Consider the following 57671-nt stretch of genomic DNA (forward strand, 5'->3'; position numbering starts at 1 on the left):
AGAAAGTTTACGAATAGCAGGATCATTAAAAAACGCATTCAGTTCTTTATCGGTAATTAAATCGAGTGGCTTATCAAAATAATGACTCAATTTAAGTAAATGCTCGCAATAACTTTTACATGTACGTTGCGAATAACCTCGATAGGCTATTTCTGTTTTGACTTGTTCTATGAGTGGGTTCATGACTTACCTCCAAGTTATAGGATAACCCCAAGGTAAGTGTGGCTCAGTTGGTGAGCATTGGATCTCCGCGTAGCGGCTTAGTTCAACAATTTAATAGTGCGCAAATCGCGCATATTTCTACCACACAACTGCTCACTTTTCTGATTACTACGTTTTTATCAAATTAGCTAACCTTTTGCTAGTTAACAAAATAATTTAAATTGGTAAAGTGGTCTTATGACAAGAATGCGCAAATTGCTCATTTTCTTGAATATAGGGGAAAGTTGTAAATTTTGAATATAAAGACTGTATCAAAAGAAAATTTTCAATCTCCTTTTGATACAGAGCTCTAGAGCAGTTACGCTAACTCATTTTGGGGCAATAACTAGTTACAGTCACGGCTTTTTAGCATAAGAAAAACTGTCAGATTCAATTGAGCCACTCAACCAAACCTGACAGCGTTAACTGACTCAGCTTAAAGCGTCATTACAATTCGGCCTGTGATATCACCTTTTAGCATGTCGTCAAAAATATCATTGATATCTTCGAGGCGTTTTTCTTCAATAATGGCTTTAACTTTACCTTTAGCAGCAAAATCTAGGCATTCTTGTAAGTCTTTACGCGTACCAACGATTGAGCCAACAACAGACACACCATTTAACACGGTATCGAAAATTGGCAATGGCATATCTTCAGGTGGTAAACCTACAAGCACACATTTACCGCCACGGCGTACGCTTTTATATGCTTGCTCAAAACCGGGTTTTGAAACGGCAGTACACACAACACCATGTGCGCCGCCCACTTGTTCAAAAATGGTTTCTGAAGGCACTTGCTTCATAAAATCTATGGTGATGTCTGCACCAAGCTCTTTGGCTAGTGCCAACTTGCTCTCGCCGGTATCAACGGCAATCACATTAAAACCCATTGCTTTTGCGTATTGTACCGCTAAATGGCCAAGGCCGCCTACACCGACAATTGCCACCCAATCACCCGCTTTTGCATCAGTCACTTTAAGCGCTTTATAGGTTGTAACCCCAGCACAAAACAAAGGTGCGGCTTCTGCAAAGCCTAATCCTTCAGGAATTTTCACTACGTAATCGCCATGGGCTACACAGTACTCAGCGTAACCACCATCAACTGAATACCCTGTGTTGTGCTGCTCAAGGCATAAGGTTTCTTTACCTTCTAAACAAAACTCACAATGACCACAGGCGCTATATAACCAAGGAACACCGACACGGTCGCCTACTGATAAGTGTTTAATGTTTGCGCCTACTTTTTCGATAGTACCTACCCCTTCATGGCCCGGTACTAATGGCATTTTAGGTTTGACAGGCCAATCTCCATGACAAGCATGTAAATCTGTGTGGCACACTCCACACGCGGCAATTTTAACTAGCACATCGTTAATTCCCACCTCTGGGCATGGGATATCTTCGATAGTTAATTTACCTTTGTACTCTTTATTTACTGCAGCTTTCATAACCTTCCTCCATGGTATTAATTGCGATTCACCCTATACGATAAACTCATTAACTGTCACTATTATTGATCCACATCAAATAGCTAACCACTGCGGCATTTAATTAAACTATTATTTAAATTCAATAACTTAAATTTAAATAATGGCGTATCTACACTTTAGTAGTAGCAGATTGCATAGTGGCTATTTCTTTTAGTTATACCCCGAGCGTGCTAGCATTTAATTTCTGAAATTTTTGAATACTAAAAATTATGAGCCTATCTGAAAAAAACTTAGCTTTTGTTATGCACTGCGGTGAAATGGGTAGCCGTTGGGGCTTTAACCGCACCATTGGTCAAATGTGTGGATTATTAACCATTACGAAAGAACCAATGACCGCCAATGAAATTGCCGATACCTTAAGTATCTCGCGCGGAAACGTAAGTATGGGCATTAAAGAGCTACAGTCTTGGCGCTTAATTAAAGTGCACCATATTCCGGGTGACCGTAAAGAATACTACGGCCCTGCTGGCAGCATTTGGGATATGGCCAACCGCGTATTCGAAGAGCGTAAAAAACGTGAAATTGACCCAACCCTTAGCCTTCTTCGCGATAACATTTTAGAAGAAGCCCACAATGATGATGAGCGCTTTGCTCAGCAACAAATGCAAGAAATTCATGACCTACTCGAAACCGTAACCAAATGGTCTGCAGAGCTACAACGCTTAAGCCCTGAACAACTTCAAAGCCTAATGAAACTAGGCTCTGGCATTGGCAAGGTGCTTGATTTTAAAGATAAGATTTTGAAAAAGCCGGGGAAAGGGGAATAAGTTAACGAGTTGCTAGGGGAAAGTTTGTAGGAGGCGTTTCAACGCCGAACAAGTAGCTAAAAATAAGGATAATCATGTGAATAAGCTTCTTTTGATAATCAGTATTGTATTAATTTTGGCAGGCATACTTCTATTCTTATATGACTTTTTACCTGTCGGGGTTGCTAACAAAGAAGACTCTTATTTAAAAATAGTGTCGAGTAATACCTTTTCGATTTTAAACTATAGACTGCATTTATTGAGTACGGGTGTTGGGCTCTTAATACTATACAAACTTAAATTATTTTAGCTTTTAAAAGGTCACTATGACTGCCAAACCAATTTTAGAAAAACACTTTTATCATGATGGCAGAGGACCTGAACTACAAAAGGTTATTTGGCAAAGAAATGGTAAAGACCTTTTAGGCTTTGAGTACTTCAATCCTGATGATGAATATTCATTAGCTAACCTTAAGCATATAAGATTAGATAACGTAAAAGCATATTCAATGGCAACGGATGATGTTCATGACTGTATTCTAGCGAATACAAAGTGTGTGGCAGCCATATTTGAAGTGCTTAATTCGAATTGGCTACTATCATTCAATCAAGACGAAATCGCTGGGTGTAAGCATTTTCAAATAATGTTTTATGATGAGATTTATGACGTTGTTTGTAAAAGTGTAATCACAGGAAAAGGAAATCTGGCGTTTTAACGCCGAACATGTAGCAGCGATTTCATATCGCGTCCCATAGCCTAAATCCTAGCGCCTAATGTTTTCTATCGTAGGCGTGAAACTTGTTTCGCGCGTTGTCCTGTAGGTCGTGCTTTAGCGCGATTGAGGGGAAAGTTACAAGTTACAAGAGTAAAGTTTGTAGGAGGCGTTTCAACGCCGAATATTTGAGGTTCTCGGCTGAAGCCGTTCCTACAAAAAATGTTCAAGATTGTGTCGCCATAAATAACGACCTACATCAATACAATTTCTCGGCGTAGGAGGCGTTTTAACGCCGAATAAGTTAGCAAGTTGCTTGGGTAAAACTTATTGCTTTACCCTTGGACCTTGCTAACTTTTATTACTCGATTACTTAATCGCTGGGTAACCGATGCGATCTGATAAGTAACCTACACTGGTTGCAAAGTAATACGAGCGATTCCAGTGCATAAGTGCTTTGTAGTTATCGTAGGCTAGATACATACGACCGTTTACGTCATCTGGCATTACCATTGCGGCGGTAACATCAACGTTTGGTAGGTCACTGCCATCCATTTTACGAACACCGATTGCTTGCCAATCAGCAAGGCTGCGCTCTGAATCTTTCCAATACTCTAACCATTGGCTGCGCGTTTTAGTACCGCGCTTAAGAATATTTGAGTTATCAAAGCCTTCAGGTAGTTTAACTTGGCGGCCCCAGGTTAAATCATCGTTCCAACCTGCTTGCTTTAAATAATTAGCAATTGAAGCAAATGCGTCTTCTTCTGTGGTCCAAATGTCTTTGCGGCCATCACCGTTGTAATCAACAGCGTAAGCGTTAAATGAGGTTGGCATAAACTGCGTTTGCCCCATTGCACCTGCCCATGAGCCTTTGAACTTATCTAGGGTAATGTGACCCTCTTTTAAAATATCAAGCGCAGCCCAAAGTTGGTTTTTATACATGGTTTCGCGGCGACCATCAAAAGCAAGTGTAACTAATGATGCAATTACACTGTGACCACCTTGGATTTTACCAAAGTTACTTTCAAGGCCCCAAAGTGCAACAATAAAACGTGCTTGTACGCCGTATTCTTTGGCTACTTTTTCAAGAACGTCTTGGTTTTCTTTGTATAACTTACGCGCGCGGTCAATTTTCCATTGCGGCACACGTTTAGGTAAATAGGTTTCGAGGGTTTCTTTTACTTCTGGCTGATTTTTATCAGCTGAGATCACTTTCTTTTTAAATTTAGCTGTTGCAAGTGCTTGATCAACTAAGGCTTCATCATAGCCTTTTTCAAGTGCTTCTTTTTTTAATGCTGCAACGTAAACGTCAAAATCAGCTTGTGTCTTTTGTTCTGCCAATACTGAAGTACTTAGTGAAGCACTGAGTAAAATGACGGCAAGTTTTTTAATCACTCTCAACTCCCTTGTCTTTTTTAAATTGGGTTAACAGATTTTCTTCCGGCGGAGGTAATTGCAAGTAGAACCCTTGGTCAATTAACGCTTGCTTAACCGCGTCTAAGTCTGCCACACCTAACTTTTCGCGGCTCGCTAGATTAATCATCATCACGTACTTAGGTTGACCAAACGTTTCTAGTAATGGTTCAGGTACGCGTGAGAAATCATCTCTTTTTTCTACAAAAAGGTATGTATCCGCTTTTTTAATACTTTTATACACCGCAGTTAGCATTATGGCCCTATAATATCTTGCTTAACGAAGGCGCACACTATAACATGAGTGATATAATAAGTTAGAAAAAATAGATTAGATTTTTACTGTATATGCCTTGTTCAGCCTGTGTTTATACTTAAATGATGCTAATCCAGACAATTCAATTGAGCGTGTATGTCGGAACAAATTTTTGAATTAAAAGGGAACCTTTTTACGTTATCTGTTTTACATTTATTTTCAGCAGATACAGCCCTTTTAAGTAAGCAGTTAGATGAGAAAATCGCCCAAGCACCTAAGTTTTTTGCCGGTGCGCCTATCGTAATCAACTTAAGCGACGTACAAGATGAAGCGCTTGATTTCTCTTTCTTAAAATCAATGTTAAGCGGCCTTTCGTTAAACCCTGTTGGGGTTTGTAATGGCTCTCAAGAGCAAAACGAAAGCGCAAAAGCTGCGGGCCTGTCGGTGTTAAATTATTCACAAGACGTTAAGGGTGCAACCGCTAAACAACAAACAAATACATCTATCGTTGAAAAAACCGTTCACCTGCCTGCGCAAGTTATTCATGGCACTGTACGTTCGGGCCAGCAAGTGTATGCAAAAGACCGCGACCTAATCGTAATCGGTGCTGTAAGTCATGGCGCCGAAGTGATTAGCGATGGCAACGTGCACATTTATGGCACCCTTCGCGGCCGTGCAATTGCAGGGGCTAAAGGTTACAACGAAGCAAATATATTTTGCCAAAAATTAGAAGCAGAACTTGTTTCGATTAATGGTAGTTATTGGATCAGCGACTCTCTACAAGGTGAACACTGGGGCAGCGCAGTACAAATCCAACAAAAAAATGATTCATTAGAAATTTCAGCTTTGGTTAAAGGATAAATCTCATGGCAAAAGTGATTGTCGTTACTTCTGGTAAAGGTGGTGTTGGTAAAACCACATCGAGTGCTGCGATTGGCACAGGTTTAGCGCTAAAAGGCTTTAAAACCGTTATTATCGACTTTGATATTGGTCTACGAAATCTTGACCTTATCATGGGTTGTGAACGCCGTGTTGTTTATGATTTTGTAAACGTAATCAATGGCGAAGCTAACTTAAATCAAGCACTTATTAAAGATAAGCGCGTTGATAAGCTACATATTTTACCTGCCTCACAAACCCGTGATAAAGACGCCCTAACCCGTGACGGTGTTGAGCGCGTACTAAACGAGCTGAAAAAAGATTTTGATTACATTGTGTGTGATTCTCCAGCGGGTATCGAAGCTGGTGCAATGATGGCAATGTACTTCGCTGATGAAGCGATTGTAACAACGAACCCAGAAGTATCATCAGTACGTGACTCTGACCGTATTCTTGGCATTTTACACAGCAAATCAAAACGTGCTGAAGAAGGCCTTGAAAGCGTAAAAGAACATCTACTACTAACTCGCTATAATCCTGAGCGTGTTGAAAAAGGCGAAATGCTTTCGGTAGAAGACGTACAAGAAATCTTAGCGATTAAACTACTGGGCGTTATTCCTGAATCACAAGCTGTACTTAGTGCATCGAACTCTGGTCAACCGGTTATCCTTGATGGTGAATCGGATGCAGGCCAAGCATACACAGATGCAATCAATCGTTTATTAGGCGAAACTGTTGATTTTCGTTTCTTAGACGTAGAGAAAAAAGGCTTATTTAAACGGATTTTTGGAGGTTAATGTGTCTTTACTTGACTACTTCCGCTCAGAAAAGAAAAGCAGTGCGTCATTAGCAAAAGAGCGATTGCAGATCATTGTCGCGCACGAACGTTCACAGCGTGGTACACCAGATTACCTACCACAGCTAAAACAAGACATCCTTGATGTTATTCGTAAATATGTGAATGTAAACACTGATGCAGTTCAGGTGCAGTTTGACCAAAACGAAGATGACTTAGCAGTACTTGAGCTAAACGTCACCTTACCTGACGAAGAAAAGAAATAGTCAAAATTGGGCGCTTAGTTTTTTTAACAGCGCCCTTTTTTATTTCTGCCACTGCATATGAAACTCATAGTCGTCTTCGCCTAGAGTTTTAAACCCTGCCCGTTGATATAATCCATACGCTGGATTCGCTTTTAGCACCGTTAAATTTATCTCTGCTGTTTGCGCTTTGAGTGCATCTAATACCTTAGTGCCTAACCCTTTGCCCTGCTCTTTAGGTGCAATTTGTAGCTGTAATAAACTGATTGCTTGGTCACTCACAATGAACTTGGCAGCGCCAACACATTGCCCATCATTTAACACTAAATGACTGTGCTCAAAGTGCTCAGCCACTCGTGCTTGATGCTGCTCAAGTGATAAAAATAATCCCTGATTTTCTAAGTGCTCAACCATTGTATTTAATCTTAAGTCGAGTAAATAGGCTTTGTCTTGCTCTGTAGCTGCTACAAACTTAATCATTATTGTCTTAAAAAAGAAAAAGGTACTTTAATAAAAGTACCTTTTTAGGTTGTAACAAACAACATGCCTATGGTTAAAAGTTATAATTTGCGCCTAGGTAAAAACGGCGGCCCGAATATTGGTTATAGGTAAAGCGATTGCTTTGTTTCCAATAGCCTTCTTCTATTTCTTCTGTTAGGTTTACCACTGACGCAGTAAACGAAAGATCCTCTGTTAGGTTATACGAGGCATTCACATCTAGCTGACCATAGTCTTTGGTATACAAGTTGTAGCCTTGGTGAATACCGTTGGCACGGTCATCTTTCCAGTTGTAAGACGCACGAACACTAAAGTCGTCATTCTCAAAGTACACCGACACATTATATTGGTGCTTAGCGGTGCCTGGTATTTCGGCCTCTGTTTTTTGTCCGTCTGTCGAGACTTCGCTGGTGCTGGTATCTGTGTAGGTATAGTTAGTTAAAATACCAAAACCATTATCAAATGAGTGCTGGAAGAAAAGCTCCAAACCTTCTGATTTTGCATCACCCCCACCCACTTTGGTATTCATTTCGACTTCGATTGGGCCGTTACAACAATCGTGTTCTCGCTCTACAATTTCTACTGTCGAGATTGGTAAGTTTGAAATATCTTTAGAAAATAAAGTCGCACCCAGTGCTGAGCCATCGCCGTAATACCATTCAATACCTAAATCGAATTGGTCAGATAACATAGGTTCAAGGCCTGTGTTTACCGAGGTACCATTACCACGGCCTGTCCATGAATCAGGCGAGTTAATATTAACTGGAGGACCGTAAGACTCTGCTTGGCTTAAGTCTGAATAGCTCACTCTTGCCATGGTGCGTGCTGCGGCAAAGCGCACCACAAGATCTTCGGTTGCATCCCATGCAAGGTTAAAGCTTGGTAGTACTTCACTGCCATCGCTACTGCGCTCGTTTGGATCGGTGTCGTCATCATCTTGGCCAATGACATCATCGTAGGTCAAGGTGCTTAGCTCTGTATTCACATAACGCACACCGACATTACCGCGGAAATCTTGCCACTCAAAATCAGCTTGAGTGTAAACAGACCAAATTTTCTCTTCAAGGGCGTACGTGCCCGAAAGTGTTGGCACTACAGTCTGGCTAAAGTTTTCTTTTAAGTAATCATCCAGCGCTCTAAAATCAAACGCTAAAAAGTTAAATGCGCCTGTATCACCCGCGCTGTTATCAACTACATGGTCGCTTACCAATGTTGGCGCATCTGGGTGAAAATCTGGATTATGGAACCACTCAGTCCCTGGTAAGTAACCGCGGTAACCGCCATTGTCAGCGATACCGTCATCCCAACGAAAGTCATTACGAATGCCTTTAATTTCGTGGTCGCGATATTTAGCACCTACATAGACACGGGTGAAAAAGTTGCCATAAAGGTCAAATTTTACATCTGTTTGAATGTAATCTTCCGAGTCTTCATTTTCAGATGAGTAAGAGTCAAACCAATCGTAATATTGATATGCTTCTTTATCGGTGGCTAAATCAGTCGACACTTCGTAGCTTGGTTTACCGTTTTCAATTGACCATAACCAGCTATTTACTGAGCCTAAACGCGCATCAATATTGGCGTAGGTTTCTTTTGAGGTGCCGCCTTCAGCTTCAGTATGACCCAGCTTTAATGTAACACTGTAAGTATCACCATAATAAGTGCCTTCAAAATCATAAGTATTTGATTTTGATTCGCCAAAACGCTCACGCCCTGTTAACTGCGGTGATAACAAACCACGGCGAACAGCCACACCACCATTTACATCGGCATCACCCCAGTTATTATCATTGAGTAAACCATTATCGCCATTACCGTAGGCAACCACAGTATCGCCATCAAGCACAATGCCGTAATACGGGTTGTGGTTATCGTTCCACTCGGCAAAAGTAATACTTTGCCCTGTTTGGTCGTAGCCTAACTTGGCACCAAAATAGTTAAAGTTTAAATCAAGTCTGTCACTCGGTGCCCACTGCACAGCCACTTGATAACCATCGCGTGTACGGTCTTGGTTTGAGTTATTAACACTCATCGCACGCGGTGCCCACACATTGTTGTACACTTCGCCAGTGGCTTGGTCTACCAGCGCTGGGCGCTCTGCCCCTTCAACGGTATCTGAGTGAAAACGCCAGTGTGATGCGTTGTTAGTGATGGTTGTTACGGTGCGATCTTGACGTGTAAAGCCGGCCAGTACACCAAAGTTTTCGTCGTCATTTTTCCATGAATACAGCACGTTGACTTGTGGCTTAGTGTCTTCAGACACATCATCGTAAGTCACCTCTGCACTTAGCGCCCCGGAGTTTGCTTCCATCTCAAGCGGTTTTCGGGTGTGTAAAATAACCGTACCACCAATGCCACCTTCATCGATGCGTGCTTCTGCACTTTTGTACACTTCTACACTTTTGATCATGCTTGAAGGCAATAACGTGTAATTAAAACTACGGGTTGGAGTACCAGAACCTGATGAAGCAATATAGTTACCGTTTAATTGGGTGAGTGTCCAATCCGGTGACGTACCACGAATACTCACGCGGCTACCTTCGCCACCGTCGCGGTCAATCAAAACGCCCGATACACGTTGCAATGAATCAGCGACGTTTTTATCAGGAAACTTACCAATATCCTCTGCGGTGATTGCATCAACTGTCGCTGTTGAAAGTCGTTTTATTGCTAAGTTTTCTGCAGTTGAAGAACGAATACCCCGTACTTCAATCACTTCTACATCATCATTTGCTTGCTCTGCTGCGTAACTTGTATTGATTGCCGCCAGTAGCGAAATCAAAATTGCATTACGCTTAAAATGCCTTCCTTGCCCTTTTGTTTTTATTACAGTTTGCTTGCCCATGCCTATCTCCAGTTGTGTGTTCGGTTTTTGTTTAAGAGCCTTTAGCCCCTGCAAAAACGATTTATTGTTGTCGGTTTTTAAACTGATTATTGGTAGTTAACAGCTTGTTAAACTCAAATTCAGAATAGGGTGAGTGGTCAAAAAGTGATAATAAAAATTCGGTGAGAGATATGACAAAATCGGCGTTAGGAATATTTTATATTCATTTTTATATTTTCTGAATTATAGTTAAGCTCAGCGAATTTAAGTTAACTGGCTCAGAAAAACAAACTCAAAAAAACATTTAAAGCATTGATACTAAATAACAATTTAACATATTGCGTATTTATTGATGACTCACGGATTGAGTAACTAAAAGGTAGGTGTAATAGATATGGTAAAAACTCGCCCATGAACAATGGTAAATTTCTTGAAGTATGCCTAAACGAAGGGTGCTTTAAGCAGCTCGCTAACAACATTTCAATGGCTAGTAACTTAGGCGCAAAGCGCTTTGAATTGTGCAGTAATTTGCACCTAGGTGGCCTGACACCAACTGTTAAAGCAATTGATTACGCTGTAAAAAGCCTGACCAATAACGCAGAGTTAGTGGTGATGATCCGCCCCGAAACAGGCAACTTTATTGTTAGTACTGAGTGTCACCAAGTTATGCAAAAACAAATAACAATGGCAGCGAATGCGGGGGCGCATGGCGTGGTATTTGGTGCAGTAAAACACGGCGAACTTGATTTAGAGGTGACCCGCTCTTTAGTTGCCACAGCCAAACAGCATGGCCTGAAGGTGACCTTTCACCGTGCATTCGATACTCTTACAAACCCGTTATGCGCACTCAATGAACTAATTAGCTTAGGCGTTGAGCGCATCTTAACAGCAGGCACGCCATGGCAAAGCGGCCAAAGTGCTGTTGATGGTCTAAATCAGCTCAACACATACTTAGCGCACAGCGCTAATCAAATAGAAATTGTTATGGGAGGTGGTGTGACCTTAGAAAACGCTGAAGCTATTTGGCAATTAATAAAAAACCATTCAGCCAATGCAGCTGTGCATGTACACTCATGTGTGCACAACGAAAACGGGGCAATTAACGCTGAGGCTATCAATAAGCTTCTTTCAAAGGATTAATCATGGCAACGTATTTTTTAGGTATTGATGGCGGTGGAAGTAAGTGTAAAGTTCGTTTGGAAAACGAAAACGGCTCACTAATTAGCGAAGCCACAAGTGGTTCAGCAAACGTGGCCACCAGCTGCAAACAAAGCCAAGAATCAATACTTCACGCTACTGAACTTGCTTTTCGTGAGGCAGGGCTTGCCTTAAGCGAGCTGAAAAACACCTATGCGCATGCAGGACTTGCCGGAGCTAATATTGACTCTGCCTTTCAAGCCATGACCAAATGGCAGCCCCCTTTTGCTAAATTTACCCTGTCAACAGATATGCTGATTGCCTGTAAAGGCGCACATCAACATCATGATGGTGCGGTGATTATCCTTGGTACGGGCTTTTGTGCGGGTTACCAACAACAAAACCAATTTAGCGAATTAGGTGGTTACGGATTATTACTGAGCGATGGTGCCAGTGGTGGTTGGTTAGGCTTACAACTTTGCCGTAAAGCATTTGAAGTACTTGATGATGTTGCGCAAAGTTCAGCGGCTATAGATGCCCTACTCACCCAGCTTAACTGCGACTCAAGCCAAGCGTTAAGTCAGCGCTTAATATCAGCGCGCCCTGCTGATCTTGCCAAATATGCGCCGCTTGTTTTTAGTCATTCTGACGACGCTTTTTGTCAGCAATTAATCAATGAAGCGTGCGCATACATTACCCGCTATATCGCTTACTTTGAAAAGCAAGGCATTGAAAACGTTACTTTGATGGGCGGTATTGCTAGTGCTATCACGCCTTACTTAACTGATGCCAGTAAAGCGCGTTTGACCCCCGCCCTTGCCAGTGCAGAGCAAGGGGCTATTTTAATGGCAAGAGCTGCAATTTAATCACCTAATTGCGAGCGCATTTGTGAAGGAATTTCACCAAACAAACGCCGAAATTGTTTGCTGAAGTAACTCGGCTCCGAAAACCCACACTGGTAGGCCACTTGTGAAATTGGCAGTTGCGTTTCAATCAGTAGCTTGCGGGCATTTTCAAGGCGCACTTCGTTAATAAATTGATTGGGGGTTTTTGCTAAGTGCTTTTTAAAACGGCGCTCTAAAGCACTTACCGACAAGTGTGCAAGCTCTGCTAATTCATCAATGCTGATCTGACGATGATAATGCTCGCGAATAAATTTTACCGGCTCTTCAATTGCCCTTACATGAGAAAGCGCTTTTGAGGTTTTTTGTAGATGTCGGGTCACTCCATAAGTGCCAATCACATTGCCATCATGATCTTTTAAAGCATGCTTTGATGTAGAAAACCAACCAAGCTCACCTTGTTGGGTTTGGTTAAGCTCTAAACGGTCAGTCACTATGTAGCCTTCCATCACCCGTTTATCGTCATTGACGTATTGAAACGCGAGGTGCTTTGGTGAAAAATCGAAGTCTGTTTTTAGCAATATTTGCTCCAGTGTTTTATAACCCTGATGCTCAATAAAATGCTGATTACAATGCAAGATTCTACTATCTGTGTCTTTTACCCAAAAGAGGATATCTGGCAGTAAATCAAATGCAGCAATTAGCTGATTTACGCCTGCTTTTTTTATTATTTCTTGAATATCCATCGCTTAAATTTGTCTCTATAAAGAATAGCACTATATATTTTAAACGCCGATTTTGTTGCATTGTCAACCGAATTTTTATTAGCGCTTATTGGTTAAGCTTTCCTATTATCAATAACATGATATTAACAGTAGCAAACGCTATTTAAATTAGGAGCGCTTAAGATGAGCAAAGCTAAGATCCGCATGGCAATGGTAGGCGGTGGCGATGGTGCTTTCATTGGCGCTATACATCGAATTGCAGCGCGATTAGACGGAATGATAGAGCTTGTTGCAGGTGCATTCAGTTCAGACGCAAACAAATGTAAAGCAACTGGCGAACTACTTGGGCTTGATAGCAGCCGTTGCTACGACAGTTACCAAACGCTTTTTGCCGAAGAAGCAAAATTACCTGCTGATGAGCGTATTGATTTTGTGGCTATTGTCACCCCAAACCACTTACATTTTCCGGTCGCGCAAATGGCGCTTGAACATGGTTTTCATGTGTTATCAGATAAACCAGCAACGCTCACACTTGCAGAAGCAGAGCAATTACAAAGCATTATTGCAAAACAGCAGGTTTTATATGGGTTAACCCACACTTACACCGGTTACCCTATGGTCAAAGAAGCCAAGCATCGCGTAAAAGCAGGCGAGCTCGGCACCATACGTAAAGTCATTGTTGAGTACACCCAAGGCTGGTTATCTCAACGTGAAGACGAGGGTTCAAAACAAGCAAGCTGGCGTTTAGACACCAGTAAGGCTGGCATTAGTTGTTGTATGGGCGATATTGGCGTGCATGCAGCTAACTTAGCCGAGTATGTCTCTGATCTCGAAATCACCGAGCTTTGCGCCGATTTAAACCATGTGGTTGAAGGCCGAGCCCTTGATGATGATGGCACTGTGCTTCTTAGATTCAATAATGGTTGTAAAGGCGTTTTACTGGCAAGCCAAATTGCTATTGGCGATGAAAACAACTTACGTCTGCGTATTTATGGCGACAAAGCCAGCCTTGAATGGTCGCAACTTGAGCCTAATAGCTTATGGCTAAGAGGCCACAATCAAGCCGCTACATTACTTAGAGCGGGCGTAGGTGAATTACACCCTGACACGCAAAATGCCCTGCGCGCCCCTGCCGGTCACCCAGAAGGTTACCTTGAAGCATTTGCCAACATTTACAGCAATTTTGCAGCGCAAATTCATGCATTCAAGCAAGGCGACAACGCAACAAATTCAGCATTTGATGTGCCAGGCATCAATGAGGCTGTGCGGGGTATGGCATTTATTGAACATGTTGTTGCTTCAGCTAAACAAGATACTAAATGGCACAAATTACAGATTGGAAAATAAAGAATGAATAAAATCAAAGGGCCAGCTATATTTTTGGCGCAGTTTATTTCAGATCAAGCCCCCTTCAATAGCTTTCGTGGTTTATGTGAATGGGCAAGCGGTTTAGGTTACAAAGCGATTCAAGTGCCAACCTCAAACCCGACTATTTTTGATTTAGAAAAAGCAGCTCAAAGCCAGCATTACTGCGATGAAGTCACAGGTATTGCTACAGAGTATGGACTTACAATTTCAGAACTATCAACACATTTGCAAGGCCAGTTAATTGCTGTGCACCCTGCGTACGATGAAATGTTTGATAACTTTGCCGCAGAGCATGTAAAAGGCAACCCTGCAGCGCGAACAAAATGGGCAACAGAACAACTGATGATGGCTGCTAAAGCAAGTAAAAACCTTGGTTTAACAACCCATGCGACGTTCTCGGGTTCTTTTTTATGGCATACCTTTTACCCGTGGCCACAGCGTCCACAAGGACTTGTTGAACAAGGCTTTAGTGAGCTAGCTAAGCGTTGGTTACCCATTTTAGATTGCTTTGACGAGCATGGCGTGGACGTATGTTATGAATTACATCCGGGTGAAGACCTACATGATGGTGTGACATTTGAGCGCTTTTTAGCGGCAACCAATAATCACCCACGCGTTAATATTCTTTATGATCCGAGCCATTTTGTATTGCAACAGCTCGACTATTTAGCGTTTATCGATATTTATCATTCGCGCATTAAGGCGTTTCATGTCAAAGATGCCGAATTTATCGCAAATGGCCGCTCAGGTGTTTATGGCGGATTTCAAAACTGGCAAGACCGACCAGGACGTTTTCGTTCTTTAGGTGATGGCCAAGTAGATTTTAAGCAAATTTTTAGCAAGTTAACTCAATATGGTTTTGATGGTTGGGCTGTACTTGAATGGGAATGCTGCTTAAAGCACCCAGAGGATGGGGCAAGAGAAGGCGCTGAGTTTATTAAAACACACTTAATAAACCCAACCGACAAAGCCTTTGACGATTTTGCCAGTGGCGCAACAAACACTGAGCGTAATAATCGAATTTTAGGTTTATAAACCGACAACAATAGAACACACAGGACACACAATATGGACAACAATAATTATAACCGCATTGTCTTTCGGCTTTGCTGTATAGCACTGATTGTGACCTCTATGACCTTTGCCATCCGTGCTGGTATTTTGGGTCAACTTGGCAGTGAGTTTGGCTTAACCGACACCGAATTAGGTTGGGTTAATGCCATGGCATTTTTAGGCTTTCCGGTTGCGACTATGGTCGGCGGTATTATTTATAATGCCATTGGCGCGAAAAAATTAGTGGCGTTAGCCTTTATCTGTCATTTACTTGGCCTTGTTTTGACCATAACAGCTGATGGTTTTTGGGGCTTACTGGTTTCTACCTTTTTAATTGGTTTTGCCAACGGCGCTGTTGAAGCTGGCTGTAACCCACTAATTGCAGAAATGTACCCTAAAAACACCACCACTATGCTAAACCGTTTTCATGTTTGGTTCCCAGGTGGCATTGTGATTGGGGCACTTGCTTCGAATTTTATGTCGGGAGCAGGTTTAAACTGGCAATGGCAAGTAGCGTTAATTTTAATTCCTACGGTTATCTATGGCGCTATGCTGATCAAAGCACAATTTCCACGCTTTGATACGCGTACTCACTCTACCAGCAGCAATATTCGCCATTTATTTACGCCGTTATACATCTTTTTAATTGCCTGCATGACGTTTACCGCAACCACTGAATTTGGCACACAGCAGTGGATTGAGCGTATTTTAGGTTCATCGGGTGCCTCTCCTATGGTGGTGTTAGCCTTGATCACTGGCTTAATGGCGGTTGGTCGCTTCTTTGCAGGCCCCATTGTGCATAAGCTCAACCCTACCGGTGTATTACTTGGCTCTGCCATTTGTGCAAGTTTAGGTATCTTCATGATGAGCCAAGCCGAGGGCAGCATGATTTATATAGCGGCCATATTATTTGCACTTGGCGTTACCTACTTTTGGCCAACCATGCTTGGCTGCGTTGCAGAATACATTCCAAAGTCAGGGGCGCTGGGTATGTCGTTAATGGGCGGTGCAGGCATGTTTGCTATGAGCATCTGGAACCCTGTAATTGGTAGCTGGATAGATACGGCACGCTCATCAGCACAAGCAAGTGGCGCAAGCGCTGAACAAATTGAAATTTTAGCCGGACAGGCTGTATTACAAAACCTACTGATCTTCCCAATTATTTTAATCGTCGCATTCATTGGGTTGCATTTAGTAATTAATAACAACAAACGCACCGAAAAATGTGCGTCTTAAGCAAGTAAATCGTCGAGGAACACACAATGTTTAAATCTCTTAAAGCACTGACTTTAATGCTCACCGTTAGTAGCTGTGCACTCGCAAATGCGGCTGACAATCAGCTTACACAACAAGAAAAGCAAGCTGGCTGGCAGTTGTTGTTTGACGGCAAAGATATGTCGCAGTGGCGTAATTTTAAAAGCGAATCTTTAAATCCTGCATGGGTCGTTGAAGATGGCGCTATGACATTAACTAAAGGTGGTGGCGACCTGCTTACTAAAAAGCAGTATCAAAACTTTGAATTACAGATTGATTGGAAAATCTCTACCAAAGGCAATAGCGGTATTTTTGTGTTAGCTGATGAAACCGGACAGATGATTTACTCTCATGCGCCTGAAATTCAAATCATCGATAACGAAGAACACCCAGATACCGAAATTGACTCGCACTTAGCTGGGTCAATTTACGATTTATTTGCTGCGCCAGTTGCGGCGCACAAACCAGCAAATAGCTGGAACCATGTACGCATTAAAATGCAAGACAACCACTTACAAGTTTGGCAAAACGGTATTAGCACCACCAGCATTGTGATTGGCAGTACAACATGGAACACCCTTGTTAAAGGCAGTAAGTTTGCAACCTGGAAAAACTTTGCAACGGCTGAACAAGGCCATATCGGGCTTCAAGACCATGGTGACAAAGTGTGGTTTAAAAATATAAAAATCAAGGAGCTATAAGATGTCTGATTTTAAACATAAGGTATTAGTTGTTGGCTCTGGTGCTGGCGGTGCAATGGCCGCTTATACGCTAACCAAGCTTGGTCACAAAGTGTTATTACTTGAAGCGGGTCGTAATTATGACCCGAAAACAGAAAGCCCGATGTTTCGTCGTAACAACGAAGCTCCGCTTATGGGCGCAGGTAACAAAGACAAAAACTTTGGCTTTTACGACGCAACCGTTGATGGAGGTTGGCAAGTACCTGATGAGCCTTATACCAGCGCCAAAGGAAGCGACTTTTATTGGTGGCGCGCACGTATGTTAGGTGGTCGAACTAACCACTGGGGCCGCTATTCATTACGCTTTAGTGAACACGATTTTAAAGGCAAAAGCCGTGATGGTCACGGTGCCGACTGGCCATTTGAATACGCTGATTTAGCACCTTGGTACGATAAAACCGAAGAACTTGTGGGTGTATGTGGCACCAATACTGGCCATGAAGATATGCCAGACTCGTCACCAGGTATTTTACAGCCGCCACCAAAGCCGCGTGTTCCTGAGCTTTTAATTGCCGCTTCTGCAAAGAAAATGGGCATTCAAGCAGTGCCTATGCACCGTGCGGTATTAACCCGACCAAAAGATGATCGCATGGCTTGTTTTTATGCGACGCCTTGTGGCTCTGGTTGCTCAATTGGCGCAGCTTTCCAAACTACGACATCGCTATTACCTATGGCAAAAGCCACAGGTAACTTAAAAGTTATTACTGATGCCATGGTTAAATCAGTCAAAGTTGATGAGCAAGGTAAAGTCACTGGCGTCACCTATGTTGATAAACATTCAGTAACAGAACACGCTGTTGATGCAGATGTGGTTATCTTAGCCGCCAGCGCCTGTGAATCAGCGCGTATTTTATTAAATTCAAAGAATCAAAAGCACCCGAAAGGCCTTGCTAACTCAAGTGGCCAAGTAGGTCGAAACTTAATGGATTCGACGGGTGCATGGTTAGGTGCGCAAATTCCAGCACTTAAAGGTCGCCCACGTTATAACGAAGATGGACATACCGCTAATCACTTATTTATTCCTTGGTGGGGTCATCAAGCACAAGCTAACAATGAATTAGATTTCCCACGTGGTTATCACTTTGAAATTGGCGGTGGCTTTAGACAACCAGGCTCGGGTGTATCGGGTGATAAACAAGGCTATGGCCCTGCCCTTAAGCAGCAGATTCGTGATGCATATGGCTCTTACGTTGGTTTTGCTCTGCGTGGCGAGATGTTGCCGAACAAAGATACCTACATGGAAATTGACGAAAACGTTAAAGACAAATGGGGTATTCCGGTATCAAAGTTCCACTTTAAGTGGTCTGACAGAGAATTAAAGCAAATCGAACATGGTTTAAAAACTGCGAAGCAAATTCTAGAAAACATGGGTGCGACCGTTGGCGAACTCCCGCCTGCTGAAAAAGCGATTTCAAAAGGTGGCGAAATCATTCACGAAGTGGGTACCACACGAATGGGAAGCTCAAAGAAAGACTCAGTCACCAATCAATGGGGTCAAACATGGGATTGTAATAACCTATTTGTAATGGATGCGGGTGTATTTGCTTCTAACCCTCATAAAAACTGTACGCTCACCATCATGACACTGGCAATGCGTAATTCAACTTGGCTTGCTCAACAAATTGATAACGGGGTACTTTAATTATGCATCATCGTAACGAACACGACTCATATAACTATGTTTCTAACATGAGCCGCCGAGAGTCCTTAAAATGGCTTGGTCTATTAGCTGCGGGCTCAGCGATTGGTTTAACTGCTGGCTGCACAAAAGCACTTGAAGATGACGTTGCAGTCTCTGCAAAAGAGCATTGGCCTGATTTAGATATCAAGCCTGTAACCGCTAAAGGCTATGGTCAAGACCCTAATTTGGTGATGCCACCAGAGTCACCTTGGCCGCTAACCTTAACAGCAGACGAACTCACGTTGGTAGCGCTTTTATCTGATTACATTGTGCCGCGCGAAGGTGCTATTCCTTCAGCCAGTGAGCTACAAGTACCGGCGGTTATTAATGAGTGGGTAAGCGCACCCTATGAAGGCCAACAACGCGATAGAATTAAAATTTTAAACTCATTAGCGTGGCTTAACGATGAAGCACAGCTTCGTTTTAAAAAGCAATTTGTAGCACTTAACGAAAAGCAACATCGCGCGATTTTAGACGATATTGCGTTTTTAAACGAGCAAACACCTCTGCAATTTCAGCGCATTGGTAAAGCCTTTTTACGCTTTAAAGAGTTAGTGCTGGCAGCATTTTTCTGTACGCCTGAAGGCTGTAAAGACATAGGTTACCTTGGTAATGTGCCTATTGCAGGCGATTACCCAGGCCCTTCTGATGAAGCAAAAGCCCATTTAGATCAAGTTTTAGCTGAGCTTGGTTTAAGTGAGTACGCCTATACTGATTAACTTTCCCCCTTGTGTTATTTGTAACACAGTGCAGGGGGTCACTCCCCTGCTTTTTTAGGATTTAAGTATGTTTAAAACCCGCATTTTATTGCTCATTATTAGTCTTGTATTTAGTGGTCAATTATTCGCAAAACTGCCAGTGAGTGTGCAGCTATGGTCAGTCAAAGACACCTTAAAAAATGACTTTCATGGTACGCTTAAGTCTCTTGCCGAAATGGGGTTTGACGGCGTGGAGTTTGCCGGAGACTTTGGCCCATACTCAAATAACCCTGCAGCCTTAAAAACAAAGCTCAGTGAGTTAGGCTTAGTTGCCAGTAGTGCCCATATAGGCTTTGATGCACTCAGTGAAAACACTATTGATAGCACCCTGCTGTTTTACAAGACCCTTGGCGTTACTACACTTTATGTACCTTGGGATGAAAGAGCATGGCACCCTGAGGGAGTTAAATCTCTGGTTAAAGAGCTTACTAAAGTCAGTGATTATGCGACCCGTTTTGATATGAAAATCGGTTTTCACAATCATAATAAAGAGTTTAATGCATTTAATAACGCAACGTTTTGGGATTACATTGCCAGTAATACTCCCAAGACCATGCCATTGCAGTTAGATATTGGCTGGGTCAATTACGCTGCTAAAGATCCAATCTACTTTATTAAAAAGTACCCTAACCGCACGCTTGCTACGCACATTAAAGTTCGTACGATTGAGGGTAGCAACATGAGCCCGATTATCGGCGAAAACAACATTGATTGGCCTGCCATCATCGATACTTTAGAGTCGCACGGTAATACCAAGTGGTTAGTGCTTGAGCAAGAAGAGTACCCAAGCGGACTAACCCCACTACAAAGCGTTGCTAAATCAAAACAAAACTTAGATAAGATTTTACTTGGTTTGTAGGATTATTTTTGGAATGAGCTCGCTTTAAACACGTGAGCTCATGGCTTGGATTTTAATAGTCGCTACCTAATAGCTCTATATTAGGGTTCATCTTGCCAAGAGCTACTACCTTCAGAACGTTTTGCAAAGCTTTCTGGTTTCCTGATTGGTTTGTCTATACTTTTATAGAATATTAAGATTCCAGTTCCACCTATGACGGGGAGTAACCAAACCAGAACTATTTGTGCTACTTTTTGAAAAGYTTCAAAATCATTTCTTTTATAAATTACTAAACTAATCAAAATATTGAACACTATTAGCAACCCCAAGCCTGCTAGTGCATAGTTTTCCATACCTTAATCCTATTGATGTCAAAAACATACTGTGAAAACGACCGAACGACGGCTTAAATTGTTTGTTATACACTTTAAAAAAAACTGCTAATCGTCATTTCTTCGGTGTTTAAAGATAATTCGCCCAAATTGAAAACACAAAACTAAAAATACAATGAGAAAAATAAGTCCATTTACCCACTCAGGCAAAAACTCCACAATCTTCGGAGCAATGAGTTTTAGAATACCGAAAACGGCTACAATGAAAAGAATGAATGCAGTCCCTTTCACAAAAGCGCTCCTAAATTTCCGTTCAATACATCTGTTTATATTTTAAAAATACCAACGCCAAAATTAATTGCGGGAATATCCTTAAACGTACCACCCATCTCGCATAGGGACAAAAAGCGTGAGCTATATTAACAAGCGAGGACGATTCACATTCTTTAATCCCAGCATGCTCCTCCCAGATCTACAGCGGTTTGTTATGTGGCTTCCCCCTTTGATATAGTTTTAACAAATTACTTAAGGTATTGCTATCTCAGGTTTTTTTAAAATCTTTTATGTAAAGTTGAATACATTAATATACTCGCGTCGATCATTTTAATAAAAATATGCGCAAAGAACAGCTGGCAGTTTTCAATGGATCATTATCCTTAATGAAAATATATAACGTCGCTTATTCTACCAACCTATTTTACATTTATTATTATATCTCTCATCGCTAAACATCTTATTTAATTTCAACAAGCTAAATAAAACACAGCATTAAAAATTAATAATAAAACATTAAAAATTGCGTTTACTTTCATTTTTTTGGCAGATTGTATTATCTAAGTGGCGGAGTAATATATTAAAAAAACCTCTCAAGGACTGAGAATGAAAGTATTGAATTTAAGGAAGAGTTCAGAGAAAAGCACGCTTGCAGTGCTTATCACTTTAGCAGCCTTATTACTTTTCATATTAAAATCAGCATCAAAAATCCATCCATTCTACGAGCTACTTTTACTGGCTTTTACAATTATTTCGTTTGTAGTTGTATTTTTAATGTTAAGTAGCAAGAAAAAACTTACCATTTGTCGCCATGGTATTTTTTATAGCTCTGCGTTTGGGAATGTTCATATTGAACCGAACAAAACTAAAAAAATTAAACAATTTTCTAAATATGGTTTTAATTGTGTGGTAATCATTGGTCATGGCTATTTTATATTCGCGCCATTTTATTATTTAACGTCGAAACAAAAACAACGACTTAAAAGATATGATAATAACTTACTGCATTGGTTAGAGGTTACGCGTAAACGCAGTAAGTTTCAGGGCTTTTAATGCAAGTCAAAGTATAAAAAGCCCTTTGAAATAGTTACTTAATTTTGCCACTCTTTAAGTACGTCTTTCACATACTCATAGCGCCATGAGTTGAATAGATCTGGCTTTGATGCAGCTTTACGCTCATCTGCATCGAGCTTCCAATTCCAGCTGATCAGTTGGTTAATCTGTTTTTTAGAGGCCAATACATCTTCAGGAATACCCTGCTCTTTTGCAGCTTTGGTGATTTTTTGTTTAATATCTTTAGCGGCTTTTTTATATGCCGGAAAATCGATTAAACGTTTTAATTGTGCAGGTTGTTCGCTTACAGGAACGGCTTTACCACGCTCAATACATTTTAAAATTTCTACGCCCGAACGGTTCACTTCCATTGGCTCAACACCCGGCACTCTGCGTAACGCATTTAAACTTGCAGGCTTACGCTTAGCTATTTCAACCATGTTGTGCTCTTTTACCACAAAATTAAGCGCGAGGTTTTTGCGCTCTGCCTTTTCACGGCGCCATGCGGCAAGTTCGCGTAATACTGCTAAGTCGTGCGGTCGTAATTGCCAAGCATTTTTAATATCTTTATAAAGCTGATCTGCTGGTGGTTGGTAAGCACGTTTTTGCGCGACTAACTCGCTTTCGCTGATCACAATGTCAAAAAAGCCAGCTTCATCAATTTGTTTTTTAATAATTTCAAAACAAGGCAGTAAGTGGTACGTATCTGCAGCGGCATAATCTAGCTGCTTTTCTGTGAGTGGGCGCTGTAGCCAGTTAGTGCGTGATTCACTTTTATCAATTTCGATATCAAGCAACTCTTTAACCATGTGGGCAAAGCCCATGCAGTTTCCATGACCTAGTATTTGTAGAGCAAACTGGGTATCAAACAGCGGTGTTGGTACAAAGCCAGCGTATTTTAGAAACACTTCAATATCTTCTGACGGTGAATGCAATACTTTTAACACCTCTGGGTTTTTAAGTACTTGCCAAAAATCAAAAAGCGACAACTCAGCCAGAGGGTCGATTAACGCTAAATGCTCACCATCGTATACTTGAATAAGTGCAACTTCAGGGTAAAGCGTACGACGACGCATAAACTCGGTATCAATTGCCAGTACCGGTTTTCCTGTTATTTTTTCTACAAAATCATTTAATTGATTTTGCGTTTCGATCAGTTGATATTGCACTTATACCCCTTTCATTACCATAAAAAAGCCGGCTAATGCCGGCTTTAATTATTTTTGTTCGTCCTTTAAGGCTCTTCTTAGAATCTTACCAACGTTTGTTTTTGGTAGTTCATCTCTAAACTCAACGAGTTTAGGCACCTTATAGTTCGTTAAATTATCACGACAGTGCTTTATTATATCTTTTTCAGTTAAAGATTGATCTTTTTTCACGACAAAAACTTTAACTTGTTCACCACTGACCTCATGAGGAATACCAATAGCTGCTACTTCAAGCACGCCATCGTGCATAGCAACAACTTCTTCGATCTCATTTGGGAACACGTTGAAACCAGATACGATAATCATGTCTTTCTTACGATCAACAATATAGAAGAAACCTTCATCATCGTAAGTTGCAATATCACCTGTTGCAAACCAACCGTCTTTTAAGCACTCGGCTGTTGCATCTGGGCGGTTATAGTAACCTTGCATAACTTGTGGGCCTTTAACCCAAAGCTCGCCTGGCTCCCCTTTTGCTGCTTCTTCACCATTTTCAAGCATAAGCTTAATTTCAGTGCTAGGAGCAGGTAAACCAATTGAACCGTTATAACCTTCAAGGTCGTAAGGGCTAACAGTTACAAGTGGTGCACACTCAGTTAGGCCATAACCTTCCATTAATTTTGTTTTCGTTACAGCTTGCCATTTTTCAGCAACTGGGCGCTGTACCGCCATACCACCGCCAAGTGACATTTTTAAGCTTGAGAAATCAAGTTCAGCAAAACCTGGGGTATTTAGTAAACCGTTGAATAAGGTATTTACACCCGTTACCGCGGTAAACTTGTGTTGTGCTAACTCTTTTACAAAGCCAGGCATATCACGAGGGTTTGTAATAAGTACGTTTAAACCACCGTATTTCATAAATGTTAGGCAGTTCGCAGTCAAAGCAAAGATGTGGTAAAGCGGCAGTGCCGTAATAACCACTTCTTTTCCGCGCTCTAATACTTTGTCTAAACAACCTGATACTTGTTCAAGGTTACCAACCATGTTGCCATGAGAAAGCATTGCACCTTTAGATACACCGGTTGTACCACCTGTGTATTGCAAGAATGCTAAGTCATTTAAATCAACTTCTGGCTTTTTGTAGCTCGCTTCGTTACCAGCAAGCGCATCTGCAAATTTGATTGCATTTGGCAATGTGTAGCTAGGCACCATTTTCTTAACGTGCTTAACCACAAAGTTTACGATGTGCTTTTTAAGGCCTCCCACCATATCACCCACTTGAGTAACCACGATGTGCTTAACGTTGGTTTTTGGTAATGCTTTTTCTAGGGTATCGGCAAAGTTAGCAAGAATGAAAATTGCTGATGACTCAGAGTCATTTAACTGATGCTCTAATTCACGCACGGTGTAAAGTGGGTTTACGTTTACCACTACACAGCCGGCACGAAGAATGCCTAAAATAGTCACAGGCGTTTGTAGTAGATTCGGCATCATCACCGCTACTTTATCGCCTTTTTTCAGACCAAGATCATTTTGAATGTACGACGCAACACGTTTTGTAGCACTGTCTAACTCACTATAGGTCAACACTTTACCCATGTTGGTAAAGGCTGGAAGGTCACTATAGTCAGCAAAACTTTTTTCAAACAAGTCGAGTAGCGAGTGATAATGCTCAGGGTCGATTGTTTCAGGCATACCTTCTGGGTAGCGTTTAAGCCAGATTTTTTCCACTCTTAGCTCCTGTTTATAATTATATTTTTTAATAACCTTAATCTAACTAAGGCCGTTTCTCAATGGAGTAAATACTCTAATGGTGCAGATAATCCCACATTTGGTGCAATTATACAATTAACTTGCTTTATACTGCCCAATAAATGCATGAATGTGCTCTAAGGTTAATGCAGGACTTTGCATATGGCAATGGTGACCTCCAGGTATCTCATGAATTTTTAACTCCTTGTAATATTTACCATATGCCTCTAGGTTATCTCTAACAAAAGGATAACCCTTATCCCCTAGGATAAGCTGACATGGTGCGGTAATTTGTTTGATGGTTGCAATACATTGCGCCTCATCAAAGCGAAATCCTGAGTGATTTTTAAGCTTAGGATCGGTTGTTAAATACCACTTCCCTGCTTTTTCGTAACTATTTCGTGTCATTAAAAGCTCTGCTTGTGGGTATTCAAGGTCGCCACTTGCAAGCCTTGCACTAATAATGTGCGCTATTGAGTCAAATGCGCGAGGGCCTTTACTGTTTACCCGCGCTCTATTTAATATCGCTTTACGAAGTTGGCCGCTCACTTCATTGCTGTTGGTTGTAACGCAGCCAATTCCCTCAATAAAGTTTACCGATGCCACCTTTTCAGGGAAGCAGCTCGCAAAAACGCCAGCGACCATAGCGCCCATAGAATGGCCAACTAAATGCACTTTCGTTACATCAAGTGACTCAATAAACCGATAGACGTCATCAACATAATCAATAAAGTAATAATGGGCGTCACTGCTTCGCCAATCAGACAAACCATGGCCAGGAAAATCAAGGCAATACCAACGCTGGTTTAACTGCGCGTTTTGTAACATAGGTATGTAACTATGTGCGTTATCAAGCCAACCATGTAAGGCAACCACAACCTCTTCGCCATGACCAAAGGTTAGGCCATGCATTGCCTGAGTGCCAGTTTGAAAAGAAAAAGGTTGCACAATTGCTCCTATTTATTAAGCGTTTCAACTTAAAGGCGTTTATTTATCGTCTGGCTAGTATACAATAATCCTCGCAGTATAAATAAGGGCACAATAATAAGGTTACATCAATGAAATTAAAATTAAGTCTTTTAGCATTATTATGCTCAGCAGGCTCAGTAATGGCTGAATCAGCACCAAAAAACATCATTTATATGATTGGTGATGGTATGGGCCCGGCGTACACAACTGCATATCGTTACTTTAAAGATGATCCAAATACTAAAGTTGTTGACCCAACTGTTTTCGATACTATTTTGCGTGGTATGGCACATACCTACCCTGACGATCATACCTATGTAACAGACAGCGCAGCAGGTGCAACAGCACTGAGCAGTGGTCATAAGAGTTATAATGGCGCAATTGCTGTTGATACTGATAAAAAACCAGTAAAAACTATGCTTGAAGTTGCCAAAGAGCGTGGCATGACAACAGCACTCGTAGCTACTTCGCAAATCAATCACGCTACACCAGCAAGCTTTGCTTCACACAATGAATCACGCCGTAACTACGACGAGATTGCTAACGACTATATCGATAACAAAATCGCGGGTAAATTACCGGTTGATTTAATGCTAGGTGGCGGCACGAAATATTACGTTCGTGAAGACCGTAACCTAGTAGAAGAGTTTAAAGCGGCTGGCTATCAGTACAGCGATGACTTCGCAGCAATGAATGACTTGAAGCAAGTTCCTGCTCTTGGTTTATTTGCTGAAGTCGGTTTACCGTTTGCGCTTGACGAAAATCCAACGCGCCTTACGCAAATGACAACTAAAGCGCTTGATTTACTTGATGGTCAAAACGACAAAGGTTTCTTTGTGATGATCGAAGGCAGCCAAATTGACTGGTGTGGTCATGCAAACGACATCGCATGCGCAATGGGCGAAATGGACGACTTTGCTAAATCGATTGAACAAGCAAAAGCGTATGTAGATAAAAACCCTGATACCCTGCTTGTTATCACCGCCGACCACTCAACAGGTGGCTTAACACTTGGTGCTCATGGTCAATATAAGTGGGAAACTGACGTTGTTAAAGGTGTTAAAGCAACAGCTGGCACTATCACAAAAGATCTACTTGAAAGCGATGATTTAAAAGCAGTATGGCAAAAGTATTCTGATATCGAGTTTACTGATGCAAACAGCATTAAGCTTAGCCAAGCTAAGAAAATGGGTGATAAAGCACTACTACTTGCAGTAAAAGATATTATCAATCATGCCAGCTTCACAGGTTGGACTACTGGCGGCCACACCGCTATTGATGTACAAGTATTTGCCTATGGTAAACGTGCTGAAGATTTCTACGGTTCGCAAAACAATACTGCGATTGCCGACAAACTGATTGATTATATTAAACAGTAATTTATATTGAATACCGTCCAATCATAAAAAAAGCCTAAACAATTTGTTTAGGCTTTTTTGTGAATTCAGTTTCACCAATTATACCAGTTAGCTAAGCATATACATCAACGCCAATAAGGCTTTGCACTTCGGCGCGGCGCTCTAAGTTAGCAAATTCTGTATAGGTTGAAATAGCACGACTGGTTTTTGGGTTGCTTGGTTTGTCATAAATTGTTTGCTGATAGTTTTGCGACTCAGCTTTAAATTCATCAGCAATAGCAACAGCTTGAGGGCTTGATTTAACATACTCTGTTGACGATTTTTGCTCAGCCGTTTGCTCTGATATAGCTTTGGGCTTATCAGTAACGGTATTTTTACGGCTATATTGACCGGGAATGTCACCGGTATAAAAGCCTGAGCCAATAGGTAAAGTCAAACTCGTAATTCCAAATCAAACATGAATAAATTATGTGCCATAACTAACGGGCACGCAAGTCCCGTTATTCTTTCAGTTACTCTCGGCCTGGTAGCTTTTTCCAAGTCACTGTATCACGAACATATTTAGGCTGTGCATTGGCTGCAGTCACCGTTTCACCGCTAGCGAATGCAGTGGCAACCGAGGCCAGCATGTACTTTGCATCAGGCAGTAAAATGTTTTCATTTAAGCTTACATTTGCCAAACCTGTAACAAGTGCAGGATAGGTCTGCCAACCCGTACCCACCGCTGCCGCTGTTGTTCCAGGTAACGTTAGCAACTCAGGTTTAATGACTTGCTCTTCATCAACTAGCGTCATTAAGCCATTATCATCAGCTTTATAATGAGCGTAATAAATCTCACCCATACGTGCATCAATCGCAGAAAACACATCGTTAGCTTGGTCTTGCTCAAACGCTTGTTGTGCCATCATCTGCAATGTTGATACGCCAACCAAAGGTAAGCGTGCGGCATACGCTAAACCTTGAGCAATCGCAACACTAATACGCACGCCAGTAAAGCTACCCGGTCCTTGACCAAAGCCAATCACATCTAAGTCGGCTAGTTTACATTGTGCCTTTGCGAGTAACTCATCAATTAAAGGCAAAATCTTTTGACTGTGCTGCTGAGGGCACTCTTCAAAATGATGAAATGTTTGCCCTTGATAATGTAGCACCAGCGATAAAGCTTCAGTTGATGCATCTAAGGCAAGAATATTGTGTTTAATCATCTAAGTTACTCTAATTGATCTGTTCTAAAAACGCGTTTGCCATTGCTAAATCGCGTGTGCGGCGCATGGGTGGCAAACTTTTTAAAAATACTTGGCCGTAATGGCGTGTTACTAAGCGGTTATCACAAATAACCAACACACCTTTATCTTTACTATCGCGAATAAGTCGCCCTACCCCTTGCTTTAATGCAATGACCGCTTGGGGTAATTGAATATGGGCAAATGGGTCTTTGCCTTGTAACTGGCAATCTTGCATTTTTGCTTGCAATAATGGGTCATCAGGTGCGGCAAACGGCAATTTATCAATGATAACACAACTTAATGTGCTGCCTCTAACATCTACGCCTTCCCAAAATGAGGCTGTGCCGAGTAAAACGGCATTTCCGTGACGGGTAAACTTCTCAAGGATAATGCGTTTAGACATTTGTCCTTGCATATAAACCGGATAATCCATTTGTGTGGTTAAACCTTCAGCCACTAAGTGCATCATACGATAACTAGTAAACAGCACAAAACAGCGACCTTTTGCTGATTTAATCAACTCAAGGGTCAGCTTGATAATTGCATGGGGCATATTATTCGCATGAGACTCAGGTAAGTAGCGCGGTAAGCAAAGTAGCGCTTGTTGTTGGTAATCAAACGGACTTTCAACAATCATGCTTTGCGTTGGTTTTAAACCAAGGCTAGCGTTAAAGTGTTCTAATTCGTTATCGACCGATAGAGTCGCCGATGTAAACACAAAACCTGCTCCTGTGTCTTTCATCATTTGTGCGAATTTAGCCGATACATTGAGCGGTGTAATGTTTACCGTTAGGTATCGCCGAGTGGTTTCGTACCAATAACTATAGCCCGTTTGGGCTGTATCAAATACCCGCTCTAACTGACCTTTAAAGGCCAGCGTACGCTCAAACGGATGCTCTATTTTTTCGCTACGATCCAAGCATAACTTTAATACTTGGTATAAAAAGTCGAGGTCGCTAATGACCCGGTGCAGTGCTGCACAAATATCTTTATCAGCCAGCTTTTCACGCCAATCACCACGGCTACCATCAACCCCAAACTGCAAGCGTAAATCTGCCACGCTAGTTTCTAACTTGTTGAGAGTTTTGCCTAATTGCAGCATGTCAGGGATATCGGCACGGTAAATTGCTCGTAAGTCATTAATTAAATCCACCAGCTTTTTGGTGCTAACACTTTCACCAAAATAGTCACTGGCAATTTCACTGAGCTGATGCGCCTCATCAAAGATATAGGCGTCTGCCGTAGGCATTAATTCAGCAAAGCCTGTATCTTTTACAGCCATATCTGCAAAAAATAAATGATGGTTGATCACCACCACGTCAGCTTCCATGGCATTTAAGCGGGCTTTACGAATGTAGCAATCTTGAAAATCGGGGCACTCTTTACCCAAACAGTTATCTGCGGTTGAGCTAACATAAGGCAGTACTTTGGCGTCTTCTTCTATGCCAATACAATCTGCTAAATCGCCTGAACGGGTTTCACTTGCAAACTTTGCCACCATCGCGAGTTGATGCATTACATCAGGATCATCTGTTGGTACATGCGCAACATGCTGACTTAAGCGATAGGTACACAAATAATTCGCACGGCCTTTTAAAAGGGCAACTTTTTTAGTGGCGCTTAGTGCTTTGACTAAGTTGGGTAAATCCCGATGAAACAACTGCTCTTGTAGTGCTTTTGAACCCGTTGAGATGATGGTTTTGCCTTTTGATTTTAACGCAGGCGCTAAGTAAGCGTAGGTTTTACCCGTGCCTGTGCCCGCCTCAACCACTAATTGGTGACGTTTTTTTAAGGCATCATCAACTGCAACAGCCATGTCAATTTGTGGCTGCCGAGGAGTATATCCATCAAGAGAAAGTGCAAGGGGGCCAGTGGCACTGAAAAGTTGTTTGATAAACTTCGCCAATAGATTAAAAGTGATGGGCAGATTTTACGTAACTGACTTGCCAAGGGCAAGACTAAATGAGGAAGCAAGGCTTCCTCATGGTTAAAAGTATGATTGGGTTTAAATCATTGTCCTTGAATCGTTAATGTAACGCCCGATGCAGCTCGATAACCTTGTAAATCTATGTACCAAGTGCCAGCTTGTGGGTTATCAAATTGACAACTTTCTTCGTTACCATTTTTGTACGGCCGACATAGATAATTTGAACTTGTTGACGCTGAGCCATAGTTAACATACAAATCTGCATCGCCACTACCGCCAGTAATCGTCACCGTTAAATTACTAAGGCCTGCGGGTATTTGTTGAGTAAAGCGCTGCCAACTTCCGGTAGCCACACTCACGTTTGTCTCAGTTCGGTCAACGTTTTCGCCGCCACCTGAGGTGCTATAACTTCCCGTGAGTGACACATTCGAAATCTCATTCCACGCTTCAACCATGACATGATACGTGCCAGTTTGAACTGACGACATCACACAGCTTTCATTACTTGTAGAGGTTGTGCTTTTACAATCAAAATCCTGTAAGGTCGGCTTAGCGCCAAATTTAACGTATAAATCAGCATCGCCCGAGCCGCCCTCGGTTACAAACTCAAGGTTACTGCTCATTGCGGGTACATCAAGTGTAAAGAATAACTGATCTTTTGCTGCGCCCGACAAACCTGTTTTAGCTACGCCATTTTCAAGCTGATTAGTCGGCTCAGTTACCACATCACCAGCGTTCTTTGCCATTTCAGCAACATAGCTCACTGCCAATTTTGCAAATTTACTCGCGTGAGCCGCATCAAATTGGGCATCATTTGATGTGTGGATCAATGGGTTAATATCACTCATTGTTGATTCAAATGGCATTGAGGCGGCAAACCCTTGTTGATACCAAGAGGCATGATCTGAGCAGCCATAACCACATTGATCAAAGCCATAGCTCACTGTGGGCTGGTAAGCATCGAGCAACTGCGATAAATACTGATTTTGCGATGAGTTAGTGTAGTCGGTCATCATCACAATATCTGTGTTGCTGCCGTTATTGCCAGTCATATCAAACTGCACCATACCTACAACATTCTTACCCTGTGTTTTATAACTTTGGGCAATATCTTTTGAGCCCCTAAGGCCTACCTCTTCAGCGGCAAACCCCATAATTTGAATGGTTCGCTGAGGTTGGTAGTTATTTTCCACAATTGCTTTGAGGGTTTGTGTGAGCACTGCAATACCAGAGGCATTATCATCTGCACCAGGAGCACGACCATTACTTGGATTAGACTGATTGATTGAGTCTAAATGACCACCAATAACGACGATTTCATCGGCTTTTTCTGCACCAGGAATGGTCACAATAACTGATGATTGTGAAAAACTATGGTTAAAATACTCAACACTTATATCACTGCGGCTACTGGCTATTTGCTGCCAATGGCTCTTTAACCAATCAGCTGCATCAACACCACTTTGCACTGAATAATATCGGTTATGAAAGTTCATCATGCTATTAACCGTATCGCTCAGTTCGCTACTATCAATCGATGATATTAGTGCGTTAACTGTCGCGGCATTATCAATACTGTAGTTTACTAGGCTCGCATTCATAGCTGTCTGAGCTACAGTATTTAATTGCTGAGTATAGAGCTCGGCATCTGCTAATGAGTCATGGGCTACAAAACCACCGCAGCGATGATAGTTATCGTGCATAAACTCACTTAACCCAGCGATATCCTGCTTGTTAACGCGCATAAAATTAACTTGATTCAAAGCCGATTTTTGCATCGCAAAATTACTGCTTTGTTTACGTTTACTTACTGTATCTTGTTGAAAGTGCTCTGCAGCAAGGGCATCAATAGTGACCCAAATTGTTTCGTCTTGCGCTGCATAACTTAGTTGGCTCAGTGACAGTGTGGCAAAGCCCACTAGGCACTGTGTTAGGCGGGTTGTCATAATCAATCCTTTTATGATTTGCATTTTAATGAAAATAAAAAAAGGGAGCCGAAGCTCCCTAAAAGGGTGGCTAGTTAGCCGAAATGGTGAGTGTTACACCACTTGCAGCGCGATAGCCGCGAAGGTCGATATACCAAGTACCCGCTTGTGGGTTTGTAAATGTGCAAGTTTCGCTATTGCCGTTTTTATAAGGACGGCAGTCATAGCTAGAGGTGGTCGATTGCGAACCAAAGTTCACATACAAGTCAGCATCACCAGAGCCACCAGAAATAGTCACATCAAGTGACGAATAACCCGCATCTAGGTCTTGAGTGAAACGAGTCCAGCTATTTGTGCCAACACTTAAGTTAGACTCAGTACGGTTAATCGGTGTTACACCACCACCGCTGCCCGAATCAAAGCTACCTGTAAGTGATACACCTGAAATTTGATTCCACGCTTCTACCATTACGTAGTAAGTACCCGCTTGTACATTACTTATAGCGCAGCTTTCTGTGCTAGTAGATGAAGTGCTTTTACAATCAAAGTTGCTCAGTGTTGGTTTTGCGCCATACATAACGTAAAGATCTGCATCACCACTTCCACCAGTTGTATTGAATTGTAAATTCGTTGCGTCTGCTGGCACCTCAAGAGTAAAGAACATTTGATCTTTAGCAGCGCCACTGATCCCTGTGCGTGCAACGCCATTGGTTAGCTCTTCATCACCGCCCGGAGGTGGCTCAGTTGTACCACAGCTACTACCTGCACTTAAGCTCGAAGTCACACCAACCGCCGCAAGAGCTGCTTGAACATCTGCTGGGTCATAGCTTAAATCACAGGCCGCATCCATCACGCCGTTACCTGCTAAATCCCAGTTTGTGCTGGCTGTCCAGTAAAGTTGGTTAGCGCGTGCCATCACAACAAACGCCTTTTGCGTATCCCAACCTGGTGTGGTTGCAAGGTTATAAAATGCCTTGTTGAATACACCTGAGCTGTAGTGAACATCCATACCAGAGTAGTAATTGTTTTGATGGTCAATTGAGCTTCCATCTTGGGTTGGGTTATTCATGTAACGTAGTGCACCGTTACCTTTAAAGATTTCCTGACCCACTAACCAGTCGTTTGAGCCTTTCATGTAAAACTCAGCCGCTTCACCTGCCATATCAGAGAAGGCTTCGTTCAAACCACCTGATTTACCAGAATAAACAAGGCCTGAGTTTTGTTCGGTAAAACCATGGCTTACTTCATGCGCCGATACATCAAGACTTACCAGTGGATAGAAGGTATTTTGACCATCACCAAAGGTCATGGCACTGCCATCCCAAAACGCATTTTCATAGTTATTGCCGTAATGAACGCGCATTTTCAATTGGAAAGTTAATGGCGCAGTGCCGACCCAATCGTTATACATATTAAAAATGACGTTACCGAAATAATGCGCATCATTTAAAGGCGAGTACGCACCGTTAATTTCTTTAAAGGTATTTTCTGGGCATGTAAACGAGTACGCTGTTGAACCACTTGTACCGCCATTTAAGTTAATGGTTCTTACATTGGCGTTATTCATCGTACAGGTGCTGCCAGACTGAGTAACATCTAGACTATCAAAGTCAGTACCGTAGATGTATTTACCGGTTTTTAAGTTACCACCAGGGCCTGTTGCACTAGCATGTTGTAAGTTATCGAAGCTAAATAAAACTTCACCGCTGTTAGCATCAATAATTTGATACGGACGAGATGGGTTGTCGCCATACGTCACATAAGATACTTCATACACTAGGTGTGCAACACTGTCCTCATCTAGCCAAATTGCTAAACGTGACTGTTCATTATGCTTTTTTAACCCAACCGATTTAATTGCAGCAGGTGAATTAGCCAGGCCTTTTGCCATTGCTTTTTTCTTGTTTAGTGCCGGAGACACTGAGTCGATGTCGGCGGCAATGTCATACACCGCTGCACCATGTGCGCGCTTTAATTGGCCATTTCCATCAAATGTAAGGCTAACCGTATCGCCGATAACAGGTAGACCTTGATACATCTGCTGATAACGACGCGTGGTGTTGCCGTTACTGGTTTTGATTTCTTTTAATACAACTAAATCATTCCCTGCACCTAAACCAACTAACTGATTTGGATTTGCACTCAATACAGATGATGCATTGGTTTGCAAAGCTTGATTAATCCCTGTTTGTTCGTTTAGGTATTTCTTGTTCGCAGCTACTGCACTTGTTGCTTGAGTCAAAGCAAAAGCAGCAAGAGTTGCTAATGTGATTTTAGATAAATTCACGTTTACGCTCCGTTAGATTGTTATGTATTTAATATTTTCCTAGTAACCGGACTGCACTGTTCCCGATTAGTGACCAGCCTAGATTGAATGGAGCGAAATTGAAAATGAAACAAAAAATTTACAAATAAAGTATTAGCTCTAAATTAAAAAGCCATAATTAACAGCAGGATAGGAATTCAAAGGTTTATAGAATGTTAATAAATACATTTAAAGTGTAAAATTATTGATACAAAATAATAACATTTATTAAACATTTGTACCTTTTATTTGTTTTTATTTTGCTCATCTCATTATTTGTGATTCACAGCTAAAAGGATTAGATATCCATAAAAAAGTCTGGGTACATAACTTGCAGCAATGCCAAGTATCTAGGATTTAAGGACTAAGCATGATTACTGATCTGATACAAAACGAATGGCTAAATAAGCCATGGCTGGTCGTCATTGGTGGTACTGTATTAGCCGCCACAGCTTTGTTTTTATTAAAGTTTGTAATCATCTATTGCTTAAAGAAATGGACCCAACGAACCGACTTTGTTTTCGACTCATTACTGGTTGACTCACTGTCTACACCATTAACCTTATGCACAATGATGGTGCTTGTGATCATTTTTGGTCAGTTATTAAACACCACCGGCTTTATGGCTGAGCACCCCTTACCTATTGCGGCCACCGCTAAAGCCATTTGTATTTTTGCCTTAGTGTTATTTTTAGACCATTTCTTATTTGGCACCGTTGATTATTACAGCGCCCGCTCTGTAGTGGTTTCGAATAGTCATAGCATCATTAAAGGCTTGATCCGCTGCGCAATTGTGTGTGTTGGCTTATTGGTGTTATTAGGCACGTTGGGTATATCAATCACTCCGATTATTGCCTCTTTGGGCATTACCTCTCTTGCCGTCGCTTTGGCTTTGCAACCGACACTCGAAAACTTCTTCTCTGGCGTTCAGTTGGTGATTGATAAACCTATTCGGGTCGGCGACTTTATAGAGCTTGAAAGTGGCGACCAAGGCTTTGTTGAGAAAATTGGTTGGCGCTCAACCTGGGTAAAAATGTTGCCAAATAACATGATAGTCATCCCCAATAGTCAGCTGTCTAAATCACGCATCATTAACTATTTTTACCCAGAAAAAGAGCTCAGCGTCCCCGTCGAAGTGGGTGTTCATTATGGCTCCGACCTTGAAAAAGTTGAGCAGGTTACGTTGGATGTAGCAAGGCAGATATTAAAAAGTCATGAATGGGGCGTTGATGATTACGAAACCTTTGTGGTCTTTCATACATTTGATCAATCAAGCATCAATTTTACGGTGATGTTAAGAGCAAAAGAGTACTTTAACCGCTTTTGGGTAAAATCAGCTTTTATTAAAGCATTACACCAACGTTACGCAGAAGAAGGAATTGTTATTCCTTACCCAATCAGAGCTATTAATACCAGCCAAGAATCAGCCCAGTTTAAACAGGCTGATTGACCTAACTGGACTTATCATAATTGCGCTTTTGTCGGGTTTATTTTGTCTCTTTTGAGACATTATTAACAGCGATTATACATATGCAATCAGCACCTTGAATTTTTACTCTAAAATGTCATAAAAATCGCATAAACACTGTGACATACCTATATTAGAGGCGTACTATATGCGGCCAGAAAGTGACTGCTTTCTGCGTCTTGTTATACAAATATTTAAGGTCAAACAATGAATGCTTGGTACCTCATTTGTTTTCTTTCAGCATTAGCTATTTTTATTGCTTTTGCTAACCAATACATCCTCAAAATGCAAACCACGATTGCTATAACAACAGGCTCTGTTGTTATTTCTTTGCTTCTTATACTTGCCGTTAAAATGCTCGGTGATAGCACGGCCCTCGAAATGACTCAAATTGTCTCAAGTATCAACTTTAATCAGTTGCTACTAAAAGGCATGCTCGGGTTTTTACTGTTCGCGGGTGCGCTGGAAATCAACTTAGCAGCCCTTCGTAAACAACGGTGGGAAATTACCGCATTAGTGTTATTTTCAACCATAACCTCAACGGTCATTGTTGGTTACTTAAGCTATTATTTGTTTGCTTTTGTAGGCTGGCCTGTACCGTTTATTTACTGCTTGTTGTTTGGTGCTTTAATCAGCCCAACCGACCCGATTGCAGTGTTAGCCATTATTAAACAAATGCGAGCCCCAGAAGGTATTTCTGTGCAAGTTGAAGGTGAGTCTTTGTTTAATGATGGTATTGGTTTGGTGATTTTCACAACGATATTTTCAGTGGCCTTTTATGGCACCGAAGCCACCTTTACTGACGTTGCTGAATTGTTCTTAGTTGATGCAATTGGTGGTATAGTGTTTGGTCTCGTGATTGCGTTAGTCGGGCATTTTTTAATTATTAATAGCCGCGATGTTAACATTCGTTTGCTACTAACCCTGACCATTCCAACAGCCGGCTTTGCAGCAGCGAATATTTGGGAAATCTCAGGTGCACTTGCTATGGTCACCAGTGGTATTTTACTTGGCAATATTACTCGTTCAAAAGCAACAGAGCGTACGGGGCCTGAAGATACTCGCTACGTGAAAGACTTTTGGCATGCCACCGATAGCTTTTTAAACGCCTTGCTGTTTTTGATTATCGGTATGCTCATCGTCACTATGCCGATTACTCTTGAAGAAATTGGCTTAGGTTTACTGATGGTACCTGTGGTGTTGCTGGCTCGTTTTATAAGTGTAGGTGCACCATTTGTGTTCTTTAAAAAGTATCGCCAATACGATAAGCACTCGGTGAAAATACTCACTTGGGGTGGCTTACGGGGTGGTCTAGCGCTGGCAATGGCAGCTGCCATCCCACGCGATCAAGTAATGATTGCAGGCTCAGACCTTCATAACCTAATTGTTATTGTCACCTACGTGGTAGTGATTTTCTCGATTATCGTACAAGGTTTAACAATTTCGCCGTTGATCCAAAGTAGTATTCAATCAGCAGAAGCAAAAAATTAAGCACAGCTTTTTGCTCTAAAGGCTCGTTTATCGGGCCTTTTTTTGTGCTTTATCGGCATACATTCGCGTGTCTGCAACAGCGAGTAACTTCGTCAGTGAACAAGGTTGCTGATCAGAAAAATCGGCAATACCATAAGAAAAGCCAAGTTCAACTTGGTTATTAAAGCTATTAGGTAAGTCACTGAATGACAACAACAAGCGTTGCATTATGGTGTCGCATTCGCTGGTATTTAAATCTGTAAATAAAATCACAAACTCATCACCGCTCAAACGTGCATATAAATCAGCCTTGCGACAACAGTTCTCTAGTAATCCTGCAAAATCTCTCAGTACTCTATCCCCGGCTGCATGACCAAATTTATCGTTAATCGCTTTAAAATTATCTAAATCAATAAACACTAATTTTGCTTTTAAATGCTGGCGAATACACAAATCAAGATAATGCTCTGCGGTGCTAATAAAACCGCGACGATTAGGCAATAAAGTAAGCTCATCGGTAGTTGCTAACTGCATGATTGCAAACTCTCGCTCGACGATTGCTGCAAAGTCTTGTAAGGCTTTAATTTCTTGTTTGTTAAAACTGCGCGGTTGATGATCGATAAGGCACAAAGTGCCAATTCTATTTCCTGATTTAAGTGTAATTGGGCAGCCCGCATAAAAGCGAATATTTGGGTCACCCATTACCAGTGGGTTATCAGCAAAACGCTTATCGTTTAAGGCATTTTCAACCACAAGTGGGTCTTTGTATAAAATTGCATGGGCGCATAAAGAAACGTCTCTTGCGGTCTCTGTTACATCGAGCCCCACACATGACTTAAACCATTGCCTGTGCTCGTCAATTAAACTGATAACACAAATTGGTACAGAGAAAAATTGCTGGGCAAGGCGAGTGATTCGGTCAAAGGCGGGTTCACTTTGAGAGTCTAAAACATCTAATGAGCGAAGCTCTTCAAGCCTAGCTTGCTCATTTAATGGCACTGAGGGTCGTTCCATTGAATTGCCTTGTAAGTTACAACACAAGTGTTTCTTAACGTTAGCAGAAAAAACCGCACAGTTGCATAAAAACAAATTTTATATTGAGTATTAAGCCCATGTATCTAGGTGTTTATTACCCTCTTCATCTTCTTCTATGGCACTTTTGTTGCCTTTATCTTCTTTTTTAGCGGCTTTTTTGCGGCGTTCTATTTCACGTTTTTGGCGCTTTTCAAGCTCAATTCGCTGCACGTTCGCATCTTTTACGCCCGCAATATGAAACGCACCTTTACTTTCCAACTGTAAGCGCGTAATTCGACCTAAAAAGGGGATCATGATATCCATTTGTACCTCCTATCTATCCATTTATTATCGGCAGTTATAGCATATACTTTAATTTCGCAAAAAAATGCTTGCCATAGATTAGCAAAGCATGTTTATCTATATACGTAACTTATTTAAACAGATTTACGCACTGGTTTACACAAACGAGTGCAACACAGGAAAAATTATGCGCTTCAATCTGACAACTATCCATCATCACCATCATTCACCGGAATAGCCTGTCAGGTTTTTCGCTGAGAGGTTATTCCTAAAAGGAACCTCTGGCGAGCAATCAACTAAATTATTTATTTTCGCCCTGAGGTTCCCTCGGGGTTTTTAGTTTTTGAATTAAAGGAAAATGAATAATGAGCAATACCAACCGTTTACGAATCGCCATCCAAAAAGGCGGCCGCTTATCAAAAGACTGCCAAGAGTTACTAAAACAACTTGGTGTTAAATTAAATCTTCGTGAACAACGTTTAATCGCACATTCAACCAACATGCCAATTGATGTACTTCGTGTACGCGATGACGATATTCCGGGCCTAGTAATGGACGGTGTGTGTGACCTAGGTATCGTTGGTGAAAACGTACTTGTTGAAGTTCAAGCCGAACGCGAACGCCAAGGCGTGGCATTCGAGGTAAATAAACTTTCTAAGCTTGATTTTGGTTACTGCCGCCTTGCACTTGCATGGCCACAAGAACTTGGTCCACAAGATAAAAGCTGGTTTGAAGGTAAACGCATTGCCACTACTTACCCAGAAATCTTAAGCCAATACCTAAAACGTGAAGGCATTAATGCAAGCACAGTAATGTTAACGGGCTCTGTTGAAGTTGCACCTCGTGCTGGTTTAGCTGATGCAATTTGTGACCTAGTGTCTACCGGTGCAACCTTAGAAGCAAACGGCTTAATGCAAGGCGACACCATCTTAGAATCAAATGCATGTTTAATTCAAAATAAAGACCTTACTGATCAAAGCAAACTTGATTTAATCAACACGTTAATGCCGCGTTTACGTGGTGTGCGCCAAGCAAAAGAAAGTAAATACATCATGCTACACGCACCAAAAGCAAAGCTTGATGAAGTATGCGACTTACTACCAGGTACTGGCCAACCAACTTTACTATCGCTTGCTGGTAGCGACGATTATGTTGCACTACACATGGTTAGCAGCGAAACCCTTTTCTGGGAAACAATGGAACAGTTAAAAGCACTGGGTGCCAACTCAATTCTTGTTATGCCAATTGAAAAAATGATGGAGTAATTATCCATGTTTCGCTGGAATGAGGAAAATCAACAAGCACAGCAGGCGGTACTTACCCGCCCTGCTGTTACTGCAAGTAAAGAGGTTGAAGCTATTTGCATCGATATCTTAAATGCAGTTAAAACTGAGGGTGACGCAGCGTTATTAAAAATGGCAAAAGAGTTTGATAAGCGCGAAACACCTCGCTTATTAGTGCCAGTTGAAGAAATAAACCAAGCTGAGCAGTTATTATCAAACGAATTAAAAGCCGCCATCGAAACGGCCTATGCCAATGTAAAACGTTTTCACCAAGCACAATTACCAAAAGACATTAAGTTAACAACGCAACCTGGCGTATTGTGTGAACTTAAATATCAAGCCATTGAAGCGGTAGGCATTTACGTGCCAGGTGGCAGTGCGCCACTACCATCGTCAGTGATTATGCAAGGGGTGCTTGCACAGTTAAGTGGTGCACAAACCGTTGTGCTAACTACACCTGTAAAAGCCGACGAAACAATCAACCCTGCCATTTTATATGCGGCAAAGCTATGTGGTATTAAAACCATTGTAGAAAGTGGCGGCGCAGGTGCCATTGCAGCGATGGCATACGGCACAGAATCAGTGCCTAAAGTGAACAAGATTTTTGGCCCAGGAAATAGCTTTGTCACCATGGCAAAACAACTTGTTGCGCAAACTATTCCGGGCATGGCGATTGATATGCCGGCTGGCCCTTCTGAAGTGCTAGTGATTGCTGATGAGCGTGCAAACCCTGAATTTATTGCGGCAGATTTATTGTCGCAAGCAGAGCACGGCGCTGATTCGCAAGTTATTTTACTATGTAACAGCGAACGCATCATTAAAAAAACACAGCAAGCCTTAACAGAGCAGCTAGCAAAGTTGAGTCGTAAAGACACTGCCGAGCAAGCCCTTGCTAACTCAAGCTTGATTTTAGTGGACTCGGTTGAGCAAGCCTTTTCGGTGTCTGCTGAATATGGTCCTGAGCACCTTATTTTACAACTTGCTGATGCGCAGCCTTATTTAAGCTTAGTGAAAAATGCCGGTTCAGTATTTGTAGGTGATTACACCCCGGAGTCTGCCGGTGACTATGCATCGGGTACTAACCACGTACTACCAACGTATGGTTACAGCGCGACCTATTCGAGCTTAAACTTACTGGACTTCTTTAGAACTTACACAGTGCAAACCATCAGTAAAAATGGCTTACGTGAATTATCTAAAGCAATTTTACCTTTGGCTGCAGCAGAGGGGCTTGATGCTCACGCCAATGCTGTTTCGATTCGTCTTGAGGCTATGAACAATGAGCGATAATTCAAAAATAACAACGCTGTTGCCAGATAACATTGCAGCGCTTACAGCCTACAGTTCGGCTAAAAGTGAAAAGCTAACCGGCACAACGTGGTTAAATGCCAATGAAAGCCCTTATTCACGCACGCCAAATATCAATTTAGCTGATTTAAATCGCTACCCAGATCCGCAGCCTCAGCAAGTGATCAATCGTTACGCTTGCTATGCTAATTTAGAGCCAGAGCAAGTACTGATGACTCGCGGCGCTGACGAAGGTATTGAGCTATTAGTACGTACTTTTTGTAGCCCAGCTACAGATAGCATCGCACTCTTTTTGCCAACTTACGGCATGTACAAAGTCACTGCAGATACCCACAACATTGCGATTAACGGTTTAACTCAAGAGCTGTTATTAAAAGGCACGGTTGATGAGATTGTCACTGCAGTTGCTGATTCAAAGCTGGTGTTTATTTGTAATCCAAATAACCCTACCGGCAGCATGACAAGCTTAGACAAAATCAGAAAAATCACCCAACAACTTGCGGGTAAAGCGATTGTAGTGGTTGATGAAGCTTATATAGAATTTTGCCCAGAACAAACAGCGGCAAGCCTGATCAACGAGTTTAGTAACCTTGTGGTACTAAGAACCTTATCAAAAGCATTTGCACTTGCGGGTTTAAGAACAGGCTTCACATTAGCCAACAGCGAGCTACTGGCGCCTATTCGTAAAGTGATTGCGCCATACCCTGTATCAACGGTGGTGGCGAGCATTGCAGCAGACGCATTAAGTAGTGACAACATCGCTTCAATGCGCCGTCAGGTGACAATTCTAAATAGCTTAAAAAGCAAACTAAAAAGTTGGCTCGAGCAATCACCTGCCGTTATCAAAGTACTGAGCGGTGAAGGTAACTTTGTCACTTTAAAATTAAAAAACAAACAATCATTTAATATCGCACTTGAGCAAGGACTCGTAATGCGTGCCTTCACCTTATGTGGCGAAGATGATTGGTTACGAATTTCTATCGGTAACGAGCAAGAACTAGAACAAGTAAAAGTTTGGTTAGATGGCTTATCACTGACCAGTAAAACAGTAGAACAGGAATTATCATGAGCAATCCGTATTTATTTATTGACCGCGATGGCACGATTATCGAAGAGCCTATCACCGACAAACAGGTTGATAGCCTAGAAAAATTAGTGTTTTTGCCAAATGTGATCCCTGCTCTATTACAACTTCAAGCGGCAGGTTACCGCCTTGTTATGGTATCTAATCAAGATGGTTTAGGCACTGATAGCTTCCCGACGGCCGATTTTGATATTGCTCAAGACAAGATGATGGATATCTTAAACAGCCAAGGGATTAAATTTGATGAAGTTCTGATCTGCCCTCACTTTGATGAACAAAATTGTGACTGCCGTAAACCAAAAACAGGCTTACTTACTGAGCTTATGCGCTCGGGTAAAGTCGATTTAGCACGCTCATTTGTGATTGGTGACCGCCAAACTGATATTGGACTTGCCAATAACTTATGTTGTGAAGGCATTTTGTATGACGGCAGCTGGGATGCCATTGTCACTAAGCTGACAACGGCGAACCGTGAAGGCCGTGTCACTCGCAACACCAAAGAAACACAAATCGATGTGCAAGTTAATTTAGACCAAACAAAAAATGGCGAAATTAGCACTGGCCTTGGCTTTTTCGATCACATGCTTGACCAAATTCGCACACACGCCAATATCGGACTTAATATTCAAGCCACTGGCGACTTACACATTGATGAGCACCACCTAGTTGAAGATATCGGCATTGCACTTGGCCTTGCCCTTAAACAAGCGCTAGGTACAAAAACACAAATTGGTCGCTATGGTTTTGCACTCCCTATGGATGAATGCAAAGCTGAAGCTCAAATTGACTTATCGGGCCGTGCCTCGTTTGTATTAAATGCTGATTTTAGCCGTGAAAAAGTCGGCGACCTAGACGTGCAAATGGTTGAGCACTTCTTTAAAAGCTTAAGTGATAATGCCGCCATGAGCCTTATTTTGTCGGTTAGCGATGGTAATTGTCATCACCAAGTTGAAGGTCTATTTAAAGCGTTTGCAAGAGCACTTCGCGCTGCGATTGCAAAAGATGCTTCACAACAAACAGCAAGCTCTAAGGGGTGTTTATGATTGCCATAATTAATACAGGTTGTGCCAACATTAACTCTGTTCGTTTTGCCTTTGAACGCTTAGGGAAAACGCCTGAGGTTATCACCTCACCTGAGCAACTAAAAGGCTTTGAACGTGCCATTTTACCCGGCGTAGGTCATGCTTCTGTTGCCATGAAACGCTTAAAAGACGGTGGTTGGCAGCAAGCAATTGATGAATATCAGCGCCCGTTGATGGGCATTTGTTTAGGCATGCAATTACTTTGCGACAGCACAGAAGAAGGCAATGTTGATTGCCTAGGCAAAATTCCAGGTATTGTTAAGCACTTAGATGTAGGTGAATTAACTTCACCGCACATGGGCTGGAACGACCTAAGCGTATTAAAAGAGCATGCCCTCACCAAAGGGTTATCAGCGCAAGATCAAGTATACTTTGTGCATAGCTTTGCTCACACAGTGAACGATGCCACCCTAGTTAGCGGTGAATACGGGCAAGCTTTTTCAGCAATTGTTGCCAAAGATAACTACGCGGGCATGCAGTTCCACCCAGAGCGAAGCGCCAAAGTAGGCACCCGACTTTTACAAAACTTTTTAGATTGGCAGCTGTAAGCGCAGCAAAAAAATAAGAGAAATAAACGTGATTATTCCAGCACTCGATGTATTACAAAACCAAATTGTGCGCTTATACCAAGGTAAGTATGATACCGCACAATTTTACCCTTACGAACTTGGCGCACGCTTACAAGAGTACGCAAATAGCGGCGCAGGCAAACTGCACTTAGTTGATTTAGAAGGCGCACGCGATCCAAATAAAAAACAGTGGCAGCATATTCAAGCTGCAACCAAAGCGCTAAATGTGCCTTATCAAGTGGGCGGTGGTATTCGCTCTGAGCAAGATGTTGCTGACTGGCTTGAAGCCGGAGCTAACCAAGTCGTGATTGGCTCAATGGCCGTTGAAAAACGTGAGCAAGTACAGGCCTGGATTGAAAAGTTTGGCAGTGAACACTTTGTTATCGCACTAGATGTTAATAAAACTGACAACGGCTGGGCACCAGCAACACATGGTTGGTTAAGTGAATCTGAGTTTGGCTTGTTCGAACTTGTTGATTTTTACGTGGCACTTGGTGTGGTTGATTTTCTGTGTACTGACATCAGTAAAGACGGCACCATGACCGGCCCTTCGTTTGCACTTTATGAAGATTTAACCAACCACAACAGCGAGATTAAAGTTCAAGCATCAGGCGGTGTAAGCTCACTGGATGATATTGCAAAGCTGAAAAAGCTGGGTGTTGGCGGTGTTATCTTAGGTAAATCATTGCTCGATGGTGCCTTTAATGTTGAGGAGGCGTTAGCATGTTATCAAAACGCATAATCCCTTGTTTAGATGTAAAAGACGGCCAAGTCGTTAAAGGTGTTAAATTTAAAGGCCATGAAGTGGTTGGTGATATTTTAACGCTTGCCAAAGCTTACAGCGATGCCGGTGCGGATGAACTGGTGTTTTATGAAATCAGTGCCAGCGTCGAAAAACGCCTACTTGATGTCAATTGGGTAGAGAACATTGCACGCCACATTGATATTCCATTTTGTGTGGCGGGCGGCATTAAATCTGTTGCCGATGCAGCACGTGTTTTAGAACGTGGCGCAGATAAAATCAGTATTAACAGCCCTGCAATTGCTCGCCCTGAGCTTATCAAAGAATTACACGATGAGTTTGGTAAACAATGCGTGGTTGTGGGTATTGATAGCTTTTATGATGAAACCACTGGCGAATATTTAGTGTACCAGCTAACTGGCGATCCTAATGCATCAAGCCGTACTCGCTATAAAACCGAAGAATGGGTTAAACGCGTGCAAGACCTAGGTGCTGGTGAAATCGTACTCAATTGCATGAACCAAGATGGCGTGCGTAAAGGCTACGACAATGTTCAGCTATCAAAAATGCGTGCACTGTGCGATATTCCACTAATTGCATCGGGCGGCGCAGGTACGATGCAAGACTTTGTTGATGTGTTTCAACAAAGCCAAGTTGATGGCGCGCTCGCTGCCAGCGTATTTCACAAGAACGTCATTGATATTGGCGAACTAAAACAATTTTTAACTGATAATAATGTAGCGGCAAGACTATGCAATTAACCAAAGACACTCTTTCTCAAGTCGATTTTGCCAAAAGCGAATTGATCCCAGCTATCGTGCAAGACGCACGCTCTGGGGTGATTTTAATGCAAGGCTTTATGAATCAAGATGCATTAGCTGCCACTTTCGACAAACAAAAAGTAACCTTTTACTCGCGCTCTAAAGAGCGTTTATGGACCAAAGGCGAAACATCAGAAAACTACCTTGAAGTACTCTCAGTACACACCGACTGCGATTACGACTCACTATTAGTACTGGCAAACCCACTTGGGCCAACATGCCACCTTGGTACACAAAGCTGCTTCGGCGATGATGCTAAACCTAGCTTGTCGTTTTTAGCTGAACTTGAACAAGTGATTGTTTCACGTAAAGACGATGATCCAAGCAAAAGCTACACTGCGTCTTTGTTTGCAAAAGACTTAAGCCGTAGTTGCCAAAAAGTGGGTGAAGAAGGCGTTGAAGTTGCCCTTGCAGCCATGAAACATGATAACGATGAATTAACCAATGAATCAGCAGACTTACTGTATCACTTAACTGTGTTATTGCAGCGCCAAGGCTTATCGCTGGCTGATGTGGTGAGCTGTTTACAAGGCCGCCATAAGTAATAATCATAGAGTGTGGTATCTAAATACCGCACTCTATTGCTGTTTTAACGCTTCTAACACAATTTTAAATGCCGGAGACGGTTGCCTTCGGCTCGGGTAATACAAATAATAACCGGGAAATGCGGGGCACCAATCAGCTAACACTTTAATTAAATTACCATTTTTTATATGCTCACCAAACTCCTCTTCAGGTAGAAACGCAATACCTAACCCCTGTAACGCCGCCTCAACAATATGATGAGAGGTATTAAAGATTAATTGACCGCGTACATTCACATTAAGTTCTTCACCCTCTTTTTCAAACTCCCACGCATATAAACCGCCATGGGTAGGAAAGCGAATGTTGATACAATTATGTGCAGTAAGCTCCTTTGGCGTGTTAGGCTTTTGATGCTTAGCAAAATACTCAGGGCTTGCAACGGCTGCCATATTGAGCTCTTTACCAATAGGCACAGCTATCATATCTTTATCTATGGTTTCGCCAAGACGAACGCCAGCGTCGATACGCTGAGCAACAATGTCTGTGTAGCCATAGTTAACATTGAACTCAATATTAATATCGGGGTATTGCTTTAATACATTGGCCAGCTTTGGGAGTAATGTGCTCTGAATTATAAAATCACCACAAGTAATTTTTACCGTGCCCGCAGGTTTGTCTCTGAGTTCAGTTAACGCTTCTAACTCATTTTCGATATCATCAAAACGATGCCCTATTGCATTGAGTAAACGCTCCCCGGCGAGAGTCGGCGATACGCTTCGAGTTGTTCTGGTTAACAAACGAATATCTAAGTTTGCTTCTAGTGAACGAATAGCCTGACTCAAGGCAGACTGAGTTACGCCTAACTGAGCAGCAGCACGTGTAAAACTGCCAGTTCTTGCCACAATGACAAAATAGTTCAATTCATTGAGGTTTTGTTTGATCATCCACCTGTCTATTAATAAGTTTTACTAATAAAGCATATTAGTATTCATTAGCTAGTCTATTCAACCTATGTTTGAAAAAATACTCCATCACATTTAACTGTATGGACTAGCATGACAAATTACTCAACCTATCAAGATGATCAGCCTATCGAGCAGCAAGCTAATTGGAGTGGGGTTTTTGCGATGACATTATGTATTTTCGCCTTAATAGCCTGCGAGTTTATGCCTGTAAGCTTATTAACACCTATGGCTGAAGATTTATCAATTAGTAAAGGCATGGTTGGTCAGGGGTTAGCAATATCGGGCTTTTTTGCGGTGATCACAAGTCTATTCATGAGTCCTTTATTTGCTAAAAGTGATCGAAAGACCTTACTAGTCGCTCTGACCTTGATAATGCTACTGTCAACTTTAACAATCTCTATAGCTGATAGTTACGCTGTTTATATGCTTGGTCGTGCGTTAATCGGCTTAGTCATTGGTGGCTATTGGTCACTTTCAACTGCTTCTGCAATGCGCTTAGTTCCCGAGGAAAAAGTGCCTAAAGCACTGGCAGTATTTAATGGTGGCAATGGTCTTGCCATGATAATTGCAGCACCACTTGGCAGTTATTTAGGCAGTGTTCTTGGCTGGCGAGGCGCGTTTATGTGTTTAGTGCCATTTATCGCTATTGCTGTATTTTGGCAATGGCAGGCTTTGCCTAGCATGCCAGCTCAGCAGCAATCAAAAGGACCTTTTTCTGCATTTAAGTTATTTAAAAAGCCACTCGTCTGTTTTGGTATGCTAGCTGTCGCGCTGCTATTTATGGGGCAATTTACTTTATTTACCTATGTAAGGCCCTTTTTAGAGTCAGCGTTTCAAGCCACCAGCCAACAAGTCTCTATGGTGTTATTTGTTATTGGTTTTGCAGGCTTTATTGGCACCTTATTGATCAGTAAGGTCATAAAACTCAGTTTAGCGTTTGCATTAATAGCTGCCCCTTCGGTTATGGCTTTAATAGCATTTTGTTTAGCTAATCAAATATCTCTTTTTAACATCAACATCGTATTACTTGGATTATGGGGGTTAATTGCAACTGCAGCGCCTGTTGCTTGGTGGAGCTGGGTAGCTCGTGCTTTACCAAAAGATGCTGAAGTTGCAGGAGGATTGATGGTAGCAATTATTCAATTTTCGATAGCGCTAGGCTCAACATTCGGCGGCATATTATTCGATGTTTATGACTACCCTATTACCTTCTTTGTTAGCGCAGCTATCTTATTTTTTGCAGCCATTGCCAGCTATTTCACTATAAAAACACCCTAAAAAATCAATAGGTAGCTCATATTTGGGCTACCTAATGTTCATTTTAAGCACCTAAAAATACATTCGACACTTTTAGGCAATAAATCGACTGTTCTAATATAACGCCAAACTGCACAAATAACCGACAATAACCTCATCAAAGCTGCATTGTGAAAACAAATTGCAGTCCCTGTTAATCAAAAAATAGGAGAGTGTTATGACAACCTCAACTGATAATTTTTACCAAAGCGATGCTGTTAACTTTGAAAAAGTAATTTTCAAAAACCAATTACAAATGAATGTAGTCGGTAATCTTTTTACACCTAAAAATGCAGAGAAAGGTGCGAACCTTCCGGCACTTGTAATAGGTCACCCTATGGGTGCGGTAAAAGAGCAAAGTGCTACTTTATATGCAACTAAACTTGCAGAGCTAGGATTTGTAACTTTGGCAGTTGATCTTAGCTTCTGGGGCGAAAGTGACGGCGAACCACGTAATACTGTACTACCTGATTTATACGCAGAGTCATTCAGTGCCGGTGTCGATTACCTTGCTAGCCGTTCATACGTCAACAAAGAAAGCATTGGTGGTTTAGGTGTATGTGGTAGTGGTGGTTTCATCATTAGTGCCGCAAAAATTGACCCACGTATCAAAGCTGTGGCAACAGTTAGTATGTATGACATGGGTGGCGCAACGCGCAATGGTTTAGGCAACTCTATTGACCTTGATATGCGTAAAGGTATGCTTGATGAAGCTGCAGAGCAACGTAATGTTGAGTACCTAGGTGGCGAAGTGCAGTACACAGGCGGCTGCCCGCATCACATTGATGAAAGCTCACACCCAATTGCAAAAGAGTTTTATGACTTTTACCGCACTGAGCGTGGCGAATATACACCAGAGCGCTCATCAGCAGATTTAACAACACACCCAACATTAAGCAGCAATGTGCGTTTTATGAACTTTTATCCATTTAACGATATTGAGACTATTTTACCACGTCCATTACTGTTTGTTGCTGGTGAACACGCTCACTCATTTGAGTTTAGCCAACAAGCCTATGATTTAGCTGCTGAACCTAAACAATTATTGGTTGTACCAAATGCAGGTCATGTTGATTTATATGATGATGTGGGTTTAATTCCATTCACTAAAATTGCTGAATTTTTCACAGCAAGTCTTTAACTAAAACGTGTCATGGTAACGAATGGGACATAGGGATATGCCCATTCGTTTTTCATACCAATTCGCTTAATTAATTATTATTGCCCATTGGTATTATAAGTAGCCGGCTATTTAGCGGTTGCTAAAAACGCCTCAACATCTCGTTTTGGTGATAAACCAAAAAACCGAGAATACTCGCGAGAAAATTGTGAGGGGCTTTCGTAGCCAACCTTAAAAGCAGCACCTGACGCATCCATACTCTCGCCAACCATCAACCTTCTTGCTTCCATTAACCTTAAACGCTTTTGATATTGCAACGGACTCATTGAAGTTAGATCTCTAAAATGATGGTGAAAAGTCGATTTACTCATTTTCGCAAGACCCGCTAAATCCTCTACACTCAAGGGTTGATCATAGTTTTCTTTTAACCATTTAACACTACGTGCAATTCTCAGCCCTTGGCTACCTGTTGACACTATATGGCGAAGCTCCGCCCCATGCTCACTATTAAGTACACGCCAAAAAATTTCGCGCTTTATTAATGGCGCAAGCACAGGCATTGACTCAGGATCATCAACCAGCTCAACTAATCGCGTAAAAGCGTTAAGTAGCGGCTCTGTCATCTCACCTAAGGTCATTCCCTTATTGAGTGATTGCTTGTTTAATTTGTCGAGCGGTATTTGCGAAATCAGTTCACCTAACATAGCCAAATCAAGCTTTAACACTAAACCTAAATAAGGTGCGTCGTCTTTTGCTTCAAGAACTTGCATTTTTGCAGGCAAATCAATAGAGGTAATCAAATACTTGTGTGGGTCATACTTGAACACATCTTCGCCCAGGGTCATGCTTTTTGCCCCTTGTAGCACCAGTGCAATACTTGGTTCAACCACACACATTGAACAAGAGGTGGCGGCCTGAGTTTGTCGATAAAAAAACAAATCCTCAATCACGCTATCAGCGGTTTCTTGCTGGCCAATAAGCGGCGCAATCTTATCTGCTAAACCAGCGCTCATTTTAGCAACAGCATCATAATCTGAATGCATAACCAACCCAATTAAATTCAAGATACTTAACTATACGCTCGGTTATACAATATTGACCAGTGGTAAATTTGCCGCCTCGGACTAATAGGCAATAACTTGCGTGCATTGTACTTTTTAAAGGCACAGTTTTTAGCCAAAATGAAGATTCGTTCGGTTACAAACACATGGAGAAAAGTATGAAGTATATTATCGGTACCCTTATCTTAACGATGAGTGCATTTAGTCATGCAGAAAACGCCTCTTCACAACGTTTAGAATTACCGCAAATCACAGTGCAAAAAAATGGCACTCAGTACCCAATGACTGGGCTCGACAAGTATTTCACGGGCAAAGTACGCGTCGAGCCTAGTTTCCAAGCTCATGGCGAAGCGAAAGCCGCTGGTGCCATGGTAACCTTTGAGCCCGGCGCTCGCACAAACTGGCACACTCACCCTGTCGGCCAAACCTTAATTGTTACATCAGGTATGGGCTGGGTTAATCAGTGGCACGGACAACCTCAGGTTATAAAACCAGGTGACGTTGTACATATTCCTGCTAATGTTAAACATTGGCACGGTGCTACAGATAAAACAGCCATGATGCACTTAGCTATTCAAGAATCAAAAGAAGGTAAGGTTGTTGATTGGTTAGAGCCAGTAACAGATAAGCAATATTTAAAAAAGCAGTAAAGATGGTAAGTGAAATGCAAATAAAGTTCACCAGTAACGGCAAAACTATGCAAGCGACTCTAGAAAGTAACAATGCCGCTAAGCATTTTTATCAACTTCTACCACTGACTCTAAAAGTAGAAGACTTCGCCAATGCTGAGAAAATTGCCACTTTACCAGAGAAATTAAATCTACAAGGCTTACCTGCTGGCACCGATGCTAACGCAGGAGACATTACATATTACGCACCTTGGGGTAACCTTGCGCTCTTTTATAAGCAGCAAAGTTATGCAAATGGTCTGATAAAACTTGGCAAAATAACGGGCGATAGTCAGTTTTTTAAATGTTTAGGCCAAGCGGATGTCACTATAGAGCCCTTGTAGTAGATACTAACTCTCCAGTTAGCAAAGCTGCTTCTGTACGCCACAAAGCAGCTTTTTTATTGCCTGACTTTATCTGCCCAGTGCTTTTAAAACATCACGGGTAAAGTCATGTTCACTAAAGCCTTTAAGACCCGCAAGGTCGTACCCTCGCCTTACAATAACTAACTGCTCGCTCGGAATAATCACCAAATATTGACCACGGTTGCCTCGCGCTGCAATGGTATCGTTTGGTAACTCGGGAAAACGTTCGTTATAAAGCCACCACTGTGCACCGTATCCCGGTGCCGTTACAGGGGGTTGAGCTGAGGCAGGTTTACTAATATAACTTAACCAGTCTTTTGGTAATATTTGCTCACCTTGCCAGCGGCCATTATTCAGGTGTAATAGCCCCAAGCGAGCAAGATCCCGAGAAGTAGTCCACACTTGCGATGACAAAATAAAGTCACTTTGCCAATCTGACTCTAAAAACGTGTGCTGCATGCCGATTTTGTCGAGTAAGTTGTCATATGGGTAACGCAAATAGCTCGCTTCATCGTTGAACGTTTCTCGTAAGGTGCGTAGTGCTAACATAGTGTCGTTATTGGCGTATTTCCAACGGCTACCAGGCTTTACTTCTAATGCAGTATGCGTTGCAGTATCAGACACTAAACCGCCACCCATATAGACACGATCCGTACGATTGCCCGCTTTATTACTGTCTAAACCTGATGCCATGTGGAGTAAGTTTTCAAGAGTAATTTCGCCACGTGGGTCAAGCGGGTGAGACCAGCTTTCAAGCCCCGCAGGCTTAGTAACATCAAGTCGTTTTTGTGCTACCGCCACACCAATGATGCTCGCGCCAATACTTTTTGCAACAGACCAAGTACGCTGGGCAGTTTCAGGGGTAAAACCTGCTTTATATTGCTCTGCTAGAATCGCCTCAGGGCTTGCTATTAAAATTGCTGAAGTTCGTGCGCCTTCACCATAATGACGAGTAAAAGCCTGTGCAATAACCTCATCAAGCGCCTTATTGCCCGTCGCATTATTAACACCATTTAGCGTTTGCCAAGGCTTACCATCATCCTTTTGGTGGGCTAAGTTTTCTTTAAACGGTGCTTGCACGAGTGTTGCAGCTTTAAGGCTTGCCCCTACGGGTAAATCAACACAGCCTAAACGAGGCCGCCACACCGATATACGTTGCTTATCTTTATCGTAATCAACAATGACTCGTTTATGCTCAGTATCAATGTTCGCTTTTAGTGTTTTTACAGTATCTGCAATTAAAGGATAAATACCGGTAAGTTCATCAATATCGATTTGATCTTTGCTTTTGCCAGCGTTAAACGTGGCACTACAGGTAAAATTGGCGACGTACCCAGCGGCATAAGCGTTCAAGGTTGTATCTATTTCTTCGCTACAAACGAAAAAGCTGGAGCACAACAACGTACTTAGGAAGGTTATTTTTTTCATTATTACTCCTTGGGGGCCAAAGAGTTTAAGTTAGCAAAAGAAAAAAATAATGATATGTTTTTACGGCAGTATTCGCTCTTTAAGCGATAAATCACCGAATAAAAAAGGAACAACAAAAAACGCCATACTGGGTATGGCGTTTGGCTTACTCAATCTAAAAATTATTTAAAATGTTGAGGCATCAATTACATAACGATAGCGCGCTTTTTTCTCCACCACGCTTTGCCATGCATTATTGATTTCAGAGGCTTTGATTAACTGGGTTGCTGGCAGAATATTATTCTTAGCGCAGTAATCAACAACTTCTTGCGTTTCTTGCATATCACCAATTAACGAAGCATTAAAGTTTACGCGGCTTGCAGCCAATGCTAATGCATTCATATTTAATGAAAACTCTTCTGGCATGCCCACTTGGGTGTACGTGCCGAATGGTTTTACTAATGAAGCATATTTAGCAATATCATATTTCACTGGCAAGGTATTAATTAAATAATCAAGCTGCGACTTATGCTCGTTGTAAGCGTCTTCACCGTCAACAACAACCACTTTAGCGCCAAAGGCTTTAATATCGGCTACTTTATCTTTAGAGCTAGTGAACGCATAGACATCAGCACCTTGTGACACAGCCAATTTAACAGCTAAGTGCCCAAGCCCACCAATACCAACAACACCTACTTTATCGCCTTTTTTCAAGTTAAATTTAAGCAACGGAGAATACGTTGTAATGCCGGCACATAATAAAGGAGCAGCATGCTCTAAACTAATGTTTTCAGGAATATGCACTGCAAAATGATCGCGAACAACAATGTTATTCGAGTAACCACCTTGTGTGATACCTGTCGGTGAGCGCTCATCAGGGTAGCCATAAGTGAATTTTGTTTCTGGGCAATATTGCTCGCCTTGATCTTTACAGCTATTACAGTCAAGACAGCTATCAACCATACAGCCTACACCAGCACGGTCGCCCACTTTAAACTTAGTCACATTCTTACCGACTGCTGTTACGATACCTGCAATTTCATGACCTGGTACTTGAGGGTATTGCTGTGCGCCCCAATGCCCTTTCATCTGATGAATATCTGAGTGGCAAATACTGGCGAATTTAATTTCGATTAAAATATCGTTATCGCCTACTGGGCGTCTTTCGAATTCCCATGGTTTTAGTAAGCCTGAATTATCAAAAGCCGCATAGCCACGAGATTTTATATTGCCATTTGCAAGCTGCTCAGATGATGCTGCAAATGAAGGCGCCGCAAAGCCACCTAATAACAGGCCTGCACCCAAAGCTGAACTCGTTTTAATAAAATTACGACGTGATAAGTCTTGCGTTTCATGTTTGTCACACATCTCAATGTACCTTATGCTAAATAATCTTCATCTGACACAGCTTCGAACCAGTCAACAGGTTTACCATCGAGTGCTTCTTGAACTGCTACATGCTTCATTGCACTATCAGCAGTCGCACCATGCCAGTGCCTCTTTCCGCAGTTACACCAAATTAAATCACCTGGATTGATGACTGTTTTCTCACCACCCTCGCACTGTGTCCAACCTTGACCTTCTGTAACTAATAAAACTTGGCCGAGTGGATGAGAATGCCAATTTGTACGAGCTCCTTTTGAAAACTCCACCACAGCAACACCAACGCGAGCAGGTGCTGGTGCATTAAATAAAGTACTGATTTGCACTTTACCTGTGAAACATTCTGCTGGCCCTGCGATTGGATCTTGAGAACCTGACTTAATTACTTGCATATCGCTTGTTTGCGCTGAATCACTCATATGTTTCTCCTTGGGTTGCTTAGGTTTTGGTCTACTATTTCAGTCTAAAGCATCGCGAAAAACCATAAATGCCTGAAGCTCGCGCTTTCTTGCCTATTTGTGTAAAAAAGTTTTTAAAGCCTTTAAACCTTTTTTATCAGCACTTGCGACTAAGCTAATAACACCACACATATAAAAAGGGAAGAACCATGTTAAGTACAGTAAAAACACTCTCACTAATTGCCGCAGGCTTATTATCAGCACAAACATTTGCTTGGGGTGATATGCCACTACAAGAAACTAAAAACTTAACGCTAGATGCAGCCTCATTAAGCGCTTTAAAAGTAGAAGCGGGTTCTGGCTTTTTACACATTACCGGTAGTGACAGTGATGAAGTAACCGTTAAAGCCGAGATTTATCAAGAAAAGCCTCATGATGAATACTGCTTAAACCTTGAAGCCAAAGGCAATAACGCAGCACTTAGTGCAGGCCAGTGCGATTACCATACCAATAAGCAAACTCGCATTGATTTAACCGTTGCTATCCCTCGCTCATTTAATGTAAATGTGCACGATGGCTCTGGTGAAATTATCATTAGCAAAGTTGCGAATACTGTGATCAACGATGGTTCAGGTTCAATTACCGCAAATGACATTACAGGCACATTAGAAATCAATGATGGTTCGGGTAGCTTAGATGCACGTAATATCAGCCGTGATATTAAAATTCATGACGGCTCAGGTAATATTGATGTTGCCAACGCACAGGGCAATATTGAGGTACACGATGGCTCTGGTGGTATCGAGTTAAATGATATTTCGGGTGATGTTGTCGTTTCAGATGGCTCAGGCAGCATTCGCGTTGATACTGCAGCAAACTTTGAGTTACTAAGTGATGGCTCTGGCTCAGTAAAAGTAACCAACATTGCAGGCAAAACCAAGATGTAAGCCGACGCTTCACCGTTATTAGCAACTAAAATGCCTTCCTTTGCGAAGGCATTTTAAATTGTAATCACCAATCTTTATTAGCATTTTTACAAGGGCTTAGGTATCCTTTAGGAAACGTTTAAGGAACTGCTATTTAAAAGGATAGCCTGATATGAAAATGCCACTCGCCGCCTTACTAACTGGCCTTGTTTTAACTGGTTGTACAGGACTGACAACTGAACAACAAGCGGCCATTGATAACCTAACCCCTTGCGAGAAAATCAACGCCCTATTAGGTGCTTACGACAACCGCTTTGAAGGCTTAAAACGTAGCCGTGTAAATACTAAATACATGGAAACATGGACAGCGAAATACAACCTTATTGCCGATAACTGTCAAATCACGGCGCTTGATAAAGACAATGTTACCTACCGCTGTGTAGGCAACTACGAGCAACAGCAACAAGCTGTCGCTGATCACACCCGTGCGGTTAATTTTACCCAAGCTTGTTTAGCGGGTAATAATTGGCATCAAACACAAAAAGAGTCAGCTGAATCGTTACGCACCACGTTTGTGCTTGACGAAAACAACCCTGTTATCTCAATTCATTCGGGTAAAACCCTATCACGCAAACAGCCTTGGTCTACCACTCTTGAAATTGGTAAGCCAATTGAAGGTAAGTAATACACTCATGAAGGCTACATTAGCCTTCACATCACTATGACAAAATCAAAAAAACCAACCAGCCAATTTAAAACAGATTGCATCGGTCAATGTCATCGCCTAAAAGGCTATTGCACTGGCTGTGGTCGCAGTAATGATGAAATTTTTGATTGGATCATTTTATCCGAACAAGAAAAGCAAGCGATTTTAAATACTCCTCGCCCTGACATAAAAGCGAAATAGTTCTGACACCCAAGCGTCATTAAAGCTTGTTAGCCTGATTCAAACTGACCATCAGGTAACGATAATGACCGCTATTTTTGTAATTAACTTAGCAAGCTCTACTGAACGATTAAACCGTGTTAGCCATGAGCTAAATGCACAAGATTTGGCATTTGAACGCCTTGATGCAATTGATGGTAGAGAGCTGTCTGATACAGAGATAACCAAGCACTATAGTGCTGATTTAAACCTAAAAAAATACCATAAGCCCTTGAGTAAAGGTGAAATTGGCTGTTACCTGAGTCACAGAAAAGCATGGCAAACCATTGTCGATAGGCAATTAGATTACGCCATTATTTTAGAAGATGACTTTGTTCTCGACCGCTCTATTCACAGTGCAATTGAAAACATTAGTACATTAAAACAGCCTTGGCAGCTAATAAAATTGGCCGCTTATAAAGACCGAAGTCGGGAAATTGCCTTTACAAAACACCTTGCTGATGAGCAACACTTAGTCATTCATAAAAAGCTTATGTCTGGCTGCTGTGCAACTGCTGTTAGTTTTGAAGGTGCAAAAGCGCTGTTAAAAGCCACAGCCACATTTGGCCGCCCCGTTGACTGCGATTTACAACATGTGTGGGAAACCGGTGTTTATGGATACTCTTTGCTGCCCTACCCAGTGTCACAACCCGATAATTCACAAAGCGATATTCGGGATAGATCAACCAAAGTTAAAAAGTCGTTTTGGCGACGTAAAAAACAGCAACTTCATAGTGCACTACTAAACACAAAGTACACAAAGCAGT

Annotated in this window: 57 protein-coding genes (1 of these 57 running past the window's edge); 34 read left to right on the forward strand and 23 right to left on the reverse strand. The window is 41.9% G+C overall.

Features of this window, described 5'->3' with window-relative positions:
- Window positions 1-183: phage integrase N-terminal SAM-like domain-containing protein (locus AOG26_RS18640; RefSeq protein WP_200907878.1), on the reverse strand; the 183-nt coding region annotated here is incomplete at its 3' end.
- 454 nt (window positions 184-637) lie between these two features.
- The gene (gene adhP, locus AOG26_RS18645; protein WP_054563854.1) at window positions 638-1648 is read right to left on the reverse strand and encodes an alcohol dehydrogenase AdhP; all 1011 of its coding nucleotides are present in this window, start codon (window positions 1646-1648) and stop codon (window positions 638-640) included.
- Window positions 1649-1899: 251 nt separating this feature from the next.
- On the opposite strand from adhP, the gene AOG26_RS18650 reads away from it, so the two are divergent.
- Together AOG26_RS18650 and AOG26_RS18655 are read left to right on the forward strand one after the other, a co-directional pair.
- Entirely contained in the window at window positions 1900-2457 is a 558-nt protein-coding gene (locus AOG26_RS18650; protein WP_054552053.1) for a GbsR/MarR family transcriptional regulator, read from the forward strand.
- A 305-nt stretch (window positions 2458-2762) separates the two neighbouring features.
- Window positions 2763-3152 carry a hypothetical protein gene (locus tag AOG26_RS18655; protein WP_054563855.1) on the forward strand — a complete coding sequence of 130 codons (390 nt, stop codon included), beginning with the start codon at window positions 2763-2765 and terminating at the stop codon, window positions 3150-3152.
- 366 nt (window positions 3153-3518) lie between these two features.
- Here the strand turns inward: AOG26_RS18655 and AOG26_RS18660 are convergent, their stop codons facing one another.
- Both AOG26_RS18660 and AOG26_RS18665 read right to left on the reverse strand, forming a co-directional pair.
- A complete protein-coding gene (locus AOG26_RS18660; RefSeq protein ID WP_054563856.1) occupies window positions 3519-4544 on the reverse strand; it encodes a lytic murein transglycosylase in 1026 nt (341 codons plus the stop codon).
- On the reverse strand, window positions 4537-4818 hold the full coding sequence (locus tag AOG26_RS18665) for a YcgL domain-containing protein (RefSeq protein WP_054552050.1): 282 nt from the start codon (window positions 4816-4818) through the stop codon (window positions 4537-4539). Before AOG26_RS18665 ends, AOG26_RS18660 begins: the two co-directional genes overlap by 8 nt.
- A 156-nt stretch (window positions 4819-4974) precedes the next feature.
- Here AOG26_RS18665 and minC point away from each other — a divergent pair, with 156 nt between their 5' ends.
- The 3 genes from minC to minE are packed head-to-tail and all read left to right on the forward strand — an operon-like array spanning window position 4975 to window position 6759.
- Complete coding sequence (minC, locus tag AOG26_RS18670; protein WP_054552049.1) at window positions 4975-5679, forward strand: septum site-determining protein MinC; 705 nt, start codon at window positions 4975-4977, stop codon at window positions 5677-5679.
- Between the two features lie 5 nt (window positions 5680-5684).
- Window positions 5685-6494, forward strand: coding sequence for a septum site-determining protein MinD (minD, locus tag AOG26_RS18675; RefSeq protein ID WP_054552048.1), 810 nt, complete (start codon window positions 5685-5687; stop codon window positions 6492-6494).
- A gap of 1 nt (window position 6495) precedes the next feature.
- Entirely contained in the window at window positions 6496-6759 is a 264-nt protein-coding gene (minE, locus tag AOG26_RS18680) for a cell division topological specificity factor MinE (RefSeq protein WP_054552047.1), read from the forward strand.
- A 39-nt stretch (window positions 6760-6798) separates the two neighbouring features.
- Here the strand turns inward: minE and AOG26_RS18685 are convergent, their stop codons facing one another.
- The gene (locus AOG26_RS18685) at window positions 6799-7215 is read right to left on the reverse strand and encodes a GNAT family N-acetyltransferase (protein ID WP_054563857.1); all 417 of its coding nucleotides are present in this window, start codon (window positions 7213-7215) and stop codon (window positions 6799-6801) included.
- Window positions 7216-7288: 73 nt separating this feature from the next.
- The gene (locus AOG26_RS18690; RefSeq protein ID WP_054563858.1) at window positions 7289-10078 is read right to left on the reverse strand and encodes a TonB-dependent receptor; all 2790 of its coding nucleotides are present in this window, start codon (window positions 10076-10078) and stop codon (window positions 7289-7291) included.
- A 390-nt stretch (window positions 10079-10468) separates the two neighbouring features.
- Here AOG26_RS18690 and AOG26_RS18695 point away from each other — a divergent pair, with 390 nt between their 5' ends.
- Together AOG26_RS18695 and AOG26_RS18700 are read left to right on the forward strand one after the other, a co-directional pair.
- Window positions 10469-11197, forward strand: coding sequence for a copper homeostasis protein CutC (locus AOG26_RS18695; protein WP_054563859.1), 729 nt, complete (start codon window positions 10469-10471; stop codon window positions 11195-11197).
- A 2-nt stretch (window positions 11198-11199) separates the two neighbouring features.
- A complete protein-coding gene (locus AOG26_RS18700) occupies window positions 11200-12060 on the forward strand; it encodes a BadF/BadG/BcrA/BcrD ATPase family protein (RefSeq protein WP_054563860.1) in 861 nt (286 codons plus the stop codon).
- Here the strand turns inward: AOG26_RS18700 and AOG26_RS18705 are convergent.
- Window positions 12057-12782 (reverse strand): AraC family transcriptional regulator, encoded by a 726-nt coding sequence (locus AOG26_RS18705; protein ID WP_054552042.1) that lies wholly within the window; start codon window positions 12780-12782, stop codon window positions 12057-12059. The two genes, AOG26_RS18700 and AOG26_RS18705, sit on opposite strands and share 4 nt — an antisense overlap.
- Window positions 12783-12944: 162 nt before the next feature.
- On the opposite strand from AOG26_RS18705, the gene AOG26_RS18710 reads away from it, so the two are divergent.
- The 7 genes from AOG26_RS18710 (at window position 12945) to AOG26_RS18740 (ending at window position 20474) form a co-directional block, all read left to right on the forward strand.
- Window positions 12945-14108: a Gfo/Idh/MocA family protein gene (locus tag AOG26_RS18710; RefSeq protein ID WP_054563861.1), complete on the forward strand. Its 1164-nt coding sequence runs from the start codon at window positions 12945-12947 to the stop codon at window positions 14106-14108.
- Between the two features lie 3 nt (window positions 14109-14111).
- Window positions 14112-15164, forward strand: a complete 1053-nt coding sequence (locus AOG26_RS18715) for a sugar phosphate isomerase/epimerase family protein (protein ID WP_054563862.1) — start codon at window positions 14112-14114, stop codon at window positions 15162-15164.
- 33 nt (window positions 15165-15197) lie between these two features.
- Complete coding sequence (locus AOG26_RS18720) at window positions 15198-16418, forward strand: MFS transporter (protein WP_054563863.1); 1221 nt, start codon at window positions 15198-15200, stop codon at window positions 16416-16418.
- Between the two features lie 26 nt (window positions 16419-16444).
- Window positions 16445-17137 (forward strand): 3-keto-disaccharide hydrolase, encoded by a 693-nt coding sequence (locus tag AOG26_RS18725; RefSeq protein WP_054552038.1) that lies wholly within the window; start codon window positions 16445-16447, stop codon window positions 17135-17137.
- Window position 17138: 1 nt separating this feature from the next.
- Window positions 17139-18818, forward strand: coding sequence for a GMC family oxidoreductase (locus AOG26_RS18730; protein ID WP_054563864.1), 1680 nt, complete (start codon window positions 17139-17141; stop codon window positions 18816-18818).
- 2 nt (window positions 18819-18820) lie between these two features.
- Complete coding sequence (locus tag AOG26_RS18735) at window positions 18821-19576, forward strand: gluconate 2-dehydrogenase subunit 3 family protein (protein ID WP_054563865.1); 756 nt, start codon at window positions 18821-18823, stop codon at window positions 19574-19576.
- A 67-nt stretch (window positions 19577-19643) separates the two neighbouring features.
- The gene (locus AOG26_RS18740) at window positions 19644-20474 is read left to right on the forward strand and encodes a sugar phosphate isomerase/epimerase family protein (RefSeq protein WP_054563866.1); all 831 of its coding nucleotides are present in this window, start codon (window positions 19644-19646) and stop codon (window positions 20472-20474) included.
- An 80-nt stretch (window positions 20475-20554) separates the two neighbouring features.
- Here the strand turns inward: AOG26_RS18740 and AOG26_RS18745 are convergent, their stop codons facing one another.
- Window positions 20555-20806 (reverse strand): hypothetical protein, encoded by a 252-nt coding sequence (locus AOG26_RS18745; protein WP_054563867.1) that lies wholly within the window; start codon window positions 20804-20806, stop codon window positions 20555-20557.
- A gap of 858 nt (window positions 20807-21664) precedes the next feature.
- On the opposite strand from AOG26_RS18745, the gene AOG26_RS18755 reads away from it, so the two are divergent.
- A complete protein-coding gene (locus tag AOG26_RS18755; protein WP_054563869.1) occupies window positions 21665-22111 on the forward strand; it encodes a hypothetical protein in 447 nt (148 codons plus the stop codon).
- A 38-nt stretch (window positions 22112-22149) separates the two neighbouring features.
- On the opposite strand, the gene rnd is transcribed toward AOG26_RS18755, so the two are convergent.
- The 3 genes from rnd to AOG26_RS18770 form a co-directional block, all read right to left on the reverse strand.
- Window positions 22150-23280, reverse strand: a complete 1131-nt coding sequence (rnd, locus tag AOG26_RS18760; protein WP_054563870.1) for a ribonuclease D — start codon at window positions 23278-23280, stop codon at window positions 22150-22152.
- A gap of 48 nt (window positions 23281-23328) precedes the next feature.
- Complete coding sequence (fadD, locus tag AOG26_RS18765; protein ID WP_054563871.1) at window positions 23329-24990, reverse strand: long-chain-fatty-acid--CoA ligase FadD; 1662 nt, start codon at window positions 24988-24990, stop codon at window positions 23329-23331.
- Between the two features lie 117 nt (window positions 24991-25107).
- On the reverse strand, window positions 25108-25959 hold the full coding sequence (locus AOG26_RS18770; RefSeq protein WP_054563872.1) for an alpha/beta fold hydrolase: 852 nt from the start codon (window positions 25957-25959) through the stop codon (window positions 25108-25110).
- 110 nt (window positions 25960-26069) lie between these two features.
- Here AOG26_RS18770 and AOG26_RS18775 point away from each other — a divergent pair, with 110 nt between their 5' ends.
- Window positions 26070-27359 carry an alkaline phosphatase gene (locus tag AOG26_RS18775; RefSeq protein ID WP_054563873.1) on the forward strand — a complete coding sequence of 430 codons (1290 nt, stop codon included), beginning with the start codon at window positions 26070-26072 and terminating at the stop codon, window positions 27357-27359.
- Window positions 27360-27450: 91 nt separating this feature from the next.
- On the opposite strand, the gene AOG26_RS18780 is transcribed toward AOG26_RS18775, so the two are convergent.
- The 5 genes from AOG26_RS18780 to AOG26_RS18800 all read right to left on the reverse strand — a co-directional run bounded on the left by AOG26_RS18780 (window position 27451) and on the right by AOG26_RS18800 (window position 34703).
- Window positions 27451-27774, reverse strand: coding sequence for a hypothetical protein (locus tag AOG26_RS18780; protein ID WP_054563874.1), 324 nt, complete (start codon window positions 27772-27774; stop codon window positions 27451-27453).
- Window positions 27775-27850: 76 nt separating this feature from the next.
- A complete protein-coding gene (tsaB, locus tag AOG26_RS18785) occupies window positions 27851-28543 on the reverse strand; it encodes a tRNA (adenosine(37)-N6)-threonylcarbamoyltransferase complex dimerization subunit type 1 TsaB (protein ID WP_054563875.1) in 693 nt (230 codons plus the stop codon).
- A gap of 10 nt (window positions 28544-28553) precedes the next feature.
- Entirely contained in the window at window positions 28554-30470 is a 1917-nt protein-coding gene (locus AOG26_RS18790; RefSeq protein ID WP_054563876.1) for an ATP-dependent DNA helicase, read from the reverse strand.
- Between the two features lie 104 nt (window positions 30471-30574).
- Window positions 30575-32437 (reverse strand): M28 family metallopeptidase, encoded by a 1863-nt coding sequence (locus AOG26_RS18795; RefSeq protein WP_082401745.1) that lies wholly within the window; start codon window positions 32435-32437, stop codon window positions 30575-30577.
- A 70-nt stretch (window positions 32438-32507) separates the two neighbouring features.
- Entirely contained in the window at window positions 32508-34703 is a 2196-nt protein-coding gene (locus AOG26_RS18800) for a M4 family metallopeptidase (RefSeq protein ID WP_054563877.1), read from the reverse strand.
- A 388-nt stretch (window positions 34704-35091) separates the two neighbouring features.
- Here AOG26_RS18800 and AOG26_RS18805 point away from each other — a divergent pair, with 388 nt between their 5' ends.
- Entirely contained in the window at window positions 35092-36171 is a 1080-nt protein-coding gene (locus AOG26_RS18805; RefSeq protein ID WP_082401747.1) for a mechanosensitive ion channel family protein, read from the forward strand.
- Window positions 36172-36396: 225 nt separating this feature from the next.
- On the forward strand, window positions 36397-37680 hold the full coding sequence (locus tag AOG26_RS18810) for a cation:proton antiporter (RefSeq protein ID WP_054563878.1): 1284 nt from the start codon (window positions 36397-36399) through the stop codon (window positions 37678-37680).
- A 27-nt stretch (window positions 37681-37707) separates the two neighbouring features.
- Here the strand turns inward: AOG26_RS18810 and AOG26_RS18815 are convergent, their stop codons facing one another.
- A complete protein-coding gene (locus AOG26_RS18815; RefSeq protein WP_054563879.1) occupies window positions 37708-38673 on the reverse strand; it encodes a sensor domain-containing diguanylate cyclase in 966 nt (321 codons plus the stop codon).
- Window positions 38674-38763: 90 nt separating this feature from the next.
- Entirely contained in the window at window positions 38764-38997 is a 234-nt protein-coding gene (locus tag AOG26_RS18820; protein WP_054563880.1) for a hypothetical protein, read from the reverse strand.
- A 344-nt stretch (window positions 38998-39341) separates the two neighbouring features.
- Here AOG26_RS18820 and hisG point away from each other — a divergent pair, with 344 nt between their 5' ends.
- The 8 genes from hisG to hisIE are packed head-to-tail and all read left to right on the forward strand — an operon-like array spanning window position 39342 to window position 46410.
- Window positions 39342-40241, forward strand: a complete 900-nt coding sequence (hisG, locus tag AOG26_RS18825) for an ATP phosphoribosyltransferase (protein ID WP_054563881.1) — start codon at window positions 39342-39344, stop codon at window positions 40239-40241.
- Window positions 40242-40247: 6 nt separating this feature from the next.
- The gene (hisD, locus tag AOG26_RS18830) at window positions 40248-41549 is read left to right on the forward strand and encodes a histidinol dehydrogenase (RefSeq protein WP_054563882.1); all 1302 of its coding nucleotides are present in this window, start codon (window positions 40248-40250) and stop codon (window positions 41547-41549) included.
- On the forward strand, window positions 41539-42636 hold the full coding sequence (gene hisC / locus AOG26_RS18835; protein WP_054563883.1) for a histidinol-phosphate transaminase: 1098 nt from the start codon (window positions 41539-41541) through the stop codon (window positions 42634-42636). Before hisD ends, hisC begins: the two co-directional genes overlap by 11 nt.
- Window positions 42633-43694 carry a bifunctional histidinol-phosphatase/imidazoleglycerol-phosphate dehydratase HisB gene (gene hisB / locus AOG26_RS18840; RefSeq protein WP_054563884.1) on the forward strand — a complete coding sequence of 354 codons (1062 nt, stop codon included), beginning with the start codon at window positions 42633-42635 and terminating at the stop codon, window positions 43692-43694. Before hisC ends, hisB begins: the two co-directional genes overlap by 4 nt.
- The gene (hisH, locus tag AOG26_RS18845; RefSeq protein ID WP_054563885.1) at window positions 43691-44281 is read left to right on the forward strand and encodes an imidazole glycerol phosphate synthase subunit HisH; all 591 of its coding nucleotides are present in this window, start codon (window positions 43691-43693) and stop codon (window positions 44279-44281) included. The genes hisB and hisH overlap by 4 nt, the downstream gene beginning before the upstream one ends.
- Window positions 44282-44309: 28 nt before the next feature.
- Window positions 44310-45044 (forward strand): 1-(5-phosphoribosyl)-5-[(5-phosphoribosylamino)methylideneamino] imidazole-4-carboxamide isomerase, encoded by a 735-nt coding sequence (locus AOG26_RS18850; protein ID WP_054563886.1) that lies wholly within the window; start codon window positions 44310-44312, stop codon window positions 45042-45044.
- Complete coding sequence (gene hisF / locus AOG26_RS18855) at window positions 45026-45805, forward strand: imidazole glycerol phosphate synthase subunit HisF (protein WP_054563887.1); 780 nt, start codon at window positions 45026-45028, stop codon at window positions 45803-45805. The genes AOG26_RS18850 and hisF overlap by 19 nt, the downstream gene beginning before the upstream one ends.
- Window positions 45796-46410, forward strand: a complete 615-nt coding sequence (gene hisIE, locus AOG26_RS18860; protein WP_054563888.1) for a bifunctional phosphoribosyl-AMP cyclohydrolase/phosphoribosyl-ATP diphosphatase HisIE — start codon at window positions 45796-45798, stop codon at window positions 46408-46410. Before hisF ends, hisIE begins: the two co-directional genes overlap by 10 nt.
- A 33-nt stretch (window positions 46411-46443) precedes the next feature.
- On the opposite strand, the gene AOG26_RS18865 is transcribed toward hisIE, so the two are convergent.
- Window positions 46444-47334: a LysR family transcriptional regulator gene (locus tag AOG26_RS18865; protein WP_054563889.1), complete on the reverse strand. Its 891-nt coding sequence runs from the start codon at window positions 47332-47334 to the stop codon at window positions 46444-46446.
- Between the two features lie 111 nt (window positions 47335-47445).
- On the opposite strand from AOG26_RS18865, the gene AOG26_RS18870 reads away from it, so the two are divergent.
- A complete protein-coding gene (locus AOG26_RS18870; RefSeq protein WP_054563890.1) occupies window positions 47446-48633 on the forward strand; it encodes an MFS transporter in 1188 nt (395 codons plus the stop codon).
- Window positions 48634-48829: 196 nt separating this feature from the next.
- A complete protein-coding gene (locus tag AOG26_RS18875; RefSeq protein ID WP_054563891.1) occupies window positions 48830-49792 on the forward strand; it encodes an alpha/beta hydrolase in 963 nt (320 codons plus the stop codon).
- Window positions 49793-49899: 107 nt separating this feature from the next.
- Here the strand turns inward: AOG26_RS18875 and AOG26_RS18880 are convergent, their stop codons facing one another.
- Entirely contained in the window at window positions 49900-50814 is a 915-nt protein-coding gene (locus tag AOG26_RS18880; protein WP_054563892.1) for an AraC family transcriptional regulator, read from the reverse strand.
- Between the two features lie 176 nt (window positions 50815-50990).
- Between AOG26_RS18880 and AOG26_RS18885 the strand changes: the two genes are divergently transcribed.
- Both AOG26_RS18885 and AOG26_RS18890 read left to right on the forward strand, forming a co-directional pair.
- The gene (locus AOG26_RS18885; RefSeq protein WP_152966990.1) at window positions 50991-51482 is read left to right on the forward strand and encodes a (R)-mandelonitrile lyase; all 492 of its coding nucleotides are present in this window, start codon (window positions 50991-50993) and stop codon (window positions 51480-51482) included.
- 14 nt (window positions 51483-51496) lie between these two features.
- Window positions 51497-51844 (forward strand): cyclophilin-like fold protein, encoded by a 348-nt coding sequence (locus tag AOG26_RS18890; RefSeq protein WP_054563910.1) that lies wholly within the window; start codon window positions 51497-51499, stop codon window positions 51842-51844.
- Between the two features lie 69 nt (window positions 51845-51913).
- Here AOG26_RS18890 and AOG26_RS18895 read toward each other — a convergent pair whose 3' ends face one another.
- The 3 genes from AOG26_RS18895 to AOG26_RS18905 all read right to left on the reverse strand — a co-directional run bounded on the left by AOG26_RS18895 (window position 51914) and on the right by AOG26_RS18905 (window position 55074).
- A complete protein-coding gene (locus AOG26_RS18895; RefSeq protein ID WP_152966991.1) occupies window positions 51914-53293 on the reverse strand; it encodes a serine hydrolase domain-containing protein in 1380 nt (459 codons plus the stop codon).
- Between the two features lie 165 nt (window positions 53294-53458).
- On the reverse strand, window positions 53459-54640 hold the full coding sequence (locus AOG26_RS18900) for an NAD(P)-dependent alcohol dehydrogenase (RefSeq protein WP_054563894.1): 1182 nt from the start codon (window positions 54638-54640) through the stop codon (window positions 53459-53461).
- Window positions 54641-54651: 11 nt separating this feature from the next.
- A complete protein-coding gene (locus AOG26_RS18905; RefSeq protein ID WP_054563895.1) occupies window positions 54652-55074 on the reverse strand; it encodes a (R)-mandelonitrile lyase in 423 nt (140 codons plus the stop codon).
- Between the two features lie 188 nt (window positions 55075-55262).
- Between AOG26_RS18905 and AOG26_RS18910 the strand changes: the two genes are divergently transcribed.
- The 4 genes from AOG26_RS18910 to AOG26_RS18925 all read left to right on the forward strand — a co-directional run.
- On the forward strand, window positions 55263-56000 hold the full coding sequence (locus tag AOG26_RS18910; RefSeq protein WP_054563896.1) for a hypothetical protein: 738 nt from the start codon (window positions 55263-55265) through the stop codon (window positions 55998-56000).
- Window positions 56001-56151: 151 nt separating this feature from the next.
- On the forward strand, window positions 56152-56664 hold the full coding sequence (locus tag AOG26_RS18915) for a hypothetical protein (RefSeq protein ID WP_054563897.1): 513 nt from the start codon (window positions 56152-56154) through the stop codon (window positions 56662-56664).
- Window positions 56665-56700: 36 nt separating this feature from the next.
- On the forward strand, window positions 56701-56886 hold the full coding sequence (locus AOG26_RS18920; RefSeq protein WP_054563898.1) for a DUF1289 domain-containing protein: 186 nt from the start codon (window positions 56701-56703) through the stop codon (window positions 56884-56886).
- A gap of 64 nt (window positions 56887-56950) precedes the next feature.
- A protein-coding gene (locus AOG26_RS18925) for a glycosyltransferase family 25 protein (RefSeq protein ID WP_054563899.1) crosses the window boundary here: on the forward strand, window positions 56951-57671 show its 5' portion. The gene runs 74 nt beyond the window's last position; 721 of the gene's 795 nt are visible here — the first part of the coding sequence; the start codon lies at window positions 56951-56953; its stop codon lies off the right edge, out of view.

Origin of the sequence: Pseudoalteromonas sp. UCD-33C, assembly GCF_001306895.1 — a bacterium.
Lineage (GTDB): Bacteria > Pseudomonadota > Gammaproteobacteria > Enterobacterales > Alteromonadaceae > Pseudoalteromonas.

Bases quoted from the DNA above. Each gene is read 5' to 3' on its own strand.
- AOG26_RS18715 (WP_054563862.1), top strand. From the start codon at position 14,112: ATGAATAAAATCAAAGGGCCAGCTATATTTTTGGCGCAGTTTATTTCA.
- AOG26_RS18810 (WP_054563878.1), top strand. From the start codon at position 36,397: ATGAATGCTTGGTACCTCATTTGTTTTCTTTCAGCATTAGCTATTTTT.
- tsaB (WP_054563875.1), bottom strand. From the start codon at position 28,543: ATGATTAAACACAATATTCTTGCCTTAGATGCATCAACTGAAGCTTTA.
- hisD (WP_054563882.1), top strand. From the start codon at position 40,248: ATGTTTCGCTGGAATGAGGAAAATCAACAAGCACAGCAGGCGGTACTT.
- hisB (WP_054563884.1), top strand. From the start codon at position 42,633: ATGAGCAATCCGTATTTATTTATTGACCGCGATGGCACGATTATCGAA.
- AOG26_RS18775 (WP_054563873.1), top strand. From the start codon at position 26,070: ATGAAATTAAAATTAAGTCTTTTAGCATTATTATGCTCAGCAGGCTCA.
- AOG26_RS18740 (WP_054563866.1), top strand. From the start codon at position 19,644: ATGTTTAAAACCCGCATTTTATTGCTCATTATTAGTCTTGTATTTAGT.
- AOG26_RS18900 (WP_054563894.1), bottom strand. From the start codon at position 54,640: ATGTGTGACAAACATGAAACGCAAGACTTATCACGTCGTAATTTTATT.
- AOG26_RS18880 (WP_054563892.1), bottom strand. From the start codon at position 50,814: ATGCATTCAGATTATGATGCTGTTGCTAAAATGAGCGCTGGTTTAGCA.
- AOG26_RS18690 (WP_054563858.1), bottom strand. From the start codon at position 10,078: ATGGGCAAGCAAACTGTAATAAAAACAAAAGGGCAAGGAAGGCATTTT.
- AOG26_RS18665 (WP_054552050.1), bottom strand. From the start codon at position 4,818: ATGCTAACTGCGGTGTATAAAAGTATTAAAAAAGCGGATACATACCTT.
- AOG26_RS18905 (WP_054563895.1), bottom strand. From the start codon at position 55,074: ATGAGTGATTCAGCGCAAACAAGCGATATGCAAGTAATTAAGTCAGGT.
- AOG26_RS18805 (WP_082401747.1), top strand. From the start codon at position 35,092: ATGATTACTGATCTGATACAAAACGAATGGCTAAATAAGCCATGGCTG.
- AOG26_RS18725 (WP_054552038.1), top strand. From the start codon at position 16,445: ATGTTTAAATCTCTTAAAGCACTGACTTTAATGCTCACCGTTAGTAGC.
- AOG26_RS18920 (WP_054563898.1), top strand. From the start codon at position 56,701: ATGACAAAATCAAAAAAACCAACCAGCCAATTTAAAACAGATTGCATC.
- AOG26_RS18895 (WP_152966991.1), bottom strand. From the start codon at position 53,293: ATGAAAAAAATAACCTTCCTAAGTACGTTGTTGTGCTCCAGCTTTTTC.
- AOG26_RS18735 (WP_054563865.1), top strand. From the start codon at position 18,821: ATGCATCATCGTAACGAACACGACTCATATAACTATGTTTCTAACATG.
- AOG26_RS18910 (WP_054563896.1), top strand. From the start codon at position 55,263: ATGTTAAGTACAGTAAAAACACTCTCACTAATTGCCGCAGGCTTATTA.
- AOG26_RS18755 (WP_054563869.1), top strand. From the start codon at position 21,665: ATGAAAGTATTGAATTTAAGGAAGAGTTCAGAGAAAAGCACGCTTGCA.
- AOG26_RS18890 (WP_054563910.1), top strand. From the start codon at position 51,497: ATGCAAATAAAGTTCACCAGTAACGGCAAAACTATGCAAGCGACTCTA.
- minC (WP_054552049.1), top strand. From the start codon at position 4,975: ATGTCGGAACAAATTTTTGAATTAAAAGGGAACCTTTTTACGTTATCT.
- AOG26_RS18795 (WP_082401745.1), bottom strand. From the start codon at position 32,437: ATGACAACCCGCCTAACACAGTGCCTAGTGGGCTTTGCCACACTGTCA.
- AOG26_RS18915 (WP_054563897.1), top strand. From the start codon at position 56,152: ATGAAAATGCCACTCGCCGCCTTACTAACTGGCCTTGTTTTAACTGGT.
- hisIE (WP_054563888.1), top strand. From the start codon at position 45,796: ATGCAATTAACCAAAGACACTCTTTCTCAAGTCGATTTTGCCAAAAGC.
- adhP (WP_054563854.1), bottom strand. From the start codon at position 1,648: ATGAAAGCTGCAGTAAATAAAGAGTACAAAGGTAAATTAACTATCGAA.
- AOG26_RS18685 (WP_054563857.1), bottom strand. From the start codon at position 7,215: ATGATTAAGTTTGTAGCAGCTACAGAGCAAGACAAAGCCTATTTACTC.
- AOG26_RS18730 (WP_054563864.1), top strand. From the start codon at position 17,139: ATGTCTGATTTTAAACATAAGGTATTAGTTGTTGGCTCTGGTGCTGGC.
- hisF (WP_054563887.1), top strand. From the start codon at position 45,026: ATGTTATCAAAACGCATAATCCCTTGTTTAGATGTAAAAGACGGCCAA.
- AOG26_RS18865 (WP_054563889.1), bottom strand. From the start codon at position 47,334: ATGATCAAACAAAACCTCAATGAATTGAACTATTTTGTCATTGTGGCA.
- AOG26_RS18820 (WP_054563880.1), bottom strand. From the start codon at position 38,997: ATGGATATCATGATCCCCTTTTTAGGTCGAATTACGCGCTTACAGTTG.
- hisH (WP_054563885.1), top strand. From the start codon at position 43,691: ATGATTGCCATAATTAATACAGGTTGTGCCAACATTAACTCTGTTCGT.
- AOG26_RS18655 (WP_054563855.1), top strand. From the start codon at position 2,763: ATGACTGCCAAACCAATTTTAGAAAAACACTTTTATCATGATGGCAGA.
- AOG26_RS18815 (WP_054563879.1), bottom strand. From the start codon at position 38,673: ATGGAACGACCCTCAGTGCCATTAAATGAGCAAGCTAGGCTTGAAGAG.
- hisC (WP_054563883.1), top strand. From the start codon at position 41,539: ATGAGCGATAATTCAAAAATAACAACGCTGTTGCCAGATAACATTGCA.
- AOG26_RS18700 (WP_054563860.1), top strand. From the start codon at position 11,200: ATGGCAACGTATTTTTTAGGTATTGATGGCGGTGGAAGTAAGTGTAAA.
- AOG26_RS18650 (WP_054552053.1), top strand. From the start codon at position 1,900: ATGAGCCTATCTGAAAAAAACTTAGCTTTTGTTATGCACTGCGGTGAA.
- AOG26_RS18710 (WP_054563861.1), top strand. From the start codon at position 12,945: ATGAGCAAAGCTAAGATCCGCATGGCAATGGTAGGCGGTGGCGATGGT.
- AOG26_RS18705 (WP_054552042.1), bottom strand. From the start codon at position 12,782: ATGGATATTCAAGAAATAATAAAAAAAGCAGGCGTAAATCAGCTAATT.
- AOG26_RS18870 (WP_054563890.1), top strand. From the start codon at position 47,446: ATGACAAATTACTCAACCTATCAAGATGATCAGCCTATCGAGCAGCAA.
- minD (WP_054552048.1), top strand. From the start codon at position 5,685: ATGGCAAAAGTGATTGTCGTTACTTCTGGTAAAGGTGGTGTTGGTAAA.
- AOG26_RS18695 (WP_054563859.1), top strand. From the start codon at position 10,469: ATGAACAATGGTAAATTTCTTGAAGTATGCCTAAACGAAGGGTGCTTT.
- AOG26_RS18875 (WP_054563891.1), top strand. From the start codon at position 48,830: ATGACAACCTCAACTGATAATTTTTACCAAAGCGATGCTGTTAACTTT.
- AOG26_RS18720 (WP_054563863.1), top strand. From the start codon at position 15,198: ATGGACAACAATAATTATAACCGCATTGTCTTTCGGCTTTGCTGTATA.
- AOG26_RS18885 (WP_152966990.1), top strand. From the start codon at position 50,991: ATGAAGTATATTATCGGTACCCTTATCTTAACGATGAGTGCATTTAGT.
- hisG (WP_054563881.1), top strand. From the start codon at position 39,342: ATGAGCAATACCAACCGTTTACGAATCGCCATCCAAAAAGGCGGCCGC.